Origin of the sequence: Caballeronia udeis (assembly GCF_001544555.2) — a bacterium.
Lineage (GTDB): Bacteria > Pseudomonadota > Gammaproteobacteria > Burkholderiales > Burkholderiaceae > Caballeronia > Caballeronia udeis.
Genome location: NZ_FCOK02000021.1, coordinates 1 through 57,671 on the forward strand (window position 1 = coordinate 1; position 57,671 = coordinate 57,671).

Annotated in this window: 45 protein-coding genes and 2 pseudogenes (1 of these 47 running past the window's edge); 9 read left to right on the forward strand and 38 right to left on the reverse strand. The window is 61.3% G+C overall.

Annotated elements, in window-relative coordinates; all coding sequences use genetic code 11:
- Positions 1 to 78: 78 nt before the first annotated feature.
- The 16 genes from AWB69_RS16660 to AWB69_RS16735 form a co-directional block, all read right to left on the reverse strand.
- Positions 79 to 633, reverse strand: coding sequence for an ANTAR domain-containing response regulator (locus AWB69_RS16660; protein ID WP_231937137.1), 555 nt, complete (start codon positions 631 to 633; stop codon positions 79 to 81).
- A gap of 376 nt (positions 634 to 1,009) precedes the next feature.
- Positions 1,010 to 1,525 carry a DUF3331 domain-containing protein gene (locus tag AWB69_RS45775; RefSeq protein ID WP_331712678.1) on the reverse strand — a complete coding sequence of 172 codons (516 nt, stop codon included), beginning with the start codon at positions 1,523 to 1,525 and terminating at the stop codon, positions 1,010 to 1,012.
- Positions 1,526 to 2,007: 482 nt separating this feature from the next.
- Positions 2,008 to 2,844 (reverse strand): nitrilase family protein, encoded by an 837-nt coding sequence (locus AWB69_RS16670; RefSeq protein WP_062890653.1) that lies wholly within the window; start codon positions 2,842 to 2,844, stop codon positions 2,008 to 2,010.
- A complete protein-coding gene (locus AWB69_RS16675; RefSeq protein ID WP_062086612.1) occupies positions 2,841 to 4,238 on the reverse strand; it encodes an Asp-tRNA(Asn)/Glu-tRNA(Gln) amidotransferase GatCAB subunit A in 1,398 nt (465 codons plus the stop codon). The genes AWB69_RS16670 and AWB69_RS16675 overlap by 4 nt, the downstream gene beginning before the upstream one ends.
- Positions 4,235 to 5,158 carry a DUF1028 domain-containing protein gene (locus AWB69_RS16680; protein WP_062086615.1) on the reverse strand — a complete coding sequence of 308 codons (924 nt, stop codon included), beginning with the start codon at positions 5,156 to 5,158 and terminating at the stop codon, positions 4,235 to 4,237. Before AWB69_RS16680 ends, AWB69_RS16675 begins: the two co-directional genes overlap by 4 nt.
- 20 nt (positions 5,159 to 5,178) lie before the next feature.
- Positions 5,179 to 5,889 carry an ABC transporter ATP-binding protein gene (locus AWB69_RS16685; RefSeq protein WP_062086617.1) on the reverse strand — a complete coding sequence of 237 codons (711 nt, stop codon included), beginning with the start codon at positions 5,887 to 5,889 and terminating at the stop codon, positions 5,179 to 5,181.
- Positions 5,886 to 7,715 carry an ABC transporter permease subunit gene (locus AWB69_RS16690; RefSeq protein ID WP_231937138.1) on the reverse strand — a complete coding sequence of 610 codons (1,830 nt, stop codon included), beginning with the start codon at positions 7,713 to 7,715 and terminating at the stop codon, positions 5,886 to 5,888. Before AWB69_RS16690 ends, AWB69_RS16685 begins: the two co-directional genes overlap by 4 nt.
- Positions 7,708 to 8,541 carry a branched-chain amino acid ABC transporter permease gene (locus AWB69_RS16695; protein ID WP_197500258.1) on the reverse strand — a complete coding sequence of 278 codons (834 nt, stop codon included), beginning with the start codon at positions 8,539 to 8,541 and terminating at the stop codon, positions 7,708 to 7,710. Before AWB69_RS16695 ends, AWB69_RS16690 begins: the two co-directional genes overlap by 8 nt.
- A gap of 25 nt (positions 8,542 to 8,566) precedes the next feature.
- Positions 8,567 to 9,679 carry a substrate-binding protein gene (locus AWB69_RS16700; RefSeq protein ID WP_197500259.1) on the reverse strand — a complete coding sequence of 371 codons (1,113 nt, stop codon included), beginning with the start codon at positions 9,677 to 9,679 and terminating at the stop codon, positions 8,567 to 8,569.
- A gap of 135 nt (positions 9,680 to 9,814) precedes the next feature.
- Positions 9,815 to 10,585 carry an SDR family NAD(P)-dependent oxidoreductase gene (locus tag AWB69_RS16705; RefSeq protein WP_062086623.1) on the reverse strand — a complete coding sequence of 257 codons (771 nt, stop codon included), beginning with the start codon at positions 10,583 to 10,585 and terminating at the stop codon, positions 9,815 to 9,817.
- Between the two features lie 12 nt (positions 10,586 to 10,597).
- Positions 10,598 to 11,593: an acetamidase/formamidase family protein gene (locus AWB69_RS16710; protein WP_062086625.1), complete on the reverse strand. Its 996-nt coding sequence runs from the start codon at positions 11,591 to 11,593 to the stop codon at positions 10,598 to 10,600.
- Between the two features lie 61 nt (positions 11,594 to 11,654).
- Positions 11,655 to 12,359, reverse strand: coding sequence for an urea ABC transporter ATP-binding subunit UrtE (gene urtE / locus AWB69_RS16715; RefSeq protein WP_062086627.1), 705 nt, complete (start codon positions 12,357 to 12,359; stop codon positions 11,655 to 11,657).
- Between the two features lie 2 nt (positions 12,360 to 12,361).
- Positions 12,362 to 13,117, reverse strand: a complete 756-nt coding sequence (urtD, locus tag AWB69_RS16720) for an urea ABC transporter ATP-binding protein UrtD (protein ID WP_062086629.1) — start codon at positions 13,115 to 13,117, stop codon at positions 12,362 to 12,364.
- Positions 13,114 to 14,250, reverse strand: coding sequence for an urea ABC transporter permease subunit UrtC (gene urtC, locus AWB69_RS16725; protein WP_062086631.1), 1,137 nt, complete (start codon positions 14,248 to 14,250; stop codon positions 13,114 to 13,116). Before urtC ends, urtD begins: the two co-directional genes overlap by 4 nt.
- Entirely contained in the window at positions 14,247 to 15,857 is a 1,611-nt protein-coding gene (gene urtB / locus AWB69_RS16730; RefSeq protein ID WP_062086633.1) for an urea ABC transporter permease subunit UrtB, read from the reverse strand. The genes urtC and urtB overlap by 4 nt, the downstream gene beginning before the upstream one ends.
- A gap of 85 nt (positions 15,858 to 15,942) precedes the next feature.
- Positions 15,943 to 17,190 carry an urea ABC transporter substrate-binding protein gene (locus AWB69_RS16735; protein ID WP_062086635.1) on the reverse strand — a complete coding sequence of 416 codons (1,248 nt, stop codon included), beginning with the start codon at positions 17,188 to 17,190 and terminating at the stop codon, positions 15,943 to 15,945.
- Positions 17,191 to 17,592: 402 nt separating this feature from the next.
- Here AWB69_RS16735 and AWB69_RS16740 point away from each other — a divergent pair, with 402 nt between their 5' ends.
- The 3 genes from AWB69_RS16740 to AWB69_RS45780 all read left to right on the forward strand — a co-directional run bounded on the left by AWB69_RS16740 (position 17,593) and on the right by AWB69_RS45780 (position 19,694).
- Positions 17,593 to 18,780: a transporter substrate-binding domain-containing protein gene (locus tag AWB69_RS16740; RefSeq protein WP_062086637.1), complete on the forward strand. Its 1,188-nt coding sequence runs from the start codon at positions 17,593 to 17,595 to the stop codon at positions 18,778 to 18,780.
- Complete coding sequence (locus AWB69_RS16745; protein ID WP_062086639.1) at positions 18,777 to 19,379, forward strand: ANTAR domain-containing response regulator; 603 nt, start codon at positions 18,777 to 18,779, stop codon at positions 19,377 to 19,379. Before AWB69_RS16740 ends, AWB69_RS16745 begins: the two co-directional genes overlap by 4 nt.
- A 96-nt stretch (positions 19,380 to 19,475) precedes the next feature.
- The gene (locus tag AWB69_RS45780) at positions 19,476 to 19,694 is read left to right on the forward strand and encodes a hypothetical protein (RefSeq protein WP_156528877.1); all 219 of its coding nucleotides are present in this window, start codon (positions 19,476 to 19,478) and stop codon (positions 19,692 to 19,694) included.
- Between the two features lie 1,040 nt (positions 19,695 to 20,734).
- On the opposite strand, the gene AWB69_RS16750 is transcribed toward AWB69_RS45780, so the two are convergent.
- Genes AWB69_RS16750 through AWB69_RS16760 form a run of 3 tightly spaced genes read right to left on the reverse strand, consistent with a single transcriptional unit; the run spans position 20,735 to position 26,621 of the window.
- Positions 20,735 to 22,228 carry an efflux transporter outer membrane subunit gene (locus AWB69_RS16750; protein WP_062086641.1) on the reverse strand — a complete coding sequence of 498 codons (1,494 nt, stop codon included), beginning with the start codon at positions 22,226 to 22,228 and terminating at the stop codon, positions 20,735 to 20,737.
- A gap of 20 nt (positions 22,229 to 22,248) precedes the next feature.
- Positions 22,249 to 25,353, reverse strand: coding sequence for an efflux RND transporter permease subunit (locus tag AWB69_RS16755; RefSeq protein ID WP_062086643.1), 3,105 nt, complete (start codon positions 25,351 to 25,353; stop codon positions 22,249 to 22,251).
- An 11-nt stretch (positions 25,354 to 25,364) separates the two neighbouring features.
- Positions 25,365 to 26,621: an efflux RND transporter periplasmic adaptor subunit gene (locus AWB69_RS16760; RefSeq protein ID WP_062086645.1), complete on the reverse strand. Its 1,257-nt coding sequence runs from the start codon at positions 26,619 to 26,621 to the stop codon at positions 25,365 to 25,367.
- Positions 26,622 to 27,141: 520 nt separating this feature from the next.
- On the opposite strand from AWB69_RS16760, the gene AWB69_RS16765 reads away from it, so the two are divergent.
- Positions 27,142 to 27,813, forward strand: a complete 672-nt coding sequence (locus AWB69_RS16765) for a heavy metal response regulator transcription factor (RefSeq protein ID WP_062086647.1) — start codon at positions 27,142 to 27,144, stop codon at positions 27,811 to 27,813.
- Positions 27,810 to 29,204 (forward strand): heavy metal sensor histidine kinase, encoded by a 1,395-nt coding sequence (locus tag AWB69_RS16770; RefSeq protein WP_062086649.1) that lies wholly within the window; start codon positions 27,810 to 27,812, stop codon positions 29,202 to 29,204. Before AWB69_RS16765 ends, AWB69_RS16770 begins: the two co-directional genes overlap by 4 nt.
- A gap of 343 nt (positions 29,205 to 29,547) precedes the next feature.
- On the opposite strand, the pseudogene AWB69_RS48675 reads toward AWB69_RS16770, so the two are convergent.
- Together AWB69_RS48675 and AWB69_RS47745 are read right to left on the reverse strand one after the other, a co-directional pair.
- Positions 29,548 to 29,628 (reverse strand): annotated as a pseudogene (locus AWB69_RS48675) (IS6 family transposase); the annotation flags it as partial.
- A 357-nt stretch (positions 29,629 to 29,985) separates the two neighbouring features.
- Positions 29,986 to 30,324 carry a hypothetical protein gene (locus tag AWB69_RS47745; protein WP_156528878.1) on the reverse strand — a complete coding sequence of 113 codons (339 nt, stop codon included), beginning with the start codon at positions 30,322 to 30,324 and terminating at the stop codon, positions 29,986 to 29,988.
- A gap of 144 nt (positions 30,325 to 30,468) precedes the next feature.
- On the opposite strand from AWB69_RS47745, the gene AWB69_RS16780 reads away from it, so the two are divergent.
- A complete protein-coding gene (locus tag AWB69_RS16780) occupies positions 30,469 to 30,753 on the forward strand; it encodes a hypothetical protein (RefSeq protein ID WP_062086653.1) in 285 nt (94 codons plus the stop codon).
- Between the two features lie 477 nt (positions 30,754 to 31,230).
- Positions 31,231 to 33,630, forward strand: coding sequence for a putative bifunctional diguanylate cyclase/phosphodiesterase (locus AWB69_RS16785; protein ID WP_082913439.1), 2,400 nt, complete (start codon positions 31,231 to 31,233; stop codon positions 33,628 to 33,630).
- A gap of 516 nt (positions 33,631 to 34,146) precedes the next feature.
- On the opposite strand, the gene AWB69_RS16790 is transcribed toward AWB69_RS16785, so the two are convergent.
- Together AWB69_RS16790 and AWB69_RS16795 are read right to left on the reverse strand one after the other, a co-directional pair.
- On the reverse strand, positions 34,147 to 34,452 hold the full coding sequence (locus AWB69_RS16790) for a hypothetical protein (protein ID WP_062086657.1): 306 nt from the start codon (positions 34,450 to 34,452) through the stop codon (positions 34,147 to 34,149).
- Between the two features lie 519 nt (positions 34,453 to 34,971).
- A complete protein-coding gene (locus AWB69_RS16795) occupies positions 34,972 to 35,361 on the reverse strand; it encodes a hypothetical protein (RefSeq protein WP_062086659.1) in 390 nt (129 codons plus the stop codon).
- Between the two features lie 732 nt (positions 35,362 to 36,093).
- On the opposite strand from AWB69_RS16795, the gene AWB69_RS16805 reads away from it, so the two are divergent.
- Together AWB69_RS16805 and AWB69_RS16810 are read left to right on the forward strand one after the other, a co-directional pair.
- On the forward strand, positions 36,094 to 38,757 hold the full coding sequence (locus tag AWB69_RS16805) for a DEAD/DEAH box helicase (protein ID WP_062086663.1): 2,664 nt from the start codon (positions 36,094 to 36,096) through the stop codon (positions 38,755 to 38,757).
- Positions 38,758 to 38,775: 18 nt separating this feature from the next.
- Positions 38,776 to 39,792: a hypothetical protein gene (locus tag AWB69_RS16810; RefSeq protein WP_062086665.1), complete on the forward strand. Its 1,017-nt coding sequence runs from the start codon at positions 38,776 to 38,778 to the stop codon at positions 39,790 to 39,792.
- Positions 39,793 to 40,557: 765 nt separating this feature from the next.
- Here the strand turns inward: AWB69_RS16810 and AWB69_RS16825 are convergent.
- The 15 genes and pseudogenes from AWB69_RS16825 to AWB69_RS16895 all read right to left on the reverse strand — a co-directional run.
- A pseudogene (locus tag AWB69_RS16825) lies at positions 40,558 to 42,480 on the reverse strand (autotransporter domain-containing protein).
- A gap of 90 nt (positions 42,481 to 42,570) precedes the next feature.
- Entirely contained in the window at positions 42,571 to 44,298 is a 1,728-nt protein-coding gene (locus AWB69_RS16830) for a glycerol-3-phosphate dehydrogenase/oxidase (RefSeq protein WP_062086669.1), read from the reverse strand.
- Positions 44,299 to 44,312: 14 nt separating this feature from the next.
- Positions 44,313 to 45,836 (reverse strand): FGGY-family carbohydrate kinase, encoded by a 1,524-nt coding sequence (locus AWB69_RS16835; RefSeq protein ID WP_063977826.1) that lies wholly within the window; start codon positions 45,834 to 45,836, stop codon positions 44,313 to 44,315.
- A 92-nt stretch (positions 45,837 to 45,928) separates the two neighbouring features.
- Complete coding sequence (gene derI, locus AWB69_RS16840; RefSeq protein ID WP_062086673.1) at positions 45,929 to 46,381, reverse strand: D-erythrulose-4-phosphate isomerase; 453 nt, start codon at positions 46,379 to 46,381, stop codon at positions 45,929 to 45,931.
- Between the two features lie 41 nt (positions 46,382 to 46,422).
- The gene (locus tag AWB69_RS16845) at positions 46,423 to 47,184 is read right to left on the reverse strand and encodes a triose-phosphate isomerase (protein ID WP_062086675.1); all 762 of its coding nucleotides are present in this window, start codon (positions 47,182 to 47,184) and stop codon (positions 46,423 to 46,425) included.
- 128 nt (positions 47,185 to 47,312) lie between these two features.
- Positions 47,313 to 48,416 carry a D-ribose ABC transporter substrate-binding protein gene (locus AWB69_RS16850; protein ID WP_231937139.1) on the reverse strand — a complete coding sequence of 368 codons (1,104 nt, stop codon included), beginning with the start codon at positions 48,414 to 48,416 and terminating at the stop codon, positions 47,313 to 47,315.
- Positions 48,355 to 49,452, reverse strand: a complete 1,098-nt coding sequence (locus AWB69_RS16855; protein WP_062086679.1) for an ABC transporter permease — start codon at positions 49,450 to 49,452, stop codon at positions 48,355 to 48,357. Before AWB69_RS16855 ends, AWB69_RS16850 begins: the two co-directional genes overlap by 62 nt.
- Before the next feature lie 26 nt (positions 49,453 to 49,478).
- On the reverse strand, positions 49,479 to 51,029 hold the full coding sequence (locus AWB69_RS16860; RefSeq protein WP_062086681.1) for a sugar ABC transporter ATP-binding protein: 1,551 nt from the start codon (positions 51,027 to 51,029) through the stop codon (positions 49,479 to 49,481).
- Positions 51,026 to 51,682 carry a DUF2291 family protein gene (locus AWB69_RS16865; protein WP_231937140.1) on the reverse strand — a complete coding sequence of 219 codons (657 nt, stop codon included), beginning with the start codon at positions 51,680 to 51,682 and terminating at the stop codon, positions 51,026 to 51,028. The genes AWB69_RS16860 and AWB69_RS16865 overlap by 4 nt, the downstream gene beginning before the upstream one ends.
- Positions 51,683 to 51,817: 135 nt before the next feature.
- Positions 51,818 to 52,462, reverse strand: a complete 645-nt coding sequence (gene dhaL, locus AWB69_RS16870; protein ID WP_062086685.1) for a dihydroxyacetone kinase subunit DhaL — start codon at positions 52,460 to 52,462, stop codon at positions 51,818 to 51,820.
- A complete protein-coding gene (locus AWB69_RS16875) occupies positions 52,446 to 53,471 on the reverse strand; it encodes a dihydroxyacetone kinase subunit DhaK (protein WP_062086828.1) in 1,026 nt (341 codons plus the stop codon). Before AWB69_RS16875 ends, dhaL begins: the two co-directional genes overlap by 17 nt.
- A 27-nt stretch (positions 53,472 to 53,498) precedes the next feature.
- Positions 53,499 to 54,431 (reverse strand): sugar phosphate isomerase/epimerase family protein, encoded by a 933-nt coding sequence (locus tag AWB69_RS16880; protein WP_062086687.1) that lies wholly within the window; start codon positions 54,429 to 54,431, stop codon positions 53,499 to 53,501.
- A gap of 49 nt (positions 54,432 to 54,480) precedes the next feature.
- Positions 54,481 to 55,992 carry a glycerol-3-phosphate dehydrogenase gene (locus AWB69_RS16885; protein WP_062086689.1) on the reverse strand — a complete coding sequence of 504 codons (1,512 nt, stop codon included), beginning with the start codon at positions 55,990 to 55,992 and terminating at the stop codon, positions 54,481 to 54,483.
- Positions 55,989 to 57,632, reverse strand: coding sequence for an FGGY-family carbohydrate kinase (locus AWB69_RS16890; RefSeq protein WP_082913440.1), 1,644 nt, complete (start codon positions 57,630 to 57,632; stop codon positions 55,989 to 55,991). Before AWB69_RS16890 ends, AWB69_RS16885 begins: the two co-directional genes overlap by 4 nt.
- Positions 57,629 to 57,671, reverse strand: the final stretch of a protein-coding gene (locus AWB69_RS16895; RefSeq protein WP_062086691.1) for a sugar-binding transcriptional regulator. Its footprint extends 935 nt past the window's final position; the window shows 43 of its 978 coding nt (coding positions 936-978); the start codon falls outside the window, past its right edge; the stop codon is at positions 57,629 to 57,631. The genes AWB69_RS16890 and AWB69_RS16895 overlap by 4 nt, the downstream gene beginning before the upstream one ends.

Below are 57,671 nucleotides of genomic sequence, written 5' to 3' on the forward strand. Positions count from 1 at the left end.
GGCTACACCTAAACCCTAAAAATAGCCGAAACCCAATGCTAGCGGAGGTTTCGGCTAATTGATGGGGAAAAGTACGGGTTAAAGAGTCAGCGTTTCGTGCGCCTTGACGATCTCGCTTGCCACCACCTCGATGTGCTCGCGCTTGAGCATCGCCTTTGAGCGCAGCAACTGATACGCGTGTTCTTCCGACACGCCGCGCCTTTCCATCACAAGCTGCGTGGCCTGTTGGATCACTCGAACCTTCGCTTGCTTCTTCTCGAGCCGCTCAATGTATCGATCGCGCATGCGCAATGCCTGACATTGCGTCAGCGCCACCGCAATCGCGGTCAGCAATCCGAATGAGCGCACCGGCGACGGTATCATCGCCAGCGCGTTCAGGCGCAGCACCGCTTCGACGGTGATCGGATTTTCGTAGGACACCACCGGAATCACGGGCGGCGACATGCTGGTTCCGAGACACGGAAAATTGACCGAGAGGGTTTCGGGGCGCATCGCCATCAGCACGAGCCCGGTTCCTAAGGGCAAGCAGTCGAGTGTCGGCCAGCAGACCTCCACGTCGCACCCGATGCGGTGCAGTTGCGCGAGAAGCTCGTCTCCATCCTGATCTTGCGGATGAATCACAACAACTTTCATCGAGCGCAAATCGCGCAGGATCGCTAAGCTATCCGCGGCCCACTTCATCGTCCCGCCCTGGCATGTAAGCACTCACGATGCGAGTCTGCGGTCCGTTCCGGCGTGCTATGCAATATGACGCAGGGATCGGCATTCAGCAGTGAGCCTTGCAGGGCCAGTGAAGCGAGACTCGCAGCCTCGTCTGCGGGCTCGGCCTCGTCTGGGTCGAATACATCGTCGAGGCCCGGAGGGAGACGGTGCAGTCGCGCAAGCCTGGCGACCTCTAGTTGCATGTTAAGTCTCCTGGAGCCAGACCGAAGAGCGTACCGTGAGGCGGCCAGCGCCCAGACGATCCTTCACGGCGGGTTGACTCAATCTGCGCCAACGCCAGCACGTCTCATGCGCTTGTGTGGGCTTTGATCAGCTCGCTGGCAAGAATCATTGCGTCGCGGTTGAGTGGAATGACTCGTCCGCGGACTCGGGGACGGTAGACCGGGTCACCTTGTTTGACGTACCTCCCCGATAAGGCGCAACGCCCAGGCGCGGGAGCGGGACACGGACGCCATACTTGCTCCTCATAGTTGCAAAGCGTTGAGTCATGCCAACACAATGCGAAGAGCGAATTGGACAGTTCTTCCACGACCGTCACAGTAAAGGTGCGCGCGTCACCGCCATCTGTCTTTTTCGGACGGAACGGCTCGCTGTCCGGGCGGGGTCGCCCGGACAGATCCGGAGGATTGCGCATCAGGTCTGGCGGGGAAGAAAATTGGTGGATAGCTGCGAGTGTGGTCGTCCACGGGTCTCGACCCGTGTGCGCTGAAGCGAGGTGACCCGGCCGATACGATGACGGATGACAGGTTGATGGTAGGGCTGGGCAAGCAGCCGCATGACAGGATCCATTTTCTGACAGCATGTCCAAAGTCGCATTGTGTTCAGCGTTCAAGAGCGTGCCCCTCTTCAGGAAAGAGTGAAACAGTAGTCGAACAAAGGTAGTGGTCAAACAGGTTCTGACTTTGCAGCTATTGCATGCGTACTGAAGAGAAGTCGACCGTACGGCGAGTACACGGTCCTGCCAAGCCACGGCACGAACGTGTACTCGCCATATGAGTGGCTTCCGCCATGTATCCCGTTATGGAACATGCGACACGATGATTCCCTGGAGACGCCAAAGAGGAAATCGTCCGAGCGGGCATCCGGAAGCGCCATGTCGTCGTGGTGCCGAACCGCGAGCTTTCCGCTGGTGTACAGCGAGTGCGTAGCGATGAGAGAAGGTTAAGTCGAGCCGGCGGGAGAATCTACTCTACGGCTGGATATGCCAATGGCCCGTTAGCGTACCCCGCTTATACGGACGTATAAGCGCAGCGAGGGGTGAACGCTTACGATTGACCGCCCGTCTCAGTAGATATCGGGACGGCGGTCCCGCAATACGTGATTAAACGCATTCAATTGTCGGCCCCGGCGCGCGTCGGCCAGATTCACCGACGCCACCAGAATCTCTTCGTCCGTTGGACTGCCAGGACCGGCCGCCGGCCAACCTTGCGAGTCGACAATCAGGCTGCGTCCAAGAAACGGCTGCTCGCGTTCGACGCCGACCCGGTCCGCCGCGGCCACGAACAGCCCGTTCGAATGCGCGCCGCCCATCGCCAGCAGATTCGCCATCGCGGGCAGCTCGGCCGGCTGCGCAGGCATCGGCACCCAGTTGGTCGGCACGCACAGGATATCGGCGCCCCTGGCCGCCGCCATCCGGAAAACTTCAGGGAACCAGATGTCATAACAGATCGCGCAAGCCACCCGGCCGAACGGCGCATGAAACACAGGCATGCCAAGATTGCCCGGTTCAAAAAAGAGATGCTCGTCACCCCATAAATGCATTTTGCGATAACCGCCCAGCACGCCTCTCGGACCGATCACAGCCGCCGAGTTGTAGAGCGTATCGCCGTCGCGTTCAGCATAACCGGCCACCAGCGTGACGCCCAGACGCGCGGCAAGCGTGCTCCATTGCCCAATCGTGCCGCCGTCCGCCAAGCCTTCGGACAGCGCGAACGCTTCTTCACGCGACTCGAATACATAACCGGAATTGCATAACTCCGGCAGCACGATCAGGTTCGCGCCGCGCGCATACGCCTGCTCGATCAGTTCGATCGAGTGCGCCACGTTGCGCACCTTGGCCCCCACTTCCGGGCACATCTGTACGCACGCCACCGTCACCTTGCTCTCGTTACCTGTTGTCATGGCTGCACGCTCCTCGCAATCGGCGAGCGCACCGCGTCCCAGCGGTGCACGCTTTCATAGGACGCGGCTACGCGCAGAATCGTGGCTTCGTCGAACGGTTTGCCGGCTATCTGCAGGCCGATCGGCAAGCCGCGCGAATCGAAGCCGCATGGCAGGGATAGGGCCGGCAAACCGGTGAGGTTGAATGGATAGGTAAGACGCCATGACGCCGCGAGCGGGCTCTCTTCCATGCCCCCGGTCACCACCGTGGCCTGTCCGCGCCGCCATGCGGTAACCGGCGACGCGGGCGTCACGACGACGTCGACGCGCTCGAATACCGCCTTGAAATCATCGATCAGGCACGCGCGCAACTGCTCGGCCTTCAGATAGTCCGACGCCGACACCATGCGGCCGATCTCCACGAGCGTGCGCACGTCGTCGGCCATCGCGGCGGTCGCGCCGCGCTGCAGGCCGCGATCGTGATAAGCGCTCGACGACGCGAGTTCGATTGCGAAGATCGCACCCAACCCGTATTGCAGATTGGGCACCTCGAAGTCGATCACCTGCGCGCCAAGCGCGGCGAGCGCCGCAATGGCGCGCTCGACTTGCGCCTCGACCCCCGCCTCATTGGCGCCGAAGAAGTGATTGCGGCACACGCCAATGCGCATGCCCGCGATGCCGCCGTCCAGCGACGCGGTGTAATCCGGCACCGGTACGTCGGCGCTGCCGGGGTCGCGCGTATCGTGTCCGGCGAGCACGTTGAGCAGCAGCGCCGCGTCGCGCACCGACAGCGTCAACGGCCCCGCATGATCGAGCGACCAGCTATGCGGCACGATCCCCGCGCGGCTGACGCGACCGAACGTCGGCTTCAGGCCCACTACGCCGCACAGACTCGCCGGAATGCGAATCGAGCCGCCCGTGTCCGATCCGAGCGCGCCGTAGGCCATGCGCGCAGCCAGCGCCGCGCCCGAGCCGCCGCTCGACCCGCCGGGAATGCGCGACGGATCCCACGGATTGCGAGTGGGCGGCGTCTCCGTGCCCCACGCGAACTCGTGCGTGCGGGTCTTGCCGATCAGTACCGCGCCGGCCGCCCGCAGGCGCGCAACGGCGGCTGCGTCTTCGTTCGCGAACGCATAGCCCGGCGCGAGGCTGCCTGCCGTGGTCGGCATGCCGGCCGTCAGGTAGTTATCCTTGATTGCAATCGGCACGCCATGCAGCGGACCGCGCCGCACACCGCGCTTCAGTTCCTCCGTGCATTGCTCGGCTTCGGCGCGGGCGGCCGGGTTAAGACATTCATAAGCCAGCACTTGCGGATCGAGCGCGGCGATGCGCGTGAGCAGCGCGTCCATGACGTCTGCCGGCGAAACCTCGCCCGATGCAATGCCCGCGGCGATGGCAGTGAGATCGTCGTTCATGCTTCGCCCTTGGTGGAAGGTCCCGCATAAGCGCGCGCCGGACCGAACACGACCACCGGGTGCACTTCTGACAGGTCGAGTTCTCGTAACTTGCTAATCTCCGCGAGGATCGGCGCGTAGGTGGCGAGGTTGTGCGCCACGCGCTGCTCCGCGAACTCGACGCCGAGCCACCGGCCGAGCGCCCTCATGTCGGCATTCAACGGCTCGGTTGCGCCCGGCCTCGATTGCGGCGGCGTCAACAGCAACTCGGTCACGGCGGCCGGCGGCGCACGGCCGGGATCGTCGCGTGTGGGCATCCCTTCGACGAACGGGACGAACTGCCGCTGCGCCACCTCGAACACGCGCCGTAATTCGGCAACAGGCTCGTGATGTTCGTCGACCCGCAAATCGAGGTGGGCATAAGCCTCGTTGCGCACCACCTTGAGCGCCGCCGATTGGCGGCCGCGCTTGTCGCCGCCGGCGGCTTGCCCCGCTTCGAGCGCGCGCATCAGGCGCTCCTCCAGCGCGAGTTCGCCGCTCGCCTCATACGCGGCGAGCATCGCATCGAGCGTCCCGGCGCCGGTCAGCATGTTGCCCTGAATCGTGCAAGACGTGCCGCTGCGCTGCCCCGCCCAACCCGTACATTGCGAACCGCTCCAGCAGGCGCTTTGACCATTGCAGTCGACAATGCCGAGCTGCCGCAGGTCCGCGGCGGCATCGTCTTTCAGTACGCGCGCGAGCGCCTGTTCGGCGCTCACGCCCTGATCGAGCAAGTCAAGCGCATCAAGCGCGAGATACGGATTGACCCAGGATTGGGTCGATACCGCGCCCACGCCGGTGCGCAGATACACGCACATCGCGCCGACCGCCGGCACCGCCGTGCTGACCGCCACGCCCAACGCGCCGGTCCGCGCACAGCGCGCGACAATGGAAAACGTCATGGCAAACTTTCCCCTTGGCGTTACAACGACAGGAAACGCGAAACCGTGGCTTGCGCCGACGTATCCGCCGTGTCACCGGCCGCCGGAATCTCACCCAGTTCGAGCACCGCGTAGCGATTCGCGACGGCAAAAGCAAACTGCACGTGCTGCTCGACCAGCAGCATCGTTGTGCCGGCACTGTCCCGCTCGCGGCTGAGAATGCCGACCAGCCGTTCGATCACCGACGGCTGCATGCCCTCGGTGATTTCGTCGACCAGAATCAGCTTCGGCTGGCGAATCAACGCCCGCGCGACCAGCAGCATCTTCTGCTCGCCGCCCGACAGCGTGCCCGCTTTCTGTTTGAGGCGGTCCTTCAGAAACGGAAAGAGATCCTCAATACGCCCGAACAGCGGCTTGAAATCGCGATCGCGCATGAGGGCGAGCTTCAGGTTCTCTTCGACGGACAAGTCCTGAAACAAGGCCTTTTCCTGCGGGATGTAAGCGACGTCGCGCCGCGCGATCCGGTTAGGCGGCACGCCCGTGGTCTGCTCGCCGAACAGCGCGATGTCGCCGCTCTTTGGGCGAATAAAACCCATCAGCGTTTTCAGCAAGGTCGATTTGCCCATGCCGTTCTTGCCGAGAATCGCCACCACTTCGCCGCGCGCGAGCGTGAGATTCAGGCCCTTGAGCACCATCGCCTCGCCGTACCCGCTGTGCAGCGCGTCGACCTGAACAATCGTCGATGCATTCATGCGTCCGCCTCCGGCTGACTGGCGGCGGGATGCGCACAGCCCGCATACACCGCACGCACGATTTCGGAGTGCACGACCTCTTCGACACCGCCGTCCATCACGATGCGCCCCTGGTGCAGCACGACGATGCGCGAACTGATTTGCTGCACGAAATCGAGGTCATGCTCGACCAGCAGCAGACACATCCGATAGCGCGAGGACAGTTCGACGAAAATCTCGCCGATCTGCGTGCGCTCCTGTTTCGTCAGGCCCGCGGTGGGTTCGTCCAGCAGCACCGTGCGCGGTTCGAGCGCGAGCACCATCGCCAGTTCAAGCGCCTGCTTCTGGCCGTGCGACAGGTAGCGGCACTCGGTTTCGAGAATCCGGTCGAGTCCTGTCAGCCGCAGCACGTCGAGGGCCGGCTGCGGAAGCGCAAGCACCGGGTCGCGTTGCCATTTCGACGGCGGCGCCACCCGATAGCGCGCAACGCGCAACGCCTCACCGACGCTTAGCGATTCGAAAACCGTCGCGGTCTGGAACTTGCGGCCGACGCCAAGCGCCACGCAGTCGTACGGCGCGAGCGTGCGGATCTCCGTGCCGCCGATCTCGACTGTGCCGCCCGAGCGTTCCGCGCCGTCCGCAATGCAGCGCATCAGCGTGCTCTTGCCCGCGCCGTTCGGTCCGATCAGACTGAGGAGCTCTCCGGCGCGCGCGTCGAAGCTGATGTCGTCAAGCACCTTGAGGCTGCCGAAATGCTTTTGCACCTGTTTGATCGATAGCGCCACATGGGGGTTGTCCAGCATGCCGTCACCGCGCGGCAGCGCCGCGACCAGCGTCACCGGCGCGCTCACCACACGGCGGCGGCGCGGCAACGCCTGGCGCGCTGCGCCGGCTACGAGCGGCGCGAGGCCGCGCGGCATCGCCACGATCACGACGACAAACGCCACGCCCACCAGCAGCGTCCAGACATAAGGCAGATTGCCGCTGAGATAGGCGCTGCCGACGTCGATCAGCATGGCGCCGGCAATGGGCCCGATCAGGGAACCCCGCCCGCCGAGCGCGACCCAGATGACCAGTTCGGTGCCGAACACAAAACCGGCGTATTCCGGCGCCACCACCATCTGCACGCAGGCAAACAGAAAGCCCGCGAATGCGGCGATGACCGCGCACGCGTCCATCAGCCGCGCCTTGTAGCGCGACACATCGATGCCGAGATACTCGCAGCGTGCTTCGTTTTCGCGGATGGCGACCAGTAGCTGCCCCGCATCGCTGCGCACGAACATCCACGCCACCACGGCCAGTAAAACCAACAATGCGCCCGCGATGAAGAACCAGGCTTCAAGCGGAATATCGAAGCTGTCGAAGCCGGACAGGCCGCTGCTCGATCCGGTGAACTCACCGCCCGAATAGATGCACTGAACCAGCACGATCGGCAATACGAGGGTGACGACCGAAGCGTAGAGCGGTGATGCCCCGTGATAAAACGCCAGCCAGCCAATCGCGCGCGACACGATCCAGGCTGCGGCGATGCCGGCAGCGAGCGCTGCCGCCGCAAGCGGAAACGAAAAGCCGGCATGCGTGAAAATCAGACCGGCCGCGTAAGCGCCGATGCCGAAAAATGCCGACTGCCCGAATGTGAGGATGCCGGTATAGCCCCACAACAGATCGACGGTCAACGCAACTGCCGCATATAGAAACGCGCGAATCAGGTTGTTGACGAGGAAGGTCGGCAGCGTGACGCTGCATATGGCCAGAACGACGAGAGCAACGGCGCCGATCGCTGCCGGCCCCTTCCACGGCGAAGCCACCGCGGTGCGAAACGACAGGGTGGAAGCGGGATCAGCCACGTGCGAAGCCCTCCGGTCGAACGCGCAACAACAAAGCTGCCAGTACCGCGATGGTCAGACCGCCGAGCACGGGATTGACGAAGGTGCTGACCAGCACCTGCGCGCCGCCGAGCACCACGCTCGCCACCGCAAGACTGACCAGCGACGAACCGGACACCAGCACCAGCATGAACGCGCCGACGATCCACGGTACGCCCATGTTCGGATCGACGCTGGCAAGCGGCGTAATCAGACAGCCCGCGGCCGACGCCAGCGCCGCGCCGGTGCAGAAGGTCATGAAGCGCACCCGCGAACTGCTGATGCCGAGCCCGCGTGCGAGCGCTTCGTTCATGATCACCGCCCGGGTCTGCAAGCCGAGCCGGGTGCCGTTGAGCAGCCAGCCGAGCGCGAGCGCAACCAGCATGGCCACGCCGACCAGAATCAGCCGGTAGGCCGAGTACTGAGTACCAGCGAACGAGATCGCGCCGTCCACCGGACTGGCCACCATTTGCACGCCGCGGCCGAACGCCAGCGTGATCAACTGGCCGACGATGATGCCCAGACCCCAGGTCGCCAGAATCGCGTCGAGCGGGCGCGCGTACAGCGGACGAACGATGAACCGCTCGACCGCCATCCCCGCCGCGAAGCCGATCGCGAGCGCGCACGGCACGCCCCACCACCAGTTCAGGCCGGCGTGCTCGACGAGCACGCTCGCATAGCCGCCCGTCGTCAGAAACGCTCCATGCGAGAAGTTGATGATCTTCATCACGCCGAAGATCATCAGCAACCCCGCCGAAACGATGAACAGGATGGCCGCCGTGGTGACGACATCAAGCCCGAGATTCAGCATTGCCGGGACTCCATAGTACGGCTTACTTCAAGGCCGGACACTGCGCGCCCGGATCAACGTTGCGGAACGATTCGATCACCTTCACCGAACCGTCCGCCTGCACCTGGCCCAGATACATCGTGAGCGGCGTATGACGTTGCTTGTCCATCTGGATGTGGCCGCGCGGGCCGTCGAACGAAACCTGGGCGAGCGCCGGAATCACCTTCGCCGTGTCGACCGAACCGGCTTTCTCCACCGCGGCCTTGTACAGGTAGATCGCCTCGTACTCCGGCACCGACAGATCGTTCGGCGTCTTCAGATCCGCGCCGAAGCGTTTTTGCATCGCGGCAAGGAACATGTGGTTCGCCGGCGTATCGATGTTGGTCACATACGAACCGGAGATGTAGATGCCCTGCGCGTCCGCGCCCATGCTTTTAGCGGTGCCCTCGTCGACGGCGAGATTGCCGTACGGAACCTTCACGCCCGCCGCACGCAGTTGCTTGGTGAGGGTGACGTTCGGCGCGCCGCCCGCGGTCGAGGTGATGATCGCGTCAGGCTTGGCCGCCTGCAGCTTGCTGATGATCGATGTCCAGTCGGAACCGTCCATCGGCAGATACTCGTTGCCGACCACCTTTCCGCCCTGCTTCTCGATGTAGGTCTTCGTGAAGTCGAGCATGCCGCGACCGAACGCGTAGTCGCTGCCGATCAGGAAGAACGTCTTCGCCTTCTGCTGCTTCATGAAGTAATCGACGATCGGCGCGACCTGCTGGTCGGGCACCCACGCATCGACGTACATGTAACGATTGCAGGAGCGGCCTTCATAGAACGACGTGTAGATGAACGGCACCTTGCCGCGCGTCACGATCGGCAGGCCTGCGTTGCGCGCGGCACTCGTTTCCATCGAGATGAGCGCGTTGACCTTCTTTTCGAAGATCAGCGAATCGAACGCCTTTTGCGCGCCTGCCGCGCCGCTACCGTCATCGGCCACTTCCAGGCTGACCTGACGCCCCAGAATGCCGCCTTTCGCATTGATCTCGTCGACAGCCAGTTGCGCTGCCTGAACCACCGACGGGGCAACCACGCTATTCGCGCCGCTCAGACCCACGGGCACGCCGATCCTGACCGGATCGGCGGCCATGGCCGCGTGGCTCGCCATCGCGAGCGATACCAGCAGAACGGCTGCCGTGCCGCGTGAGCGGCCGGCATTCAGAAGGGAAGAGATTCTTTTCATTGTCGTCAAGGCTCCTTGGTTTTTTGTCGGATCGACTTAAGTGACGCAGCTTGGCTGTACTTAGAGCTGCACCCCGCGCGTGAGGGCGCCATCCACTACAAGATTCGCCCCGCTCACGAAGCTCGCCGCCGGACTCGCGACGAACGCGACCGCGTTCGCGATCTCCTGCGGGCGCGCCATGCGTCCGCTGGGATTCAACGCGAGTGCTTGCGCGAACAGCGTCGGATCGTTGTGTTCGATTTGATCCCACACGCCGCCTTCGAAATAGACGTTGCCCGGCGACACGGAGTTCGCGCGGATGCCCTTCGGCGCGAGGTGGTACGCGAGGCCTTGCATGTAGTGGATCAGCGCCGCCTTGAAGGTCCCGTAAGGGCCGGCGGCAAAGTCGATTTCACGGCCGGACACGCTCGATATCGCGATGATCGAGGCGGCGTTGCTCGCTTCGAGAAACGGCAGCGCGGCGTCGACCAGGTTGACCGTGCCCATCAAGTCGGTTTCGAATTCCTTGCGCCATGATTCGAGATCGTTGCCGATCGACAGCGCGCTCACATTCGCGACCACGATGTCGATGCCACCCAGTTGCGCGGCGGCGTCGCGTGTCCAGGCCTGCAAGGCCGGAGCGTTCGAAACGTCGACCGGGGCGCCCCATACCTTGACCGCGCCGCCGGTGACCTGCGCGATGGCCGCCACCGTCTGTTCGACCGCCGCGCCGTCACGCGCGCAGAGCGCGACGTCCGCGCCTTCGGCTGCCAGCGTTTGAGCAATGGCGCGGCCGATACCTTTGGTGCCGCCGGTTACAAGTGCCTTCAAACCTTTGAGTTTCAAATCCATGGTGGCGTCTCCTTAGTCAGCCGGTGCGAGATATTTCTTGCTGATCGCCGCGCCGACCGAATACTTCGGGTCGACGAAATTGCCCAGCCGCACCTTGCCGCACTGACTGAGCATCATGTAGGCATCCCAACGGTCGAAGCCGTATTCCTTTTCCATCCACAGCACCAGTTCGCGGTACGCGATGCGCGTCGCGTCTTCAAGCGGGCGCGCGCTGCCGATCGCCATCAGCAGCTCATCGGTTTCGAGGCGCGGCCATTCGATGTGCCAGCCCTTGATCAGATCGACGTGGATCGTAGTCGTGCTGGAGTATTCGACGGCGGTGCCGCACACTTCGCCGTCGCCCTGGCAGGCGTGTGCGTCGCCGATAAAGAGCCGCGCACCGGCGGAGCGCACCGGCAGATAAGTGATGCTGCCCGGGCCCATGTCGGGCACGTCCATATTGCCGCCGTGGTTGTCCGGTGTGAGCGAATTGATCGAGTCGATTTCCGGCGACAGGCTCAGTGTGCCGATATGCGGCTTGTACGGCAGCGTGACCCGCTTGCTCCAGTAGACGCCTTCTTCGTCCACGTCGATCTTGCGGGTGATCTCGGGCAGCGGTTCATTGAGCGTTGCGGTGTATTCCGTACCGGTCAGAGCGCCGAAGCGCGGAATCAGGCAGCAGGTGCCGCGCGGATTGTCGCCGCGCGGCAGCATCGATTCGATGTACACCGCCACCACGTCGCCCTTCTCCGCGCCTTCAATCATGATCGGGCCGCTTTGCGGATTCAGGAACGGCACCCGCAGCTTCTGACTCGGCAGATCCTGTTCCGTGAGGATCTTGCCGTCAAATGCGTCGCGTGTCTGAACCACAACCCGGTCGCCCGGGGCAATGTTCATCACCGGCGTCGAGTACGGTCCGATGGTGTAGTGAAATGTGCCCTGACGGGATTCGCTGAGTTCATGCGTTGCGCGGACTTGCCCGCGTGCGACGCCGCGCGTGTGCATGATCGATTGTTCGAGCCAGTTCATTACGGTGTTCCTGTTCAAAATGTGGGTTGTCGACGTGAATGGGCGCACCGCTGATGCCGCATCACACTGAAATCAGCGCTCTGACGTTATTGGCTTCCATCTGATCCCCAGGCCCCGCTGACACGACCTGGCCGCGTACCAGCACGACATAGTCGTCGGCTACCGCCTGCGCGAAATCGAAAAATTGTTCTACCAGCAGGATCGACAGCGATCCTTTCAGCGAGCGGATCACCGCCTCGATCTCCATCACGATCGATGGCTGAATGCCCTCGGTCGGCTCGTCGAGAATCAGCAGCTTTGGATTGGTCAAAAGCGCCCGGCCAATCGCAAGCTGCTGCTGCTGTCCACCGGACAGATTGCCCGCAATGCGCCGGCGCATCGTCTTGAGCACTGGAAAGGTATGGAAGACGTCGTCGAAGGAAAATTGCTTGCCCTTGGCGGTCTGATTGCGCTCGCCTGCGTAGGCGCCGATGCGCAGGTTTTCTTCGACGCTGAGTTGCGGAAAAATCTCGCGTCCTTGCGGTACGTAGCCGAGACCCGCGAGCACGCGCCGGTGCGACGGCGTGCGCGTCAGCGGCTGGCCCGCCAGTTCGATTTCGCCGCCTTTGACCGGGAGCAACCCGACGAGGCACTTCAGCAAGGTCGTCTTGCCTACGCCGTTACGGCCGAGTACGACGGTGCAGGCGCCTTCGGCCACGTTCAGCGACACGTCGCGCAACGTGTGGCTGCTGCCGTAAAACTGATTGAGTGCGGAAATCTTCAGCATGCTCACCGTCCGAGATAAACCTGAATCACGCGTGGATCGTTGCGCACGCTTTCCATCGATCCCTCGCCCAGCAGCTGCCCTTCATGCAGCACGCTGACGAGGTCCGCGATCTTGCCGACAAAATCCATATCGTGTTCGATCACCACCACCGCCCGCTCGGGCGACTTGAGCCGCGTGATCAGTTCGGCTGTGCGCGCGGTTTCGTGGTCGGTCATGCCGGCAACCGGTTCGTCGAGCAGGATCACTTGTGGATCGGCGACAAGCAGCATGCCGATTTCGAGCCACTGCTTCTGGCCGTGCGACAGCGTGCCGGCCATCCGATGCCCTTCGTCCTCGAGACCGATCGTCTCGAGCACTTCGTCGATGCGCCGGTTCTGCTGTGCGCCGAGGCGCGAGCGAACCATGTCCGCATAGCCGCGGCCGTTGCGAATCGCCAGTTCGAGGTTTTCGCTGACCCGCAGCGCTTCGAACACGCTCGGCTTCTGGAATTTTCGGCCGATGCCCAGGCGCGCGATGGACGTTTCATCGAGCGTCGCGAGGTTCGTGACCTTGTTCAGAAAGACCTCGCCCTCTGCCGGCCGGGTCTTTCCCGTAATGACATCCATCAAGGTCGTCTTGCCCGCACCGTTCGGACCGATGATGGCGCGAATCTCGCCGTATCGAAACTCCATCGACAGATTGGTGATCGCCGCGAAGCCGGAAAACCTGACAGACAGGCCGCTGATGTAGATGGCGGTGGCCGGTTGTGGCTGGTTCATCGGCCTCCCCCCTTGCTTTCGCTGCCGGCGGCCTTGAGCGTGCCCCACACGCCGTTGCTGAAATAGACAACGATCACGAGCGTTACGCCGGCAAGAATGAACGGCCACACCTCCGGCAGTTGCGCGGTCAGCCAGAACTTGAGTCCGTTGACCACGATCGCGCCGACGATTGCGCCGATCAGGGTGCCGCGCCCACCGATGGCCACCCACACGGCAATCTCGACGGACAGTTGCGGCGAAACGATAGTCGGGTTGACGATGCCGACCTGCGGCACGTACAGCATCCCGGCAAACGCCGCGAGGACCGCCGAGAGACACCACGCGAAGAGCTTCAGCGTATGCGTGCGGTAGCCAAGAAAGCGCATCCGTGCTTCGTCGTCGCGCACCGCGATTAGGGCCCTGCCAAAACTGGAGCGCGCGAGAAAGCGCACGCCGACATAGGCCACCACCAGCACCAGGCACGAACACACCGCGAGGCCGATCTGCGTGGACGTATCGGCAAGCTTGCGGCCCGCGAGGCTCGTGAAGCCGGTCATGCCGTTGTTGCCGCCGAGGCCCACGTCGTTGATGAACAACAGCAGCATCAGCGCATACGTGAGCGCCTGCGTGATGATCGACAGGTACACGCCGTTGATGCGCGAGCGGAACGTGACAAAGCCGAACGCGCCCGCGACCAGCACGGTGACGACGATCGTGGCGAAGATCGTCACATCCAGCCGCGAGAGCATCTTCCATACGGCGGGAAAGTCGCTCGCGCCCATGTATTGCATGAAGTCCGGCAATACGTGCGTTTCGGCGTAGGCGCCGTTCAGCAGATAGATGGCCATCATATAGCCGCCTATGCCGAAGAAGATGCCGTGCCCGAGGCTAAGAATGCCCGCATAGCCCCAGACCAGATCGAGCGCCAGCGCGAGCAGCGCGAAACACATGATCTGTCCGATCAGGTTGATGCCGAACAGCGACAGATGCAGCGCATTCGACTCCGGAATAACAAAATAGGCAAAGGGCAGATAGAGCGCCACCAGGACCAGCGCCGGGACGATGCCGACCTCCACGGACTGGCCCATCCATTTCGTTGCGAATGCCGACAAGGTGAGTCTCCTGCTGGTACGCGGATCGGGAAACGTGTTCATACGCGGGTCTTCAATGCAAAGAGTCCTTGCGGGCGCTTCTGGATAATCAGCACGATGAGCAGAAGCACGGCCACCTTGGCGGCAACTGCTCCGTAGAACGGTTCGATAAACTGGTTGATTTCGCCGAGCGCGAGCGACGACACGACTGTCCCCGCGAGACTGCCCGCACCGCCGAGCACCACCACCATGAACGAGTCGACGACGAAGCCCGTGCCCATCGACGGATTAACGCTGGCAATCTGCGTCAACACCACGCCGGCCAGTCCCGCGAGGCCCGCACCCAGGCCGAACGCGATGCGATCAACGCGCTCGGCGGGCACGCCGAGGCAGCGCGCCATGTCACGTAGCTGCGTGGTGGCGCGCATCAGCAAACCAAGCTTCGTGAAGCGAACCACGGCGAAGGTCGCGAGGAAGATCAACACGGCGAGCACGATTGCAAACACGCGGTTGTAGGTCACGAAAAAGCCGGGCGCAACCTGCATGCCGCCGTTGAGAAAGCCGGGGGTGATGAACTCGACGTTCTGCGAGCCGAACAGCACCTGAATCAGCTTGATCAACGCAATGCTGACCGCCCAGGTGGCGAGCAGCGTCTCCAGCGGCCGGCGATACAGAAACCGGATGACGAAGAATTCGAGCAACATGCCGCACGCGGCACAAATCACGAACGCCACGGGAATCGCAACGAAAATGTAGGCGTCGAACAAGCCCGGCAGATGCGCCTGCATGAAACGTTCGACGAGATACGTCGCGTACGCGCCGATCATGATGAATTCGCCATGCGCGAGATTGATCACGCCCATCAGGCCGAACACGATCGACAGGCCGAGCGCTGTCAGCAACAACACGCCGGCATAGCTCAAGCCGCTAAACAGAATCGACAAGCCCTTGCCGAGCGACAACCACGTGTCCATGTGGCGAATCGCGCCCTGCACTGCAGCCAGTACGTCGGGATCCGAGCGCACGGAGTCCTCCGCCGCAAAGTTCGCCAGCGCGGTCCGCGCGGTTTCGCTCGGCACCTCGGCCACAGCCTTGATCGCCGCCAGGCGGTCGGCCTTCACATTGCTGTTCAGCCCGCGTTTAGCCAGAGCCAGCGTGAGAACGGTCGCGATATTCGGGTCGTGCTGCGCCTTGACCGCACGGGCGACGACAGCGGGATCGAGCAATGCAAAGAACTTGTCGACCTGGTGCGCGGCCGTCGCGCGGGTGTCCTGCTGCGGCGAGAACAGGTCCATTTCCGCCGACGCCACCGCGAGCTTGCGCATCATCACGATGCTCGGCACATAGGGCGAATCCGCCGGCGCATTAGCGCGCGGCTGGAGGGTTGCGGCGTCGAGCGCAGGGTTTCCCTGCAGCGTCACCTGACCGTCCGCGCCGCACACCAGCGCGCCGTTGCGAATCGCATCGACGACCTGACGCGCCCACGCACGCTCATGCGTATCGTCCGACACGCCGGTTTCGACAAGTTGCTCTAGTGCAGCGGCCTTATCGCCGTTCGTCGCGCAGAACGACGTGAGCATCACAGCGCGGCCCGGCGCCGCGCTCGCGGTAGTGGCCCAAACAAGCGCCAGACAAGCGATCGCGCGAAAGATCTGCCTGAAATTGATCATGGGTGTTTCCATTCGATCCTGCTAGGGGGACCGGCATGCTTGCGTATGCCGATCCCACAACTGCCTGACTATGCGACAGGGACTGTCAAGCCTTGCCGATGAACGGGCTGAATGGCACGGGCTTCTCGATGTCTTTCGACTTCCACAAAATGTCGAAGCCCTGGGTCGCGTTGATCGAGCCGATCATGTCGCCACGCCACAAGTACTGCGTGGAAGCATCCATCTTCACCGTGTAACCAGCCGGATCGACCATCGACTCACCCGCGAGCGCTTTGCGCACCGCGTCCGCGCTGGTGGAGCGCGCTTTCGCGGCAGCTTGCGCCCATAGATTGATGCCGAGGTAGGTCGACACCATCGGGTCGATCACCATGTCCGGCCGATGCTTCAGGTTATGCGCGCTCACGTAGTTCTTCCAGTCGCTCTTGAACTGGCGGTTCTGCGGCGTATCGACGTTCTGGAAGTAGCACCAGCAACTGAGGTGGCCGACCAGCGGCTTCGTATCGAGACCTTCCAGATCGCTGTCGACCACGTCCAGGCCAAGGATCGGAATATCGGTTGCGCGCACGCCCTGATTGATCGCTTCCTTGAACATCGCCGGAATCGAATCGCCGACCACCGTCATCACGACGATGGCCTGGCCGCCCGGTTGCGCGGCGAAGTCCTTGATGTCGCGCACGATGGTCTGGAAGTTCGACTGCCCGAATGGAACGTAGTGTTCACGCCATGCCGAGTCTGGAATGTTCTTGGTCTTCAGATAGCCCTTGAGCATCTTGTTGATCGTGCGTGGCCAGACGTAGTCGCTGCCGATCATATAGAAGCGCTTGGCGGCGCCGCCCTGATCGCTCATCAGGTAATCGATCGCCGGGAGCACTGAGCTGCTCGGCGGCGAGTTCAGATAGACGACGTTCTTCGACTGCTCTTCGCCTTCGAAGTGAAGCGGATAAAACAGCAGACTGTCCTGCGACTCGACCACCGGCAACACCGATTTGCGCGACACCGACGTCCAGCAGCCGAACAGCGCCGCGCATTGGTCGCGCAGGATCAGTTGCTTCGAGAGCTGCGCATACATGGGCCAATCCGACGCCGGATCGACGACGACGCCCTGAAGCTTGCGCCCGAGCACGCCGCCCTTGGCGTTGATCTGATCGATCGTCATCAGCGCCGTATCTTTTAGCAGCGACTCGCCGTTGGCCATCGTGCCCGATTGCGAAAACAGAAGGCCGAGCTTGATCGGATCGCTGGCTCCCGCGGCAAACGCGGCCTTAGGTAGCGCAGTGCCCGCAGCGGTCACCAACCCGGAGCCGACTGCCGACAGGAAGGTACGTCTTTTCATTTGCTTCACTCCGACATGGATTAGAAATCGCAAACGCAAAAAGCCCGAAACCAGACGAGCTGGTTTCGGGCTTTTTTGGCCGGTGCCGCTCAAGACCCCTTTGTCTCGAACAGCGAATGGGTGCTGTGGTTCCCCGTTATGCACGGCGGATCAGCGTGACTCTATAAGCAATGGCTATGCCAGTTTTTGCAGCCGGTCAGGATGCGTACCGCAAAAACCTTTTGTGAAGCGGATGCGAATTGATCAGTTGCGTTCCGGCCAAAGCGGAAGGCATCATAAATAAAGCAGTCTGCGCAGCTAACTGGCCCGGTGCCGCACAAAGACAGTGCGCGTGCGCACCAGCCGCGTGCCACACGCACAAACAGCGTACTTCCCAAACGTAGCGACCATCGGTTTTGACGAATGACCCGTATTGATGCCGGCCGTACCTCGGACCCAATCAGAATTGGCGTGCTCTACTCACGCTCAGGTGTGACCTCAGCCGCGGAGCTCACTCAACTGCAAGCCACCATGCTTGCGATGGAGGAGATCAATCGCGCAGGCGGCGTGTCCGGCCGCGAGATCGAACTCGTCTGTCTCGATCCGCAATGCCAGCCTCGGCGTTATGCCGACCTCGCCGAACAACTGATTCTCGAACACCGGGTTCGGGTCATCGTCGGCTGCTACATGTCCAGCACGCGCAAGGCGGTCATTCCGATCGTCGAACGGCACAATGCGCTGCTCTTCTATGCAACACCGTATGAAGGCTTCGAATACAGCCGCAATGTGATCTACACCGGTGCGGCGCCGAATCAGAACACGCTGCCGCTCGCCGGTTTCATGCTCACGCAGTTCGGCTCACGCGTGAGCATGATCGGTTCAGATTATGTGTGCCCCTACGAGTCGAATCGCGTGATGAGCGATCTGATCCTCGAACGCGGCGGAGAAAAGGTGGACGAAACCTACCTGTCGCTCGATGCGCCGTGGGAGAGTTATCTGGATGTCGCAAAGCGGATCAAGCAGCTCGCACCCGACTTCATTTTCTCCACGGTCGTGGGCGAAGGCATTCCATATCTGTACCGTGCGTTTGCGCAGGTCGGGCTCGATCCGTACCGCACGCCTATCGCCAGCCACATGACCAGTGAAGCCGAAATTGCGGTAATGGGAAACGACCTCGCACAAGGACACATCACCTCGGCCGCGTACTTCCAGAGTGTGGATACAGCCGCGAACCTCGGCGCCGTCGCCCGCTATCAGGCCCGCTTCGGCGACGATCAGCCGACCAACATGTGCTGGGAAGCCTCCTATTTCCAGATGTATCTGCTCGCGGATGCAATCCGCCGCGTCGGCTCCGACGACCCGGCGCTGTTGCTGCGCGTGTTGCCCGGACTCGAATTCGACGCGCCGCAAGGCCGCGTGCGTATCGACGAGCACAATAACCACACCTACCTGCGTCCGTTGATCGGCCGGGTCGACGCGCATGGCCGCTTCGATATCATCGGGCGCGCGCCTGAACGCGTGAAGGCGGATCCCTACGTCGTCTCTCACAGCACGCCAGCGTGGACCGCGCACGCGCATCCTGAACTCGCACGCACGGGAGCGGATCGATGACGAGGACCGCGCAGACGCCGGCGATCCTGCGCGACCTGCGTTCGCTAAAAGTCATTGTGATTCATCCGCAGGATCAGGATGGCGAAGAGTTGCTCGCGCAGCTTCAGCGCATTGGCTGTGACGTGCAGGTATGCTGGCCGCGCCTCGACAGCCTGCCTTCCGACACCGGCCTCGTTGTCATGGCGATGCGTCCTGAGACGCTGTCAGTCGATTATCCGTGGCTCGGAACCAGTACTTCGCCGCCGGTGATTCCGGTCGTGACTTACGAAAATCCGATCACCATCGAAGCGGTGCTGAGGTTGAATGCGTTCGCGACGATCCCGTCGCCGGTCCGCTCGTTTGGGTTATTGACAGCCATCGCGGTCGCGCTCACGCAATTCAAGGCATCCCGCGCACGTGAGCGATACATCGAACGGCTCGAGCAGAAGCAGGCGAAGGTTCGGGTGATCCAGCAGGCCACGCGGATTGTAATGGACTCGCGCGGCATGTCTGAAGAAGATGCATATCAGCTGCTGCGCTCACAGGCCATGCTCAAACGCGAACAAATCGAGACGGTGGCCGGCGACATCGTCAAGGCACACGAAACCCTGAGTTTCTAACGCCGGCTCTTGCCGACCGGATGTTTGTAATAGAACCTCGCCGGGAACCGCTGCCTGGTCGATAGCGACGCCCCAGACTTACCAATGGTAGTCTCGATGTTGACTGCTACTATGCTGAGCCTGTGCAATATGAACAAACAGTGGACCATAACCGATGTTCCGCCGCAGATCGGCAAGCGAGTTCTCATCACTGGAGCGAACAGCGGCATTGGCTCTACTGAAGATGCTGGGTCCTGGCGTGACACCGTGAAACTGAAATGCGCTGAGAATGGTGTTGAAGCGAAAAAAAAGAATTGCTCAGAGCAGGCCTGTTGATAGGCGACTGCCACGGCTGAACAGCTGATAGCTGCCGTGAGCGCGGTTGAAACGGTCAAAACGGGACGGCCAGAAAACACTTAGTTTTTAGAAACACCAACGATTCACCGTGCTTCCACGTGCCCCTTTGCCGCATCGTTCAGGCTTAAACGACCGACCTGGCGAACCTGTTGCCCTTTAGTCAGCGGGAAGGCCTCGTATCGTTTGTAGAAAGCGCTCTGCATACGGGACAGCAGTGCGATGTAAGCGCTGAGATCGATGCCCTTCCGCGCGCCGGCAGCACCGCCGTGTATTCTCGAGTGCGAACGAAACAAACTCTCGCTACCGCGGGCCCACTTATCTTGAAGGACAGTTCAACGTTTTCACATGCATGTTCTGACAGGGATAACTAGGCGGAAGCCTCGGTGCTTCGCTCAAACGCGATGCATATAAGCTTGTTCCCGTCGTTGGGGCGGCGCACCCTGCCACCGCCCCGAATAAAACCAAAGTGACGATAAGACGGCACAGCGTAGAAGATATTGTCGCCATGAATTGACCTTTGAGGTGATGCGTCGACCGGTTACAGCGTTGTCTTCCGTGGAAGACCAATGAGGCGGCCACAGCAATGGGATTGATTCAGTTATCCAAGATGATTTACGAGAAGTCGGTTTCGGCAGTGGTCATGAAATGCTGATGTTTGAAGCGTCGTAGTGTCAAACTGCGCGGAAAACTTGATCTTCTAAAATCCGCTTAAACAAAGAGAAAACGGACTGCATGTTGATCTCGTACGGTTTCTATTATTGGATCGCGCACCCGGACGTGACGTGACGCGTAAATGACGTTTCCGTAATCTGAAACGCACTCGTCGCAGATGGAACGATGCCTGCGCTGGTGGCGCCGACGAGCGCTCGCCACTGCGTAAGAGTCCAGCGGTGTCAGGTCGAAAATCGGAGCGTCAGTTCAGGGACGCCTCTACTCTCTTGATGAATTATTCAGGAAAACGAATCAACTAAAGTTTGTAAGCGGTTTTGTTGCGGCCGCCGAGGCAGCCGGACGAAAAATCACTTGCTCGCTATCTGTGCACTACCTCGCGGGTCCGCTTGAGGACGATTCCACCAGCCCCCGCCCAACGCCTGAAACAGCGCCGCCGTGTCGGACAGGCGTGCAGCCTGCGCCTGTACCAGCGCAAGCCGGGCTGCTTGATAGGTCTGCTCTGCATTCAAGACATACAGATAGGATATCGACCCGAGTTGTTGTTCACAGCGTGCCAGTTTCAGACTTCGGGAAGCCGCCTGCTCGGAGGTGACGGCGGCTTGCAGTGTGTTGGCGTCGTACTGCAAGGCCCTCAAGACATCGGCCACGTTCTGATAGGCGCCGATTACCGTCACCCGGTATTGCGCCGCAGCCTGGTCGAATGCGGCCTGTGCCGCTCGCTGACGATGCAGCAGCATTCCGCCCTGAAAGATCGGTTGCGACAACTTCCCGACCACTGTGAAGAACTGGTTGTACGGCGAGAATGCACTTGCTATTGCATTTGGCGACGTGCCTAACGTCGCCGTCAATGAAAGCTGCGGCAACCGGTCGGCAATCGCGACGCCGACCTGCGCGCTAGCCGCATGCAACGTCGCCGCCGCGGCGAGGATGTCGGGGCGCTGAACGACCAGGTTCGAGGCAATACTCACCGGAAGGTCCTCAGGCAGATGCAATGAGGAAAGATCGAAATTTGCGACGACATCCTGATTCGGCAGGCCGCCTACCAACGCAATGAGCGCGTTGCGCTGGAGCGCCAGCTGTTTCTGCAGAGGTGGCAGCAGTTGCTGCGCCTGGGCCAGGACGGCGTCTTGCTGAATGACGTCCGATCGGGCGATCTCCCCCAACGCATATTCGCGCTGGAGGATGTCCCGGAGTTTCGTGTCGGCCTTGATCGTCTCCTCTTGAGCCTCGATCTGGCCGCGTAATCCAGCCTCCTGGACGGCAGCGAGCACGACGTTAGTGCTCAGCGTCAGGTACGCCGCCTCGAGTTCGAAGCGCTGATTGTCGGCCTGCGCCGCATAGGACTCGATCGTCCTGCGGTTAAGGCCGAACGCATCGAGTGAATATGAAACGCTAAGGCCGGCCGTATAGAGCGAATAGATCGGCTTGCCATTTGCGGCAACCGGTGCGAGGCTCGCGGTTGACGTCTCGTTCTTGCTGGCGGAGGTGTCCAGGCTGACGCTCGGAAACAGCGACCCGCCCTGCGCCAGCATATTTTCCTGGGCGACCTTGAGCGACGCCTGCGCCGCCGCTATTGTGGGATTGGCCTTGAGCGCCCGGTCCACGAGATCATTCAAAGGCGGTGACCGGAACAGCTCCCACCATCGACTGGAAATATCCTTGCCTTGAACGAATTTCTGCGCGTGTCCAAGTGCACCCGGCGCTGACACCGTGGCCGGCGCCAGTGGCTCCGGCGTGTATCCGGCACCGGCCGGCGCAGACGGCTGCTTGAAGTTTGGTCCAACGGCACAACCCGCGAGCAGCAGTGTCGCGAACAGGCTTGATGAGCGTTTTGAAGCCATGACTGGGAAACCTACCTTTCTTATTCTGCGAGTTGCGGCCGCGACGCGGGCTCGACCAACGCCCTCGATTCCCATCGCTTGCCGATGAACCAGGGATACACAGCGGGCAGGAACAACAGCGTCAGCAGCGTGGCCGAGACCAGGCCGCCGATCACGACCGTAGCAAGCGGCCGCTGAACTTCGGCGCCTGAACTCGTTGAAAGCGCCATGGGCAGGAAACCCAGGCTCGCGACAGTCGCGGTCATCAGCACCGGACGAAGCCGCGTCATTGCTGCTTGCATGGCCGCTTCCACAGGATCAAGGCCGGCTGCGCGCTTCTCTTCGATGTAACTCACCATCACCACACCGTTCAACACCGCGATACCGAACAATGCGATGAAGCCGACTGCAGCGGAGATACTGAACGGCAGGCCGCGCATCCAAAGCGCGAAGATTCCGCCTATCGACGCAAACGGCACGTTGAAGAAAATAAGGGCCGCAAGCCGCATGCTCTTGAACATCAGGAACAGAAGAGCGAATATCAGCGCGAGCGCTATCGGAACGACGATGGTGAGCCGCGACATGGCCTCCTGAAGATTCTGGAAACTTCCGGCCCACGAGACGGAGTATCCCGGCGGCAAATGCGCCTGAGACGATACTGCCTCTTGGGCAGCCGCCACAAAGCCGGCAAGATCGCGGCCGCGCACATTGGCCTGGACCGTGATGACGCGCTGGCCCTGTTCGCGCGCAATCGCCGAGGGACCTGGCTCCATGCGTATGTCGGCGATTTCGCTGAGTGGCACGGCGCGGCCGGCGCCGTCGCTCACGCGGAGATCGCCGATCCTCGCGACACTGTCCCGGTCGTGTGGCTGGAGGTGAACCCGGATATCGAACCGGCCGTCTCCATCGACTATCGTGCCCACGGTGCGGCCGCCCAACGATTGCACGAGGTCGAGCACCTGACTGGCATTCAGTCCATAACGCGCTACGGCTTCGCGGTTGACGATGACGCGCAAATACGGCTGTCCGATCGTCTGTTCTGCTTCCACGTCGGCGGCGCCCGGCACCCGCGCGAGAATGGCGGCAACGCGCTCGGCGGTATCGTGCAGCACGTTGAGGTCGTTGCCGTGAATCCGCACGGCAAGATCTGCCTGTACGCCTTGCAGCATGTCGTCCATGCGCATCTCGATAGGCTGCGCCCAACTCAGTTGCAGGCCCGGAACGTCGCGGTTCAGAGCTGCGGAATAGGCGCTGATCAGCCCCTCCTGGGATTGCGCGGTCCGCCACTGCGCGGCAGGCTTTAGCATGATGAAGGTATCGCTCTGCTCGACGCCCATCGGGTCGGTAGGAATCTCCGAGGTTCCGCCCAGCGTGACGGCGGACTGGACCTCTGGAAAGCGCATCAGTGTGCGCTCGATCATCGTCTGCGTCTGGATTGCCGACGCTAAGGAGATGCCGGGCAGTTTGGTCGTGGTGACAGTCAGGGCGCCTTCGTCCAGGCGTGGGAGGAACTCCGCGCCAAGACGCGAGCCGGCGACGCAGGCGCTCAATAGCAGAAGCACGGCCAGCCCCATGGTAATGGCGGGATAGCGTGCGGTTCGCGTCAGTGCCGGCCGGTAGGCCCGGCGGGCCCACTGAATAACGCCGCTGTCATGTTCCGACACCCGATGCCGCAGCAGAAAGCTCGCGAGCACCGGCATGAGCGTAAGGGTCAGCGCGAGGGATGCAACGAGCGCGAAGATCACGGTCATTGCCATTGGCTTGAACATCTTACCCTCAACCCCTTGTAAGCTGAGGATGGGCAGGTACACGGCAGTGATGATCACGACGGCGTAGGTGACCGGCCGCGCCACCTCTTGCGCCGCCTCGCGAACCACTTGCTCGACCGGACGATCCGGCATTTCCGCACGCCTGCGCACCACGTTTTCGATCAGGACGACCGCACCGTCGACCAGCAGCCCGAAGTCGATCGCGCCCAGGCTCATCAGGTTGCCGGACATACCGGCGTAGTACATCGCCGTTATCGCGGCCAGCATGGAGAGCGGGATCGCGAGCGCCACGATCAGCCCGGCGCGAATATTACCGAGGAGCAAGAACAGCACGACCATGACGAGAATCGCGCCCTCGCCCAGATTGTGGGCAATGGTATGCAGCACGCGGTCCATGAGATCCGCGCGGTTGTAGTAGGGAGCGATCTCGACGCCAGGTGGGAGGGACCGCTGGATTTGCTTGATCGACGACTCGACATTCTGCGCGACCACCCGCGTGTTCTGGCCCAGCGTCATCAACACCACGCCGACGACAGCTTCGCCTTTGCCGTCACGCGTCACGCCGCCGAGGCGCGGCATTGGCGCTTCTACAATCTTCGCGATGTCGCGTACGTACAGAGGCGCTCCGCTACTGCGCGTGCGCAACACGATGCTGCCGATGTCCGCGCGGGTTTGCAGCAACCCCTCGCCGCGGATGATCGCCTCGCCGCCGTTGTGTTCGATCGTGGCGCCCCCGGTTGCGCCATTGTTCATCTGCACGGCGTTGAACACGTCGCTGATGGAGAGACCGTAGCGCGTCAGCGCATCGTCCGAGACTTGCACTTCGTAAGTCTTCAGTTCGCCGCCATTGACGTTGACATCCACCACGCCAGGCACCTGGCGCAGACGTGGAGCGACCTGCCAATCCAGAATGGTGCGCAAGTCCATCAGCGACTGTCCCTTGCCTCGCACCTGGAACTGGTAGATCTCGCTCAGGCCATCGGAGAGAGGACCTAACTGCGGCGGACTGGTGCCCGGCGGCAACTGCACATCGCGCAGGCGTTCGGTCACGAGGTTGCGATCGAGGTACATGTCCCCGCCATCCGCGAAGCGCACGTAAAGCACAGACACGCCGTATCGCGAGATGGAGCGCAGGCCTTGCATGCCCGGCAGACCCTGCAATGCAAGTTCGATCGGCGCGGTGATGTCGCGCTCGACATCGAGTGGCGCGAGCCCCGCAGCTTGTGTGGTAACGAGCACCTGAAGCGGGGAGATGTCGGGGTCGGCATCGAAGGGCAAACGGTTCGCGCTCATGAAACCGATACCAACGAGCAGCAGGACCAGCATCAGCACCACGGCGCGGTTCCGCAGCGCCGAGTCAACTATTTTCGTAATCATGGAGTGGTCTCTCAGCCTTCGTCCGGAATGGCGTTCTGAAGAAAATCGGCTTTTAGCCAATAGCTTCCGCCGGTCACGATCCGAGTGCCGGCCGCCAAGCCATCGACAACTTCGGTAAAACCGTCGCTGCTCATGCCCGTGCGAACGAACTGCTTCGTGAAATGGCCAGCACCGGATGGAACGAAGACCGCGGTTTTACCGTCCACATCCTGCAGGGCTTCATCGGGTACCAGCACGGCGTTGCGGCCAAGCGGCGAGGCAATGTTTGTCGTCGCGAACATGTTGGCGCGCAGCGCACCATCGGTGTTCGGCACGTCGGCTCGTACGGTAACGGTGCCGGTGTTGGGGTCGACCTGATCGGCAATGTAGGCGACATGCCCCGCAAACTGCTTGCCGGGATATGCATCCACGGTGACGGTGACCGCATCGCCCTCCTTTATTTCGCCTAGTTCGCGCTCGGGGACGTTGGCTTGCACCCAAACCGTCGAGAGGTCCGCGACCGTGAAGATCTGCAGGGACGTGTCCACGATATCCCCGGGTGCGGCGCCCACCGTATTGATGACACCATCAAAGGGGGCAACGACTGCGCCCAGCGAATCGCGAGGACTGAGTTGAGTAACGGCGCTGCTTTCGCCGCTCCTCTCGATCGATCCGGTCGGCTGGAGCCTTTGCCTCATCCCCTGCCATTTTTGCAGCTCCGCCTGGCGCGAGCGTAACGTGGCCTGCGCGCTCGCCACCGCTGCGCGGCGACGTTCGAGTTCGCTCTGGGCCATTGCCCCAATGCCGAGCAGTTCGGTGCCGCGTGACAACGCTATCTCGGCTGTGGTGGCCGCAGCCGCCGCATCGGCGACCGCGGCCTGCGCACCGGCCTCCTGGCTGCGCACGTCGCTGAGATCGAAGTCGTCCAGGATAGCGAGCCGTTGACCCGCCTGCACGTGCTGTCCGACGACCACGTCGATTGTTTCGATACGTCCACGTGAAGGAGAACTGACTTGAACCAGACGCTTCGCGTTGAAGCCGACCACGCCCGTGACCTGCGTCGTGCGCACCAGAGGCCGGAGCTCGGCTGTGGCAAAGTGCAATTTCATATTGCCCAGCGCCTCGCGCGAAACGTCCACTGCATTTGGCACCGCTGGCGCTGCCTCGGTGGCAGCGGCCGGTGCCGGATTCGGCGCTGGCGAGGACTGCGCATGATGAACGGCGAGACTGCCCAGAATAGCAAAGCCTGCCGCGCCGATCGATATATAGAACCGCTTGCGGATCAGCATGATGCAGCTCCGAATGGTATCCGCCGCGGCATGGTGGGACTCACTGCCTCGCCCACCACGGTTGGACTAACGAACATGCACATGGCTGCCGCCTGAATGTTTTGCATTTTCTGTGATCCATCGATTAACGATGCTGAAGGTCTGAACGAAAGTCGTTGCGGTCGACCTTTGAATGCTTCGATTGTTGGATCGCACCCCTGAACGTGGCGTGGCGACAAAATGACATTCCGGTCATCAGCCAAGCCGGTTCTTGCACCTGCGCATAAAGCCGCCTTCAGCTCCGCCCACTCGGAAAAAAGTTCCTAAAAAGACGATGCGATGCGCAACTGATACGATCCGACTCTGTAGCCTATCGGCTGGCCCATGACGGAAACGTGCCGGCCGGACGACTGTTTTGTCGCGCGCGATTACATGACAAAAATGTAATTTTGTCGCCATTTTTTGCGCCCTTTTGCCAAGCTAAACTGCGGTCGCTTACGGGTTGATCCCACCGGCTTCCCATCATCAAATTAAACGTCTAATGCGGATACTGATTATCGAGGACGAGCCGAAGATGTCGTCCTATCTTCGAAAAGGGCTGATGGAAGCAAGCTTCACTGTCGATACTGCCGCTGACGGGAAAGACGGCCTCTTCCTCGCACTGCATGAAGAGTTCGATCTGATCGTGCTCGACGTGATGCTTCCGGAACTGAGCGGGCTTGAGGTGCTCAAGCGCTTGCGGATGGAGAAGAACACGCCGGTGCTATTGCTCACCGCACGAGACACGGTTGAAGATAAAGTCGCCGGCTTTGAATTGGGCACAGACGATTACCTGTCCAAGCCTTTTGCTTACGTCGAATTTCTCGCGCGGATTCGCTCGCTCATTCGCCGGGCGCCGCGTGCAACGCGCGATGTCCTGACCGTAGGGGATCTCGAAGTCGATCTGGTTAGGCGAAGAAGCCGGCGCGCAAACGCTCGCATCGATCTCACCGCGCAGGAGTTCGCTCTGTTGCAACTCCTTGCCGAGCGGCAGGGCGAGGTACTGACACGAACGTTCGTGACTTCACAGATCTGGGATATGAACTTCGACAGCGACACGAATGTAGTCGATGTGGCCGTCAAGCGGCTGCGCGCGAAAATCGACAACAACTTCGAGAAGAAATTGCTGCATACCGTCCGAGGCATGGGTTATGTCCTCGAGGACCGCTCGTGACTGCCGTGGCCAGGCCCTATTCGCTGCTCAAGCGTCTGACAGTCGCGTTTTCGATTGTCGCCCTGCTGGCGTTCGCGCTGGTGGGCGGATTCTTGTACAACGCTCTGGCGCTCGAACTTCAACGGCGCGACGACATGGAGATTACTGAAAAACTGGATCAGTTCCTGCAGCAGGCTCGCGACTTCGGTTCAACGCAAGCGTTGGTTCAACACAGCGTCGTGTTCCACGAAGTTCTGCAGTCGCATCCTGACGTATTTCTCGCCCTCTCCGACAGGCGCGGCGATATGCTGGTGCAGCATTCCATCACGCCTGCTCGCGAGTTGAACTCTATCGGGCCGGGGCGTCACTATCAACACGCGGCGTATTCATGTAATCCCCCCTCCATCGGATCCTCTCGCTGCATCTACGCAGACGAAACCTTGCCGTCGGGGGAAGCCATTCGCATCTTGCTGGCGCATGTAGCAACCGAGCGGCACTCGCTGCTCAAGAGCTACCAGGAAGACGTCTGGCTCGCGATAGCAGCCGGTGCGATCCTGATGGGCGCGCTGGGTTATGCCATAGCGAGTCAGGGCCTTGCGCCCGTCAAGACCATTGGCCGCCAGACGTCCAGCATCGAAGCGCACCGCCTGAACGAGCGGCTCGATATAGCCGCCGGTCCGGTCGAACTGCAGGAGATTGCCACATCGGTCAACCGCATGCTTGATCGTCTGGAGCGGGCGTTTATGCGGCTTTCCCAGTTTTCGTCCGATCTCGCGCACGATATGCGAACGCCGCTGGCGAACGTGATCAGTTCGTCGCAGGTTACGCTATCGCGCACGCGGACGACCGAAGACTACGAAATTCTCATCGAGTCCAATATTGAAGAGTGCGAACGCCTTCAGCGCATGATCGAGAACATGTTGTTTCTCGCGCGGACCGACAATTCGAAGCAGCACCTGAAGCTTAGCGAAGTTGACAGCCAATTTGAACTCGCCAGACTGACCTCGTATTTTCAAGGCATAGCCGAGGGAGCGGGCGTCCACTTCGTCATCAATGGGAACACCAGGATCTTGGCAGACCCGCTGATGTTTCGGCGCGCAGTCAGCAACTTGCTGTCGAATGCGCTCGACCATGCCGCCGTGGGCTCCGACGTCGAACTGCGCACGTACCAGTCGGAAGGATACGTAGTCGTCGAGGTCACCAACAAGGGCCAGCCTATACCACCTGAGCACGTCGAGAAGATCTTCGATCGGTTTTATCGAGTCAATGCATCGAGACAGGGGTCAGCAAAAAACACAGGCCTGGGCCTCGCGATTGTGAAATCCATCATGGAATCGCATCGGGGCAAAGTCGACGTCATGAGCCGACGCGACAACACGACCTTTGCGTTATATTTTCCAAGCCTCGCCTGAATCGTGATACGCGCTTCGACGGACAGCACTTCCAAATCGACGACTATCTGCTGCGGCCCGGCAATGCGGCCGCCCGCATCTTGTCGCACAAACCCCGGGGAGCGCACCGGGACAAGCGAGTGGCGAAAGAGCGCCTTGATCTCCGCCGGCCTTTCCAGCATTTATCACAGCGGCTTCTGCGCAATATCAGTTGGGTGGTTGTGGTGCCAATCATCCCATCGCCCGCATTGCCGCAACCTATCTATGCAATCCTTCGTCATCCTTTAGGATCGCGACCCTGATTTCAATGGTTCTGTCGCAATAAGAATGGTGCGCACAGAAATATCGATATAATAAGGAATGCTTATTTGGCTAACGAGTAAAACTGCTCGGCGGGAGGTCGACCGCTGCTGTTTTGCATCTGCCCTTTCACAATCATGTGCATATCTATGAACGCCTCCCGTTTGCGAAGCAATTTCGCCTGCTTTGACGTACAGGATCGGCTGCGGCAGTATATACGGCCTTACTGCAGCCAATACGGACGCAGTGGGCCCCTATGAAATTCGCTGACTCGCACCTCATTGACCTCACGAGCTGGTAGCTCTTATGCACATTCAGGTTTAGCGAGTCCCGGTCCAACCTGTCTTGTCATCACATTCGATTGCCAACGCAACCTTTCGACGTACCATCCTGTGTAAAACGTTAAGCCTCTACGCAGCGCTACACCGTTCAGGCTGGCTTCGCGCTCACGTAGTTACCGGTTGCCGGATCGCAGAGCATCTCCGGCGTACGCTCCCAAGTGTTAGTTTGAGGATTCCAACTGTGATAGGCACCGCCGTTCCAGCGTGTGATGGTCTCCATGGTCAATCACCTGGTCGAAGCCGGTCGAATTCGGAAGCGTCGCTAGGTAGGCAACGACGTCCGCCTTCGCGGGGTTCTTTCCGAGCACGAAGACGGTACGGCGAAATTTTCCTTCGCCCGCCGTCACCTCTACCGATAGTTTTCCATCAAGGCTCTTCCCGCCCAAATCAGCCTGCCAGGACTTGTCGTTACTCGAAAAGCTTCCTGCTTCAGAGAACGTCTTTAAATTTCTCCCACGCTTTGTGCTTTCACGCAAGCCGCTTACATGTGCTTCCCACACGATGGTCCATTTCCACAGGTAGGGGGTGGTACGTCAGTTTCGATTTCGAACACGATTGAAGGGAATTTTGTGGTCTCGTCAATGTAGAACTTGTCTCCAGTGGCAGGCCGAACCCACTCGCCGATATCGTTTTGAACGACGACTTTGGCCGAACTCGCGAAAGCGCTTTATCTGGCCTGGTATCTTCAGCAGGCGGGGTTCGAAGCCGCTGATCGCGAACTCTATCTTGAGGCAGAACGCATTCTGGACAATGCAGCCAGAAACGCAAGCAAGGACATTTGGTTTATTGAGCCAGCAGAATGTGGCCCTGTCGCCCGAATTCTCGATCTGCACGAGCGGCAGCTCTCATCCGCCCCGGTCCATGCGGTCAGCGAAGCTCAAGCACGATTGTTACGTTTCGGGATAACCAGCAGGCGCTCGCCATGGTGAGCCGACGATGGACATTTCTGTCGTGGTCGATCGTTCATTAGTCCCCTGACCGCGCAGTTCGGCGCCGGACTGAATTTGGCCAAACGTCGCCCCGTCGAATTGCCGTAGTCGACCCACAACGGTCAATCGACTTTAGCTAAAGCGGCCATTCGCGAGCGCGCCTAATCGGCTGCGTGTTATAGGGAGATGCAGCACCGAGACGGAAATAGGCCACGGACCCGGTTAACTGGCGCCCCTGCTCTTCCAGCAAATGAGAGGCCGCCGCCTCTTCTACCAACGCAGCGTTTTGCCGCGTGTTCTGTGCCAGCTATTGTCCTGCCAAGGCGTTGCGCGTGTGGGCAGATATTCCAGGCCGCGCACCAGAGCAATTCAAGGTGCGTCGCAATACTGCCGTAAACAACAGAAGATCGGTGGAGAACCCATTTTCCACGCATATGGCTTGTCTTCGATACACCCTAGTTCTTACCTGGTTACCCCATGGTCCTTTTAAAGCGATTAAAGCACCTTTTGGCGCTTTTCGCGCCAACGTCGCCCGGTGGTAGGCTTGCCACCGCCGGGCTTGTGGCGGCGCTCGCGTTAATGCCGGCATTGGTGTTCTGGGGTGCTCTGGAAAATTATCACGCAGGAGTTGCGTCTAAAAAGGCCGACGACGCGAGCGATGCCTACCAGCAAGCGAGATACAGCGTGGGCGCTGAAGAGTCGCTTGAACGTAAATACCGTCTCGAGCCTGGACAAGAGATTCGGGACAGGCACGCGCAGGCGGCCACCGAACTGGTTTCGTGGCTCAGGAAAGCACGCTCTCTTGAGCAGGCTGAAAACATCGTTGCGATCGACGATGTCCTTGCTAAACACACCACGTACCTGTTGGCCATTGCCCGAATGTTTTCGGCGATTGATGCGAACGACACGGCCCGTGCGAATGCGATAGACGCAGCCGAGGTCGATCCATCATTTGATGCCATTGAACACGCGGTTTCCGCAAGCGCAACCCGACAGAGGCTGGAGGCGATTCGCCAGTTGAACCAGCTTGCCGAGACCCAGCAACTGGTCCTGATCGCAACGCCGCTCATTTTCGCGATCGGACTGGTGCTCGCCGCTTTCTTCGTGAACGTGCTTCGGCGCTTACGCGCGGAAACCGTGATTGCCGGAGTCTCCGCAACCCGGCGCAGCGAACAGCGGTTCAAGTCACTGGTGCGCCATGCCGCAGATGTGATTTTGATTTGCGATGCATCCGGCAGCATTATCTATCGAGCGCCCACGGCGGAGACCGCGTGGTCCTTCAACCGTGAGCATTCCCCCGACGAACTGCTTTCGCGCTGGATTCACCCCGATGACCAAGCAGCCCTCCATGAGATATGGCAGCAGGTAGGAGCCGTACCAGGCGCATCAAATACGCTGGAATTGCGCAGCCGAGACAGCCAGGATGTGTGGCGAAACGGCGAGTTTACCTTGACGAATTTGTCGCAGGAATTCGAGGTGGGCGGTATCGTCGTGAACGTGCACGATGTGACTGAGCGCAAACTCTTCGAACAACAGCTCATGACGCAGGCCTTTTATGACTCGCTCACGTCGCTACCCAACCGGGCGCTCTTGCTGGATCGCATCGAGCAGGCGCTAGTTCGCGTCGGTAGACGCAACGGCACCGTCGGTCTGGTGTTCTTTGACATCGATAATTTCAAGAGGGTCAACGACGGCCTTGGCCATCAGTCGGGCGATGCGCTGCTCGTCGCTGTAGCAAAACGTCTGGCGACATGCGTTCGACCCTCGGACACCGTCGCCCGCCTCGGAGGCGATGAGTTTGTCATTCTGTTGGAGCAGCTAACGAGCGAGCCTGTGGCTGAGGTGACTCTGGTCGCACAAAAAATCATCAAGGAGTTCTGCAAGCCCTTCCTGCTAGACGGTAAAGATTACGTCGTTTCTGGCAGTCTCGGTATAGCGCTTGCAGACACCGCTACGAAAGCAACCGATAGCGCCTCTCTTTTACGCAATGCCGACGTCGCGATGTACCGCGCGAAATCAGATGGCAAGGGCCGCTATGCTATTTTTGATGCGGACATGCACACAGACATCGTCTCGCGCTTTGAGCTTGAGGTCGACCTGCGCGGCGCCTTGGAACGACAAGAGCTGCGGGTGCACTATCAACCTATCGTGCAACTGGAATCCGAGGCGTGCATCGAAGTCGAAGCACTTGTGCGCTGGCAACATCCGACCCGCGGCCTGATCGCCCCACTTGAGTTCATTCCGATCGCAGAAGAAACCGGGCTCATCATTCCGCTGGGCCTTTGGGTTCTCGAAGAGGCCTGTCGTCACGCCGCTGCATGGCAGTTACTGTATCCCTCGAAGCCTCCGCTGCAGGTTAGCGTCAACCTCTCGCCTCGGCAGTTTGAACACGCCGACCTGCTCACCGATGTGCAGCGCGCCCTTGAGCAAGCGGGCCTTTCACCGACGAGCTTGCGGCTCGAAGTCACCGAGGGCGTCATTATGCGCGACACCGAATCGAGTATCCGTACGCTGCAGAAGCTCAAAAATCTCGGCATCCGGCTGGCGATCGATGACTTCGGTACCGGCTATTCATCACTTAGCTATCTCAAGATGCTGCCGCTTGACGTGCTGAAAATTGACCGGTCATTTGTGCGTGGTATTGGACAGAACGCTGAAGACGACGCGATCGTCCAGGCGATTATCTCACTCGCAAAATCGCTCGGGCTTGCCGTGACGGCCGAAGGCATCGAATCCACACAGCAGGCCGAACTTCTGCGGAAATGGTCCTGCGAAAAAGGCCAGGGATTTCTGTTTGCACGCCCGCTAGAAGCTACGAAAATTTCCGCCCTGCTTGGCGCCCCCAAAGACGCTCTTGTGGGTCGCTCAATCTCGTAAAGCCGCGGCACGGATAGTGTTCACGTGGCTGTCAGTTTGGCGCTTTTCTGATTTCGCAAACTGGGGAGGACCGTGACAACCGACGACACCGGGCGGTCGCATTCGCGCTTATCTGCCTTCGCATGTAACCGCATCGATGCGAGCACTGAACGGTGCAGGCGCTTGATTCATGTTACCCCCTCGAAAATCGAATCGCTGTTCCTCTTGGTCACAATTGGGAAAAGGGATCGAACGTCTCATCATGGCCCGCACTGAGCCCGACGTTGACCGGCGCTGCTCGACCCTCTCCGGCCGTTGGAGCCAGCGCGACCTGAACGGCGGCTTCCGAGGTCCAGCGGTCATTCGTGCACGCGTGCTGCCCGTCAAGTCATCGGCCGCCGGTCGGGTAACCACGAATTTTATCGCTAGCGAGTGGCGGCTTACGCGACGACCATATGATTTGCTCGCTTTCGACCCATCTCCGACACTCGAGAATCGAAAACTGGATACCGTAGTGCCGCCCCTTTGAGCGACCGCTTACAGGTGTCGGCACTGTCGTTGGCCCAACGCAGTCTGATCTATGACGCGCGCCAAAGCGCGTGACGGAACCCATTGGCCTCCCTGTGCAATGAATCGGGAGGTTGCGTCGACGACCGTCTGGTTGCTGTCATCATCGAACACGGCAAAGACAGGTGCGACGGCCGACTCCACGAGGGCAAATTGCTGCTTTTCGAATCTACTCGGGTCGATGCGGCCTTCGTCATCGAAAGTGAGAATGGAAAACGTGTTCCGAACGACGCGCACCGGGTTTCTGGCCACAAGCTCGACCACGACGCTGGCCATTCGCGCTCGTTGCCCCGCAAAAACGGGCAGACAGTGGCTTGCCGGATCTCGCAGCATCCGGTCGAACTTAGTACTTGACAGCCGCCAGAGGGTATCGTCTCGAGCGATCAGAAACGTTCGGCAAGAAAAACCCATGGTTCTGCCCCTTGCATTAACGGTGATGCTCACCACGCTCGGCAAGATCCCACAACGTGCCTTCCCAGCAGGAGATTCGCCCCTGTACCTTACACCGCGGGCATGACCAGGCTTCGTGTCGTCTCGGTCGATGTCCGGCTCCGCTAGACCTTTCCTCCACGTGAAGCACGTTGCAGTCATCGCGCTCGTGGAGTCGAAGTCATTCGCGGAGGCGATCACGGTTGCGTGGAACCACGCCACGGGCTTGGCCGCGCCCCGCTGAGCGCCACACGCGACCTTCTCGTCCAGAAAGTGTCCTGCGTTAATGAATGCATGACTAAGGTCGGAATGAGGCGAGTAAGGAACGCCTTGACGCGAGGATGGAAGCGCTTGCCTCTTGACGTCTCACTGGATGATCTCGCCGCTCCACCGATCACGGTTGGCCCAGAACGAACACTGCGTGCATTTTTCGCCTTCCGGGTAGTCAATGCCTTCCTCATGCGGGCAGCCGATGATGCGGTCGACGGCCACCACCGATTTGGCACCATGATGATCGATGAATCGAACGATTGCTTCGGTGACTTCTGGATCGATTCTCGCATCGGTTGTTTCGCAGAACCACCGCTCAACAGGGTCCGCGTCAGCACCTTCGTGCGCGACGATGCAAACAGAGACCTTCGTCGCTCTCGTGTCGTCTGGCCCGTAGAAGGCAACCGTTGCCACCGGATAGCCACAGAAGCCTTTGCCACGTTTTTTCGCAAACTTGCCTTGGTACCACTGAGCCTTGAATGTCATGACCCCTCCCTCGCATTCCTTGCCGGGTGACGTAAGCGGCGTCACCGAAGTACACAAAGCGTCCCACTTTTCTACGCCTTCACCGTCCGCCCGACAAGCGGGTTCGGGAAGTAATGGCTGCGTGGGCCGAGCAAGGGGCGTTTGAAGCATAGGCGCGAGCGACCACGATGGAGTGACTCACACCGGTCGGTGATCGGCGGTAGTCCGCCATGAAGGGACGTCCAAAGGAGCAGCGTTGAACGTCCGTAGGTCGGTCCAACGAGACACTCTGCCATTTAGTCGTTTGCAACAAACGCGCCGACTGATTTTCGCCACGCGGGCGGGAGCCGCCATCGGCATCCCATCTCGTATGACTCAGGTTTTGGTACCCTTTCATGGTGGGTCGTGTTTCTTTTGGCAGAATTCGGAGATTCGCGGGGACGGCCTTGAAGGTTGGCCAGCCGGCGGTAGAGCCGGGGCGAACTTCCGTGAGTTAATACGCAGCAATCAGGTTGTCCTACAGCAGATGAAAAGACAGTTCACAAGACATGCCCAACACAGCGGCCGCGCATACCACGGCAGCTTGGCTCACCCCACAATTCGATCGGATCAGGCGCAAACAGAGCTTCGCCCAGTTCGCACCGGGCCGGTGGGTCTGCTGGTTGATTGCGAAGCCGGGTTCCGTGAAAACAGGCGGCTGCAGCGCTTGCTGCGACCGCGCGACGGGGACGGGCATTCTTGACTGCTCCCGACATGTTCTCGCCACACCTGACGCCTGGTGGTCACCTGCTCGCGGTGCCGGAGGATGCCGCGCCACTATCGGCGGATGAAGTACAACTGGGGCTAGGCAGTTCTTTTACGCTTGGCGCGGGGCATGGCCTGCTGCATCTGGGAACGGCGGAAATCGGCCGCATTCTCCCGCCCGCATGGGCCTGGTGGCGTGATTTTGCCGCACGCTACGTCACCGCCTTGTGCACGACCCCCGAAGGCGGCGAGATCGCGGTCGTCACGCCTGCTGCCGAGGATTTCGATGCCCTGATTGCCGATGCGCCGCCGATGACGGGCGGGGAATATCTGACGCCGGATGTGCTGGCCACGCTGTGGGGCGACATTGATGCCGCCTTGCACCAGGAACTGGCTACCGCAAAAGTCTCGCTGCAGGATTTCCTTAAGTTGCGCCACCCGGCCTGGAATCTTGTCGGCCGCGTGCATTTCAACCTCGCTGAGAACCGCAAGGATCCGGAGTCACCGTTCGCCTTCCTTGCGACTTACACCTCGCGCCTGTCGGCCCATGGCAAGGCGCAGCATCAGCCGCTGTCGCAAGCCCTGGCGGAATTTTCGGGGGCCAGGAGCAAGGCGCAGCTCTTGTCGCTGCTGCTGCCAGTGCAGCGCGCCGCGCAAGACTGCGATTGGCTTCGTGAAATGGTGGATACGGGTGAGATATACCATCCGCTGCGCTGGACGCCGCTTGACGCCTACCGCTTTCTCAAAGACCTGCCCAAACTCGAAACCGCCGGCATTGTCGTTCGCACGCCAAGCGTCTGGCAGGCGGGCCGTCCTGCTCGTCCCGTTGTGAAAGCCAGCGTCGGCGCACGACCGCCTTCGCTCTTGGGCAAGGAGGCGTTGCTCGATTTCAGCATGGAGGTGTCCCTCGACGGCGAGCATCTCAGCGCCTCCGAGGTCAGGGATCTGCTCAAAGGCGCCGACGGCTTGCAACTCATCCGTGGTCGCTGGGTCGAGGTGGACCAAAAAAGGCTCGGTCGCCTCCTGAAGCGATTCGAGGCTATGGAAAAGGCGGCGAAAGCCGGTCTGCCCTTTAACGAGGCCCTACGTCTTCTGGCGGGTGCTTCACTCGACGATAGCGGCGACCCCGCTGACCGCGACTGGTCGCAGCTTGTTGCTGGGCCTTGGCTGGCCGACATCCTGCAGGAGTTGCGTCAGCCGGAGGGGTTGGCGCAGATCAGCCCGGGCGCGGAACTCAAGGCGAGCCTGCGGCCCTACCAGCAGGCAGGCGTGCGGTGGTTGTATCTGCTCACCCGGCTCGGCCTGGGCGCTTGCCTGGCGGACGATATGGGCCTGGGCAAGACCATGCAGGTACTCTCCCTGCTGTTGGTGCTGAAGCGCGAAAGCACCGAGGCGCAACCTAGCCTGCTGGTTGCCCCAGCATCGCTTCTGGCCAACTGGGCGGCAGAGGCCGAGCGCTTCGCCCCCGGCTTGCGCTTGCTGATCGCCCATCCGTCGGCCATGCCGGCGGCCGATCTGCGTGCGCTGGACGCCGCGCGGCTTGCAGACATCGATCTCGTCATCACCAGCTTTGGCACGCTTGTTCGCCAGCCGGTACTGGGGACCATCCAATGGCGCGTTGCCGTCGTTGATGAAGCGCAGGCGATCAAGAATCCGAGCGCCAAGCAAACGCGACAGGTCAAGCAGCTCCATGCACAATCGCGCATCGCGCTAACCGGAACCCCCGTGGAAAACCGCCTGTCCGACCTGTGGTCCATTTTCGATTTTACCCACCCCGGTTTGCTGGGCTCGGACAAAGTTTTCGCCAACTTTACCAAGCGGCTAGCGAAGGCCGAGAACTTCGGCCCGTTGCGTACGCTCGTACGGCCCTACATCCTGCGTCGCCTGAAGACCGACAAGCGGGTCATCAATGACCTTCCGGACAAGACCGAACTCAAGGCCTGGTGTCACCTGAGCCCGAGCCAGGCGGCGCTTTACCAGCGGGCGGTGAAGGAGCTGGCCACCGCGCTCGAGGACGCCGAAGGCATTGGCCGCAAGGGTGTGGTGCTGAGCTTTCTGATGCGCTTCAAACAGATATGCAACCATCCCTCGCAATGGCTGGGCGACGTGGCGTGGAAGGCCGAAGACAGCGGCAAGTTCGCCCGCCTGCGCCAACTCGCCGAAGTCATCGCCGCCAAGCAGGAAAAGGTTCTGGTCTTCACCCAGTTCCGCGAGACCACTGAGCCGCTGGCGGCATTTCTGGGTTCAGTCTTTGGTCGCGAAGGCCTGGTGCTCCACGGGGGCACCCCCGTGGTCAAGCGCCGCGAACTGGTCAAGCGATTCCAGGAAGATGAGTTGATACCCTTCTTCGTGCTCTCGCTAAAGGCGGGCGGGACGGGATTGAATCTCACCGCCGCGTCCCATGTGATCCACTACGACCGCTGGTGGAATCCGGCCGTGGAAAATCAGGCGACCGACCGTGCGTTTCGTATCGGTCAGCAGAGGAACGTCCTAGTGCATAAGTTTATCTGCCGTGGCACGATTGAGGACCGAATCGACCAGTTGATCGAAGCGAAGCAGCAATTGGTGAAGGATGTGCTGGAGGGCGGTGCAGAACTCCTGCTCACCGAGATGAGCAATCGCGAATTGCTCGATCTTGTGAAGCTCGACATCCATGCCGCTCAAGAAGACTAATCGTCAAGAGGAAGCGCAATGGATTATGGGGGGTGGAAGCCGTACGTCTCGGTCGCCGAGCGCCGGAAAAAGGCCGAACTGGCCGTCGCCAAGGCAAAGAATGCTGGTGCGATGCTGTCACCAATCACATCGTATCGCGGCGCCATCGCCAAAACCTTCTGGGGCAAGGCCTGGTGTGACAATCTGGAACGCTACAGCGACTATGCCAGCCGCCTGCCGCGCGGTCGCACCTATGTTCGCAACGGTTCCGTGATCGACCTCCAGATTACGGCAGGCGAAGTCCGCGCGCAGGTAATTGGGTCGAGCCTCTACAAGGTCGCCGTGACCGTCGCGGCGTGTCCTGAAAAGCAATGGCGAGCAATCGGAGCCGATTGCTCGGGGTCGATCGATTCGATTGTGGAACTCTTGCAGGGCAAGCTCTCGACAGCCGTCATGGAACGCATCTGCAAACCTGGTATCGGTCTTTTCCCAGCGCCGAAGGAAATCACGTTCAATTGCAGTTGCCCGGACTGGGCATCAATGTGCAAGCACGTTGCTGCCGTGCTCTACGGCGTCGGCGCACGGCTCGACCAACAGCCGGAATTCCTCTTCGCCTTGCGCCGGGTCGATGCCAATGATCTCGTCCGTCAGGTCAATGCCGGCCTTCCTGAATCGAGAAAACGCCCGGCTACCGGCAAGGTGCTTGACGACGCGCTGCTGGCTGACGTGTTTGGCATCGAGATGGCCGAAGCTTACCCGCTGGCCAAGCCTGCTGCCGGACGTAACAAGCCATCGGCAGGTAAGGTGACAGCGAAGAAGGCAGCCAAGCCGGCTGTTTCGACAGCCCGGAAGCCACCCGCGAGCGCGAAGACTGCGGCGGACAACAAAGCAGTAACAAAGAAATCGCCAGTCAAGTCATCTGCTGGGCCACGTAAATCAACATCTGGAGACGTCGTTGCCGGTAAAGCAAAGGTGGCGAACTCGCCTGCAACGCCGAACGAGGCTGCAACAAGGAAGCGCGCCAGTGTTCGAGCGGTGAAGGGTAAGTCCCGCTGAACCCCGATTCCATCTCGCATGGCACGCCGGAAGCGAGTGACGTTGAGGAATGAAATTCTTTTCAGCGGGAAACCTCCGGCGTCTGGTGAGGTCTCCGGATCATCTTGAACGTTAGTGGACGTATCCGGTGCGGGATTTCACAGACAAGATTGAACCTCTTGAGCATTCGAGTTCGACCTTAACGTCGCGTTGAAGATGCCGGATGATTGACGGGATTTTCAATACTTGAACGGCCGCTTCGTGAACGTTGCGAACGGCCGGAATTGCCGACGACCCCGACTGACATCTTCTGCGCACGAAGGTCCGTTGTCTGGGCGGAACCGACGTTCAAATGTCCGCGCGAAGGCATGAGTCAACGTCCGAAGATGGCCGACCAGCGCCCCACGGCGTAGCCCGACAATCGCCTCTGGTGCGCGTTTCATGTAAAGGGCATAAACCGACCTGAACCGCTACTCGCCCTTGCCGGAAACGGACGCTGACCGTCCAATCCAGTGCGAGAACACACCAGCAAATGGCTCGACTCGATCGCGATCATCAATTCCCTGCGCGGCGGCATGCCCGGCTCCCGGCACGGTCCTGGCGCAATAAAAATCGCCCGAATCGACGGAGACGGCATAGGAGAATAGAACGCGCAATCTCGCCATGGGGGCAGCGGAGCAGGCGACTCCGGATGACCGCCGCGACGCGCACCGCCATGTTGGGCCGTGCGCGTCGCCACAGCCGGTCCCCGAAAACACCCGCGCCGGCAGGCTCCGGCCGCGCGGCTCAGAACGGTTGCGAAAACGACAGGCGGGCGCCTTGCTGGAAACTGTTGACGCCGAACACAACGGTGTAGTCGAGTCCGAACGTCATCGAACGCATCTGAAACTTCGAGCCGACGCCGAGCTGGGTCCGGTTCTCGCCGAATGGCGTCGACGTCACGAAATAAGCCGGACCGGCTCCGGCCAGATCGGCGTAAGCCAGACCCGCTGTACTCTGTCCGTTGAAGTCGTGTTGAAATTCGATCCGTGCGTAAGGGAGCAGGATGCCCCACTTCGTCGGTTGCACGTATTCTGCGCGCAGCCCGAGCGTGCCCGAGACCGTCGTCACCGTTTGTCCGAAATAGGTCAGCGAGTCGGTGCCTGCACCGCTTTCACTAAACTTGTCCAGCGTCGCCTCCGAGTACGACATCCGGGCGTAGGGCGAAATGAGCCACGTGTCGGTGCGGCGTTCGTATCCCGCCGAGAGTGACGCGAACGTCTGTCTCCCGTTGCGCTGGCCGACTGCAAATGAACTCGCACCGTCGTCCCAGCGCCGCGAATCGAAATTGAGGGTGCCGAAACCGGCGACGCCGTCGACGAAGAGTGTCGGCTGCGGCCAGTAACTGCCCTATACCGCGAAGCTGTAGCTGTCACCGGTGCTCTTTGTGCCGTCGCTGCCGATATCGGTCGAGCCATGACCATAACCGACGCCCGCGCCGATCGAGAACTGATCCGAGACGCGATAATCTGCGCCTGCCGTGACGCCCGGCGTCGTGAAGCGGAATCCTGAGCGTTGCGTACTCGCATTGTCGAACCCCAGGTCGACTACCCCTGCACTCCAGAAGGCGACGTCAGATAAACTGCCGCCGGCCGCTGAGGGCTTGCCAGGTGTAGCGTCGCCTTGGCGGAAGTCGCCGGGCGTGGACGTGGCTGCGCTCAGCGTCTGGTTCGCTCGCAAACACGCATCGCGCAGCGTCGGTGCCGACGCGTCGTCGCATGCAGGGGGTGCATCGGGCGCCTGGGCTGGCAGCGACAGGGAGATGCCGTTGGCAGAAGGAGCATGTCCTGTGCCGTGCAGACTTTCGAGTCGCTGGCTGTAGTTCGAAATCTGAGCGTTGGCGAAGCGGCGCGCGGCTTCGACCTGCGCGTCGATCAGGCCGACGACGTCCGGGTTGGTCGATGGATCCGGACGTGCCGCGACCACGACGCTGATGATCCCGGGGGCCGATGTCGCAATCGCGTTGCTCAGCGTGTAGGTGATCACAGCCGTGCCCGCAAAGGCGGCCGCTGGAACAAACTTGACGTCGAACTGACCGGACTGCACCGCTGCGGCGGCTTTCATGGACATAGATGAGGCCGTCCCGTTCACGATCGTCGCGGTGCCGGCCGAGGGCGGTGTCACCGAGACGACCGACGCTCCCGCAAATGGACCTCCCGTTGCACCATTGGTGATGTCGATCAACGCGGTCTGGGTGGCCGCCGTGCCCACCTGCCGCGCAGCCGCCGCAACCGGCACGGCATTCACTGTTACGGTGACCGCAACGGGTGCGGAGACGCCCGCACTGTTCGCGATGGTATAAGTGAAGCCGATATTGCCGGACGAGCTCGCCGCCGGCGTGTAGACGACAATGTCCTGCCCGTTGACGACTGCCGTGCCTGTCTTGGGTTGCGTAGCAATGGCGACCGCGGTAAAGGGCGCACCGCTCGCATTGGTGGTCGCATGAATCGTCACCGGCGCGTTGGATTGCGTCGTCACCGCGACCGCGGGTGCCACCGGGACCGTTTGACCAATCGCGAGCACGTAGCTTTTCGTACCGGCAAACGGTCCTGTTCCGCTGCTGCTGTCCTTTGCCTGAACCGTGAACGTCGAGCTGCCGGACGTAGTGGGCGTTCCTGAGATGAGCCCGGCAGACGACAGCGAGAGGCCAGCGGGTAGCGCACCGCTCACAAGCTGCTAGTGCAATCAACTCCCGCTCCGGCATTTCAGCGTAGGTCCCCACACCAGGTTTCGTCTGATTTCAGGCTGTCAACTACTGAGTTAATGCGCAAGCTCAGTATCGCGAAGCACCATTCCATGGCGCTGCCGGGCGATATCGCGAGACGATTCGATTTCCTGTCGCGTGCGGATCGAGTCCCATCCCAACACACGCGCCGCGATCGCCGCAGTTTCAGCCAGCACGGCACCGGTCAATTGGCCAGAGAGCGCAATCGTCGTTCGGCGGAAAAGCAGATCCGCAAGATGCGTCACTGCTTCGTGCTCACATAGGTACTGAATCTCTCGCACTGTATAACTCGGCTCGCTTGCGAGTGGCCTGTCATGGGATCCGTCGTGCACTGGCGAGCAGAATGCTGCAATGACGGCGGCACTCGTCCCGTAGCGCAAGAATAAGGTTTCAGCTCGTTCAACCGGAACATCGCAACGCGCGGCAAGCTTGTCGATCCATGCAGCCCGATCCCCGGAGGTACGTGGAAAATCATGACCACCACCGATAGCTTCGTCGCGAGTGCTGACCCTGCGCGAGCGTCCGAGGCGCGTGAGCGTATCGTCGGCGACGGATTCGGCAAATCCCCGGAAGGTCGTCCATTTGCCGCCCACAAGCGAGAGCACAGGAGTACCAGTACCGGGCAGATGATCAATGTGCACCACGTGATCGCGACTTACGTCGCCCGGGTTGGCAGCATCCGAATACGGCAGCGGACGCACGCCGCTGTAGCGGAAAGTAATGTTCGATGCGTCCAGTTCCAGGCGGGGAAAGATCTCCCGCAATACGCCGAGCATGTATTCGACCTCACTGTCCTCGCAGCGAACCTGTTCGGGATCGTTCACGCGTATATCGGTCGAACCGACCAGGAGCCGGTCCATAAAAGGATAAACGAGGCAAATACGCCCGTCCTTCGAGCCGAAGTACACCATGCGGCCACGTAGCTGCGCATGAAGCTCAGGATGACTTACTATAAGATGCGATCCCTTCGCTCCACCAATATACTTTTGCGTGATGCCGAGCGACTGGTTCACGCTGTCGATCCAGGCACCACCGGCGTTGACAATAAGGCTCGGCGTAACAGGCAAAAGCTGCCCCGACACGAGATCCCGCAGCCAGACCGTGTCGCCGTCCACGTGGTCGACAGTGACGTAGTTTGCAGCCGCTGCTTCCTCGCAAGCGGCCAGTCCGTCTGCCACCAGTTCGTAGTTCAGTCGCTCGGCCTGTGTGACCTGTGCGTCGAAATACGTGGCGGTTGCCTTGATGGAGGGATCGAGCAACGGCAGATCTTGAAGAGAACGTTTTCTGAGCGCGATATGGTGGCGCGGCATCGTCCGGTGGTGACGGCCGAGAAAATCGTAGATCGCGAGGCCAAACTTGGAAATGACCGCACCGCGGTCCGCGAGCTTAGACTTGACACCAAAAAATCGCAGCGTAGACGCGACGATTCCGCCAAAGTACGAATGAATCGGCAGCACCGTCTCGAGCGGAAGAACAAAATGCGGTGCGTTTTTCAACAGGAGGTTGCGTTCCAGCGTGGATTCGGCAACAAGGCGAAATTCACCGGTTTCAAGATACTTCAGGCCGCCGTGAATGAGCCTCGATGGCGCCGAACTCGCGCCTGAGGCGAAGTCCGCCTTATCGATCAGCAGGCAGTCGACCTGTTGCAACGACAGGTCGCGAAATAGCCCTGCACCATTAATCCCGCCACCAACAATTAGCACGCTGACACGGCGCTGTTTCGTAAGCCGGTCGAGAAAGAATTCGCGGGATCGTTCGGTCATCGCTTGTCTCGTCATCAATGCACGGTGGCTGCGCGGTCGAGCGCCGGCCACAATGGGTTCATGCCTGAAATGAGTTGCATGTAAAGGTTGTACGCCTCTGTGAGCTGGCCGTGACGTTCCGGGTCCGGCCGGTGCGTCCGCTGGATGCGGCATGCGCGCGTGCTGGCCTCCTGCAGGGACGCGAACGCTCCGGCGCTCACGCCCGCACAGAGCGCTGCGCCGAGTGCACTGGCTTCCTGATTTTCCGGGATATCGACCGGCATGCCGAGGGTATCGGCGAATAGCTGTGCAAGCATGGGGCTTGACGATCCTCCGCCGGTCAGACCCGCCCGCTGCGCAGGGAGAACGCTGGTCAGTGCTTCAACATGGTAGCGGTGATTGAAGACCATGCCTTCGAGTACAGCACGCGCCAGATGGGCACGACGGTGCCAGCCGCGAATGCCGAAGAACGACGCACTCGCGGGCTGCTCGAAGGGAGAACCGAACAGGAATGGATGGAACATGACTGAACTCGGCTCGGCGAACACAGCTTGTAATTCGTCTCCGATCAGGTCGAACAACGAGCATCCGCGTTGGGTAGCTTCCTGCGCTTCATGGGCGAAAAATTCGCGCAGGAACCAGTCGACGTTGCTCGACGACGCTGGCGAAATGGACATGTTCATCCATTGACCGGGACGTGTACCGTTGCGACATGACCAGCGCGGATCCAGTTGCGGGCGATCAGAGAGGATCTCGTTGATGCTGAAGGTCCCCGCCGTGATCGACACGATCCCCGGTTCCGTGTTGCCCAGTCCGACGGCGCTGGACGTGACATCGTGCAATCCACATGCAACCGGTGTGCCCTCCTTCAGGCCGGTTTGCGCGGCAGCCTGTGCGGTGACACGTCCGGCGACCGCCGTGGACGGCACGATTTGCGGTAACGCCCGGTCAATAGACTCGAGACCATATAGAGCCAGAACGTCGCCGCTGTACTGTTGGGTGCGGACATCGGTAAACGATGAACTGGCTTCGGTCGGATCGGTCGCCGCGACCCCGGTCAGACAAAGACGCAGCCAGTCCTTGCAGAAGAGCACGTGGCCGATTTTCGCGTACCGCTCAGGTTCGTTGACCTGAATCCATTTGAGCAGGCTGACAGCGGCGTAAGGATACGGCTGCTGCCCGGTCAATTCCAGCGCCTGTTGAAGCAGGCCGGCTTCGCGCCACTGCTCCCGGACGTCAAACGCCCGGCTGTCGAGCGACAGCATTCCGGGGCCCAGCGGAGCACCGTCGTGGTCTACCAGGTAAAGGCCGTCGCCGTGCCCGGTTACCCCGAGCGCTGCGATCGCGCCGGCCGGCACCTGGCTCTGCTCAAGCGCATCGCGAATCGCGCCGCTCGCCGCTGCCCAGGTTTCCTGCATGTCGCGTTCGACATGACGCGGACGCGGCTGCCGTTGCTCGACACGCCGGGATCCCACGGCCACGGTGCGGCCTGCGGTGTCGAAGATAACTGCCTTGGTCGCGGTCGAACCGCTGTCGAGGCCCAGCAGATATGTCTCCATCGTGTCTCCGATCCGTTAGAGAGGTGCTGCCGCAAAGTCCCTCGGAGCGCGGGAAGCGGTTAAGAAAGCGGCTTGCCTCCGCCCGCCGATGCCTACCGATGGTATTTGGAATCAACCTCGTTGATCGCCGCCACATTACCCGCGCTTCGGCCGTTCTCGTCGAAAGTCTGCGCCAGGAAGGCGTCAGCGATAGTCTTGGCCACCTCGGTCCCGATCACCCGCGAACCCATCGTGATGATCTGCGCATTGTTCGACAACGCCGCACGTTCCGCGGAGTAGGTATCGTGGCACAACGCAGCGCGGATTCCGGGTATCTTGTTGGCCGAGATGCTGACGCCGATCCCTGTGCCGCAGACCAGGATAGCGCGGTCGTAATCCCCTCGCAGTACGCCCGACGCCACACGGTCGGACAAATTTGCATAGAACTCCTGCGGATCTGATTCGTTGGTCGAGACTTCGGAAACATCGAAGCGATCCTTGAGATATTCAGCCAACACATGGGCCAGTCCCGCCCCTGCACTATCTCCAGCAACTGCAAGTTTCATGATGACCTCCTTCAGGTTGAAGCTTCACGCATGGGGGCGCGTCAGAGGACTGCCCTGACGCGCTCCAGTATGTCCAGATATCCAGTGACGTCCCACGCAGAGCGCCCGATGAACAGCCCATCGATGTGTGCGCAGGCGGCGAGTTCGGCGCAATTGCCGGGGTTGACGGAGCCGCCGTAAAGGCACGGTACGCGGCGCCCGAGAATGTCTTGCGCAACCGCAATGATCTCTGCCTGGCGAGCATCGGCATAGTCCGCGCTGGCGGGTATGCCGTGCTCGCCGATGGCCCAGACCGGTTCATACGCGAGCAGGATCGGGGCGTTGTGCTGTGCCGGCCGCAATCCAGCCAACGCACCGCGTACTTCGGCAGCCAGGACTTCAGCGGCGCGCCCGCCTTCGCGATCAGCGAGGGTCTCGCCAATGCAGATCAGCGGCGTCAATCCGTGGCGCACCGCCGCCTCGACCTTCCGTCCCACCGTCTCATCAGTTTCACCAAAATGTTCACGACGCTCGGAGTGGCCGAGTTCGACCAGATCCATTGCGCAATCGACCAGCATCGGCGGTGATATTTCTCCTGTCCAGGCACCGCGATCAGCCCAGTGCATGTTCTGCGCGCCAACCTTCACCGTGGTATCCGCGAGTATTGCCTTAACCTCGCGAATCGCGGTGAAGGGCGGAATCACGAAGCGTTGCATCCGCGGGTCGGCGGTGCTGGTGAGCAGACCTTCGGCAAAAGCGCGCGCCTCCGCCAGGGTCTTGTTCATTTTCCAGCTGGTACCGATCCAGAAAGGGGAATGAGTCATGATGTTGTCGTCAATCGGACGCACGAACTGGAACTGCTGCGCGCCGCGCCGGAGCGGGTCGTGCTACCCGACGCGCAGGTGAAAAACCGCAGGTGCCATTTGGCGCCCTGCGGCTTCGAGTCGTAGCATCACTTCGAAAGGGTAAATGCGGAGGTGTACTTATCCACGTTGGCCTTGGTGATAAGGACGCAATCGAACAGCTGCTTTTCAGTCTTGGCACCCGTCTTGCCAGTCTTCAGGAACTGATCGGCCTCCTGCACCGCCTTGACGGAAAACGTCGCAACCGGTTGCAGCACCGTGTATTGCAACTCACCGGCCTTGACCGCAGCAACCGCCGTTGGCGACCCGTCAAAACCACCCACCTTGATGCTCGAGAGTTTGCCCGCCTGCTTGAGCGCGGCAATCCCGCCAAGCGCCATTTCGTCGTTGCCGCTGATCACGCCAATGATGTCCGGGTGCGCTTGCAACAGGCTCTGCATTGCGTTGAAACCCTTGGTGCGATCCCAGTCGGCCACTTGCGATCCGACCTTCTTCAGATCCGGATATTGGCTAAGCACCGACGTATAGCCGTTGGAACGCGTGGCGGCGTTGTTGTCGGACGGCGAGCCGAGCAGTTCGACGTAATTGCCCTTCGATCCGACGTCCTTCACCCACTGCTGCGCTCCCAGTGCCGCACCCTGTGCGTTGTTGGAAACGAGCTGCGCCTTGGCCAGGCCCTCCTGGTTGATCTCGGCATTGACGAGGAAAACCGGAATGTTGGCGGCCACCGCCTTTTTCACTGCGCCGACGGACCCGCTGGCATTCGCCGGATCAAGAATTATCGCGACCGATTTGTTGGTGATGGCGGTGTCGATCAGTTGGCTCTCGGCGTTGGTATCGCCCTTCGAAGCCGCGACGTTCGCGGTATATCCCAGCCGTTTCGCCTCGGCAGCGGCAACGTTACCTTCTGTGAGCCAGTAGGGGTTCGAGGGATCGTTGACGATGATGGTCACGAGCCCCCCCGCCGCATGAGCTTGCCCTGCGAACAGAGGCGCGGCGATGGCAACGGCGGCGAGTGACAAGGTCCTCAGGGTTCTTCTTTTGGTTGTCATGGTAAGTCTCCTTTTTTGATTAGCGATGGCGTCGGGATAAGATAAATAAGACATTCTTCTCAAGGGCCGGTGGCGCGGCTCAAGCCTTGCCGCCTTGTGGAGAAGTGGGTTGGCCGGCGGTCGGCGCAGGACGCTTGACACGGCGGCGATATTGAATGGCGTTGAGCAACACCGCGAGCACGATGACCGCGCCGGTGAACACCGTTTGCCAGTAAGAAGAGATGCCGATGATCACCAGACCGTCGGACAGGAAACCGATCACGAATGCCCCGAGCAGGGTTCCGCGAATGTTGCCGGTGCCGCCCATCAGTGACGCGCCTCCGATGACAACAGCCGCGATGGCCGTCAGTTCATAGGTCGTGCCGGCCGTCGGACCTGCGGACGTAAGCTGAGAGGACAGGATCAACCCGGCGATGGCGGCACAGACTCCCGAGAGCATATACACGCTGATCTGCACTCTTTTCACCGGAACGCCGGAGAGCTGGGCCGCGCGCTCGTTGCCGCCAGAGGCATAGAGCCAGCGACCGAAGGCCGTGCGGCTGAGCATGATGCTGCCTAGCACTCCGATGACCGCCAGGATCAGCACGCCGACCGGGACATTGAACAGGCGATCGAAGCCGAGCCCGTTGAATCCAACGTTGCCCAGATCCGCGTGGCCGCCCAGGTTGTTGTAGGTCAGGCCGTTGGTCATCAGGAGAGCAAGTCCGCGCACCACATACATCACCCCGAGCGTGGCGACGAAGGCAGGCACTTTGAACCGCGCGATGAGCACGCCGTTGACCAGGCCGATGAAGGCGCCAAGCAGACAGCACAGCACCACCACGACCCAGACCGCCGGATACAGCACGACGCCAAACAGGTTCAGGGTCACACCCTGCAGGAAGAACCCCGCGACCACCCCGGACAGGCCGAGGGTGGATCCCACCGACAGGTCGATTCCGCCGTTGATGATCACCAGCAGCATGCCGATCGCGAGGATGCCGTAGATAGCCACATGCGAGGCCATCGTGAGGAAGTTTTCGATCGCGAAGTAATACGGCGAGAGAAACGAAAATACGATGATGATCACGATCAGCGCAAAGAATGCACGTCCTTCGAGCAGCATCTTGCCGAGGTCGAAACCGTCGCCGAACCGGCTGGCGCGGGTTGACGTGGAAGGTTTGGCGGAGTCGTTCATGTTCAAGTCTCCATGCATTTCTATGATCAGATCACTACGGCTTCGCCGGAGGCGGCCATGATCTGGTCTTTGGTGGCATCGGCGCCGAATTCTGCAGATATCTTGCCCCGGCGCATGACGACAATGCGATGCGCGATGCTCAGGCATTCACCCACTTCCGACGTGGAAAACACAACTGCCAGGCCCTTTGCGGCGCTCTCGCTGAGCAGGCGAAAGACCTCGGCCTTGGCGCCGATGTCAATGCCGCGGCTGGGCTCGTCGAGCAGAATGACTTTGGGGCGGGTGGCGAGCATCTTGCCGATCACGACCTTTTGCTGGTTGCCGCCCGACAAGGAGCCGATAGGTGCGCCCGGGCCCGCCGTCTTGACGTGAACGTTTCGGATCGACTGATCGACGAGCGCCCGCTCGCGGGGAAAAGAGAGCAGCAACCCCCTGATGAAGGTGCCAATGCTCGCGAGAGACAGGTTGGTGCCGACGTTCATCGTTTGCACCAGCCCGTCGCGCTGGCGATCCTCCGGCACCAGCACAAGGCCACGGTCGATACGCTGGGCGATACTCAGGGAAGCAATGTCCTCGCCTTCCAGAAGGACCTTGCCGCCGGTCACCGAAAAGCGGCCGGCGACAGCCTCAAGCAGTTCAGTACGCCCCGCCCCCATCAGTCCGTAGATGCACACGATCTCGCCGGCACGCACTTCGAGCGACAGATGATCGACCACTGAAATACCCGCTCCCGTGTCGTCGGCAACGCTGACATCTTCAATGGCCAGTGCTGCGTTGCCGAACGCGTAGCCTGTCGGAGGCGAGCCAAGATCGAAGTTCTCTCCCACCATGTTGCGCACGATCCACGCGAGGTCGATATCGCGGGCTTCGGCGGTTGCGGTGATCCTGCCGTCGCGCAACACCACGGCGTAGTCGGTGATTTGCAGTGCCTCTTCCAGATGATGCGAGATGTAGACAATCGATACGCCGCGACTGGTCAGGTCTCGGATCACCCTGAACAGCACCTCGACCTCGGATGCGCTCAGCGCCGAAGTCGGCTCGTCCATGATGAGGATGCGCGATTGAACGGAGAGCGCGCGAGCAATTTCCACCACCTGTTGCTGGCCGAGGCGCAAGTCCTGAACGCGCGTCAACGGGTCGATTTCCTCTTCAAGATCAGCCATCAGGGCTCGTGCCTGCCGCGCTTCCTCGGCGAAGTTAACGCCGGTCGCACCGCGCAGTTCCCGTCCCATGAAAATGTTGTCGCGCACGCTGAGGTTGGGCGCGAGGCTCAGCTCCTGATGGATGATCGAGATACCGTGATCGCGTGCATCGTTTGACGAAGCAAAGGCAACGCGTCCACCATCCAGTTCGATATGCCCTGATGTTGGCGTCTCCACTCCGGCGAGGATCTTCATCAAAGTCGATTTGCCCGCGCCGTTTTCTCCGAACAAGGTGGTGACCTTGCCGCGATGGATATCGAAGTTGACACCTTTCAGCGCATGCACGCCACCATACGACTTCACGATGTCGCGGGCAGACAGCAGCACTTCGCCGGCTGCGGACTGGGTCTGAGGGGTTGGGCGCGAGGTTGTCATTTCACGTCCAGTTTCACCGGCGTCACAAGCCAGCCGTTCGGATTGATCAACTGGAAGACGCCAACAACCGAGATGGTCTTGCCCGTCAGCTTGGCCGTATCGACCTTCGACAGGACGGCCTTTTTCATTGCCGTGTTGATCGCGTATCCGGCGTTCTGATAGTCGATCTGGTTGGTGAATTGCTCAAAGCTGATGGTGCCGGTGGCATCGCGCAAATCAGTGCCATTGATCGCCGGGCCGGTCTGCACACGGATGATCACCGAGTCAGGCACGTTCGGCACCTTCACGGTATAAATCCCGGCATCTTCGCTACCCGCAACACCGGTGAACTTGACCGATATTTCAGGCCCGATGCCACCGCCTGCCACGCCGTACTGCTTGCCGGCGGCGTCCTGGTCCTTGGCAATGGCAGCGGCCAGCGTGTCGGCGCTGACTGCGCGGCCCTCAATTGCCGCCTGCGTCTTTGGAAATTGCGACTCGCCGTAGGCAGCGGGATCGAAGGTTTTGACTTGCGTATCGCCTGCCGACCCGATCTTGACGACCTTGGTGCTCAGGGCCATCGCCACGATCAGAATCACCAGCAGCACTACTTCAATTGCTATATGAACGCTGCGCCGGGAGCGCCTGTTCATCGAAGGGGTAGTTGTGTTCACGAGAACACCTCCTGTACTCCTGACTGACGGAAATGCGAAGCGTGCGTACCGTATCGTCTCGCTTCGACCAGTACCTTCACCGCGCCCACTGCGTATAAAGCGTGACCGGCCCGACCGCGCACGGGATTTGTCATTTCATGCTGTACCACGTTGCCCCCAGTCATCAGCGATCACGTTAAGCACCATCGCCGCGGACGCCGCCCCCGGATCGATGTGTCCGAGACTGCGCTCGCCGAGACGCGCTGATCGTCCCTTGGTCGCGACCATCGATTTGGTGAATTCGGCCCCGGATGTCGCCGCGCTCCGTACCCGCGCCATGATCTCGGGCATCGACAACCCCGTCGCCATGCCTTGCTCGGCCGCTGCGGCCGCGGGCGTCCAGACGTCGACCATGGTTTTTTCGCCCTGCTCGGCCTTGCCTCGCGACCGGATGCCTTCGGCCATGGCTACGATCAGCATCGGCGCTTCGGTCAGCGGCATTTCTGCGCGCGCCCCGGCAGCCTTGGCCGCACGCATGAGCGCGGTGGCGTACAGCGGCCCCGAAGACGCGCCGACTGCGTTCAGGAACCCCTTGGCCGCGGCATTGAATTGATCGGCGAGCGAAACTTCCGCAGGTAGCGCATCAATCGCACGGGATGCCGCGGCAAATCCGTCCGCCATCGCGATGCCGTGGTCGGCATCGCCGATCACACCGTCGAGGCGGCACAGCTCATCTCGCGCTGCGCCGATGGTGTCGGCGAGCTGGCGGAACAAGCGCGCAATGTCACCGGTCGTCAGCATCGCCAGCCCCCTGTTGATACATCGCGCACTGGCATGGGTGGTCCAGCAAGCGCTGCAATTCGTCGTCGAGATGCATCAAGGTGATCGAGGCGCCGGCCATTTCGAGCGAGGTGCACAGCGGCCCGACCAGGGTGCGATGCACGATCAATCCCGCCTCTGCCAATCGCTGCGCAACGCGGCGGTTCAGGATGTACAACTCCATCAACGGCGTTGCGCCGAGCGAGTTCACCAGCACCGCCACGCGGTCTCCCCTCGCCGCGCCCATCTCGGCGAGGATGGCGTCCATGATCTCGTCAACCACGGCATCGGCCGGACGTAGCGCCTCGCGGCGCATCCCCGGTTCGCCGTGGATGCCCATGCCGATTTCCATCTCGCCCGCTGCGATCTCGAAGTTGGCGCGCCGCGTCTGCGGCAACGAACAGGGCGCGAGCGCCACGCCCAACGTGTACGTGCGGGCGTTGGCGTGACGCGCCACCCGCTCCACCTCGTCCAGTGACATCATCAGGTCAGCCGCCGCACCCGCGGCTTTGAAAATAAACACATTGCCCGCCACCCCGCGCCGTTGTGCACGCTTGTCGCGAGGCGCGGAGGCGATGTCGTCGGTGGTAACCACCGTGCGCGCCTCTACGCCCTCCAGTTCGAGCAATTCAGTAGCCATGTCGAAGTTCATCACGTCGCCGGCATAGTTGCCGTACATGAACAGCACCCCGGCGCCTCCATACGTGGCGAGTGCCGCATCGACGGCCGGTTGCGGCGGCGGGGACGCGAAGACATTGCCGATCGCCGCTGCGTCGGCCAAGCCCTTGCCGACAAAGCCCAGGAAAGTTGGCTCGTGCCCCGAGCCGCCGCCGATCACCAGCGCCACCTTTCCGGGGCGCGGTCCGTGACGCGCCACGATCGCACGAGGTGCACGCTCATGCCTCTGCAGCAAGTCGCCGTGTGCGGCGATCACGCCGTCCAGCATCTCGTCGACGGCGGCATTGCCGTCGTTGATCAGTTTCTGTGTCATCGCGCCGTGCATAGCAGTCTGGTCCCTTCAAATATTCAGGTCGGAAATGCCGGTATCGAAATGCGGAGCCCAGAACGCCACCGATTCGGCGATCTGCTCGACGACCTGCCGATCCTTCGGTTCACGTTCCTTGAACGACAGCTCCAGGCATATTTCGTTATCCTTCCCGCCGCCTTCGTGAAGGGCTTCGATCAGCGCAGCGGGCTGGATGCGGCCGCGCGCATTGAACTCGGCAGTGAAAGGATGGTGGCCGCCCTTGTCCATCAGCGACTGCTTGATGTGGATGATGGGCGAGACGCGCGGCACCGCGCGTGCCCAGGCATAGGGGTCGAAGTCGTCAGGGTTGGCGCTGGTAATGTCGCCGTGATCGATGTCAGCCATCATCCACATGGGCACCGCCATGTTTGCGGCGCTCAACCGTTTTTGCAGCGCCATGCACGCGGCGATCGTCTCGCCGAACTCGCGCCCGACCGACATGGGCTCCCAGAACACATACTGCAATCCAGCGGCCTTGGCGTGCTCGGCCACCTCGGCCCAGCAGTCGATAGCGGTCTGGACCAGCGCCTCGCGCCGGCCGGCATCGTCGTAGTCGCGATAGGTAAAGATGGCGAACTGAGTGCCGATCGAATTGCCGCCAAGATCGGCGGTGATGTCAGCGAAGGTCTTGAACCAGTCGACGTAGTAACGCCGCACGTCAGGATCCGGATGGCCGAAGTGATTCAGCCGCCCGTAGGGACCGGTCATGCCGGATGTAATTCGCACCCCGGTGCGCGCCATCGCCGCGCGCATCTGGCGCGTGAGACGTCGCGTGAGCGCAGCGGGCCACGACGGGTTGATGAACTCGTGCGTGAGCTGCACGTCGCGGATCTTCATCTGGTGCGCAATGGCGTCGATGAGATCATCCGGTTCGGCGAAGCGATTCACCAGTGGATTGGTATTGAGTGCGAGCGTGAAAGCCATTTTCGTCTCGTCGTGTCTCGTGTTGTATGCGGATCGATCACGGCCCGGTTCAGGCGGATTTCCTGTCGAGGCCGTCGAACCAGGCACCGAACGCTGCCGTTTGCTCGGCGCTCATGTGCAGTCCGTGCTTGGTGCGCCGCGTCAGGATGTCCGGCGCCGTCTCGGCCCACTCATGCGTCATGAGGTAGCGCACTTCGGCCTCGTAGAAATTCGGCCCGAATTGCCGGCCGAGAGCGGCAAGCGAGTTGGCGGAGTCAATCACCTGCGCCGTGCGTGTACCGTAGGTCCGCGCGTAATGAAGCATCAGATGCTCCGGCAGCCAGCCATACTCTCGCTGCAAACGCGCAATGAACCGCGGCACGTCAGCTCCTTCGATCTCTCCTCCCGGCAGCGTTGCGGTGGACGTCCAGTCTTGCCCCATGTCGGGAAAGGTCGGCCGCAGGCGTTGGAGCGCGTGCTCGGAGAGCTTGCGAAAAGTCGTGATCTTGCCGCCGAAAACGTTGAGCAGAGGCGCGCCACCAGCGGTGTCGAGGTCGAACACATAGTCGCGCGTCACCGCCGAAGGATTGCCTGCCCCATCGTCGTACAGCGGGCGCACGCCGGAGAAGGTCTGCACCACGTCCTGACGCCGCAGCGGCTGCCGGAAGTACCGGTTCACGGCGGCCAGCAGGTAGTCGACTTCTGATTCGTCAATCGATACGTTTTCCGGCGCACCGTCCCAGGGGATATCCGTGGTGCCGATGAGCGCCTTGTCCCCTTCGTAGGGATTGATGAAAATCACCCGCTTGTCGTGATTCTGAACCAGATAGGAATGCGGGCCGTCCCAGAACTTCGGGGTGACAATATGACTGCCCTTGACGAGCCGCACCTTGCGGGTCGAGTGGCCTGCCGCCACGCGCTCGATGACGTCGGCCACCCAGGGCCCGGCGGCATTGACCAGCGCCCTGGCGGTAACAAAGCGAGTTGTACCGTTGCGCGTGTTGCGCAACTCGATGCGCCACGCATCCCCTTCGCGCCGTGCCGAGATGCAGGCGGTACGCGTGAGCACCTGTGCGCCGAGCTGCGCCGCGTCCACGGCGTTGAGCACCACGAGGCGAGCGTCATCCACCCAGCAATCAGAATATTCGAAACCCCTGTGGTACTCGTCCTTGATCGGTGCGCCTTCGGGACTGCGCCGCAGATCGAGGGTCCGTGTGCCCGGCAACTTCTTGCGCCCGCCGAGGTGATCGTATAAAAACAGCCCCAGCCTTACCAGCCATGCCGGACGGTCGTCCGGACTGTGCGGAAGCACAAACCGCAGCGGCCAGATGATATGCGGAGCGGCGTTGAGCAGCACTTCGCGCTCGATCAACGCCTCACGCACGAGCCTGAATTCGTAGTACTCAAGATAACGCAGCCCTCCATGCACCAGCTTGCCCGAGCGCGACGAGGTGCCCTGCGCCAGATCGTCCTTCTCGCACAGGATCACCGACAGCCCACGGCCCGCGGCATCGCGCGCGATGCCTGCGCCGTTAATGCCACCGCCAATGACCATCAGGTCGACCATCTGGCTGTCGCTCATCTCACCGCCCTCCGTTCGGCTGTCGCAGCTACAGCAAGGGCTCCGGGATGGCCCCTGCCTTTTGTCTGCCGTGCCATTGCATCCCACACGGGTTCCAGAGCATGTCGTGCCTCCTGGTACACGGGAAACGCGTGCGCGTAGGTCCGCATCAGGTCCGGATCAGGCGTCTCGACCTGCCCCAGCAGTGGAGTAACCCACTCGGCGATGCACGCCTGCATGTCGGGATAAACGCCAAGCGCTACTGCCGCCATCATGGCCGCGCCGGCCGCGCCCGCCTCTTCGCGCGTGGACGTTCGCACCGGCGCGCCGACCACCGCGCCGAGCACCGCACGCAACGCACGAGACCGGGTTGCGCCACCGGTCAGGCGCAGCTCTGCGGGCATTGCGCCGCCCATTGCCGCATAACAGTCGCGCGCGGCCATCCCCAGCCCCTCGACCACCGCCAGCAACAAATCCGGGAAACGGCTTTCGCTTGTCAGTCCGGTGAAGTTGGCGCGCGCGTTGGCGTTGACGAACGGCCCGCGTTCGCCCGCATCCGAGATATACGGGTGGTAAAGGTGCGCGCCCGGCCGGCCCGCTTGCAACCATCCATCGATGCGTTTCACCCGATCACTTTGCGAAAGCGTCGTGCCGAAATCCGCGAGCAGGTCACATGCCAGATTCAAGATCCAGTCGACGTTCAGGGTCGCAGCCATGTTCGACTGCACCTGCGCCGACATGCCGGGTATTGGCAGGGCGATGACGTACCCCGTGGCCTCGGCATTCAAATACACGTCGGCGTTCTGGACTGCACGCATGTGCATTCCCGTCGACCCGATGATCGAGCAGGTGGCGCCGACGGCACAGGCAGTGTGGATGCCGGCGCCCAACGCTGTCAGCACGATGTCGACGAATCCCAGGCACACCGGTGTTCCGGCCAAAAGGCCCGTTGCCGCCGCAGCTTCAGGCGAAAGCGCATGGGTGACCTCGGTGCCGTCCACGATCTCGGGTAACAATCCGCGCCGCGCCGACAGCCCCAGGGCTTCGATCACCGAGGCGTCATAGCGCCGGGTGCGGAAGTTGCCATAGGTGAAAGTCGCCTCCGACGGATCCGTTGCGCGCACTCCGGTGAGATTGAGATACAGCCAGTCCTTGCAATGCAACGCGACTTCGGAGCGATCGAGCACCTCGGGCGTCGTTGTGTCCATATGCGCGATCTGCGCGCCCTGACTGCACGCCGCAAGCCCGGTACCGGTGGCCTCGAAGCGAGCACGGCTTGCCGAGCTGCCCTGCAGCCGCAGAACGGTGTCCGCAGCCCGCGCGTCCAACCACAGCCAGGCGTCGCTCGCGGGCTTGTTTCCCGCACCGACGAGCCAGGTGCCGTCGCCCTGCCCCGTGACCGCCACCGCTGCAGTGCGCCGCGCCAGGCCCTCGACCTTGGCGCCCAGATCGCGCAGCGTCTGCGAGCAATCTTCCCAGGTCTGGTCCAGCGCCTGAAAGGCCGCGCCATCGGCATTCGTGGTGTAGCGGTTAGGGACCGATGCCACTGCGATCTGCCGCCCTGCCAGATCGAAGGCGACCGCCTTGATGACCGACGTGCCGGCGTCGATGCCGACCAGGAGATCGCGTCCGGCGCCGGCACTGAATGACGGGACGCTCACGCGGCCTCCTCGTTGATTGTTCCGTCATTCAGCGCCAGC

Coding starts and splice junctions, on each gene's coding strand:
- AWB69_RS16660 (WP_231937137.1), bottom strand. CDS start 633: ATGAAAGTTGTTGTGATTCATCCGCAAGATCAGGATGGAGACGAGCTT.
- AWB69_RS45775 (WP_331712678.1), bottom strand. CDS start 1,525: ATGCTGTCAGAAAATGGATCCTGTCATGCGGCTGCTTGCCCAGCCCTA.
- AWB69_RS16670 (WP_062890653.1), bottom strand. CDS start 2,844: ATGACAACAGGTAACGAGAGCAAGGTGACGGTGGCGTGCGTACAGATG.
- AWB69_RS16675 (WP_062086612.1), bottom strand. CDS start 4,238: ATGAACGACGATCTCACTGCCATCGCCGCGGGCATTGCATCGGGCGAG.
- AWB69_RS16680 (WP_062086615.1), bottom strand. CDS start 5,158: ATGACGTTTTCCATTGTCGCGCGCTGTGCGCGGACCGGCGCGTTGGGC.
- AWB69_RS16685 (WP_062086617.1), bottom strand. CDS start 5,889: ATGAATGCATCGACGATTGTTCAGGTCGACGCGCTGCACAGCGGGTAC.
- AWB69_RS16700 (WP_197500259.1), bottom strand. CDS start 9,679: ATGGCGAGCCACGCGGCCATGGCCGCCGATCCGGTCAGGATCGGCGTG.
- AWB69_RS16705 (WP_062086623.1), bottom strand. CDS start 10,585: ATGGATTTGAAACTCAAAGGTTTGAAGGCACTTGTAACCGGCGGCACC.
- AWB69_RS16710 (WP_062086625.1), bottom strand. CDS start 11,593: ATGAACTGGCTCGAACAATCGATCATGCACACGCGCGGCGTCGCACGC.
- urtE (WP_062086627.1), bottom strand. CDS start 12,359: ATGCTGAAGATTTCCGCACTCAATCAGTTTTACGGCAGCAGCCACACG.
- urtD (WP_062086629.1), bottom strand. CDS start 13,117: ATGAACCAGCCACAACCGGCCACCGCCATCTACATCAGCGGCCTGTCT.
- urtC (WP_062086631.1), bottom strand. CDS start 14,250: ATGAACACGTTTCCCGATCCGCGTACCAGCAGGAGACTCACCTTGTCG.
- urtB (WP_062086633.1), bottom strand. CDS start 15,857: ATGATCAATTTCAGGCAGATCTTTCGCGCGATCGCTTGTCTGGCGCTT.
- AWB69_RS16735 (WP_062086635.1), bottom strand. CDS start 17,190: ATGAAAAGACGTACCTTCCTGTCGGCAGTCGGCTCCGGGTTGGTGACC.
- AWB69_RS16740 (WP_062086637.1), top strand. CDS start 17,593: ATGACCCGTATTGATGCCGGCCGTACCTCGGACCCAATCAGAATTGGC.
- AWB69_RS16745 (WP_062086639.1), top strand. CDS start 18,777: ATGACGAGGACCGCGCAGACGCCGGCGATCCTGCGCGACCTGCGTTCG.
- AWB69_RS45780 (WP_156528877.1), top strand. CDS start 19,476: ATGTTGACTGCTACTATGCTGAGCCTGTGCAATATGAACAAACAGTGG.
- AWB69_RS16750 (WP_062086641.1), bottom strand. CDS start 22,228: ATGGCTTCAAAACGCTCATCAAGCCTGTTCGCGACACTGCTGCTCGCG.
- AWB69_RS16755 (WP_062086643.1), bottom strand. CDS start 25,353: ATGATTACGAAAATAGTTGACTCGGCGCTGCGGAACCGCGCCGTGGTG.
- AWB69_RS16760 (WP_062086645.1), bottom strand. CDS start 26,621: ATGCTGATCCGCAAGCGGTTCTATATATCGATCGGCGCGGCAGGCTTT.
- AWB69_RS16765 (WP_062086647.1), top strand. CDS start 27,142: ATGCGGATACTGATTATCGAGGACGAGCCGAAGATGTCGTCCTATCTT.
- AWB69_RS16785 (WP_082913439.1), top strand. CDS start 31,231: ATGGTCCTTTTAAAGCGATTAAAGCACCTTTTGGCGCTTTTCGCGCCA.
- AWB69_RS16790 (WP_062086657.1), bottom strand. CDS start 34,452: ATGGCCAGCGTCGTGGTCGAGCTTGTGGCCAGAAACCCGGTGCGCGTC.
- AWB69_RS16795 (WP_062086659.1), bottom strand. CDS start 35,361: ATGACATTCAAGGCTCAGTGGTACCAAGGCAAGTTTGCGAAAAAACGT.
- AWB69_RS16805 (WP_062086663.1), top strand. CDS start 36,094: ATGTTCTCGCCACACCTGACGCCTGGTGGTCACCTGCTCGCGGTGCCG.
- AWB69_RS16810 (WP_062086665.1), top strand. CDS start 38,776: ATGGATTATGGGGGGTGGAAGCCGTACGTCTCGGTCGCCGAGCGCCGG.
- AWB69_RS16830 (WP_062086669.1), bottom strand. CDS start 44,298: ATGACCGAACGATCCCGCGAATTCTTTCTCGACCGGCTTACGAAACAG.
- AWB69_RS16835 (WP_063977826.1), bottom strand. CDS start 45,836: ATGGAGACATATCTGCTGGGCCTCGACAGCGGTTCGACCGCGACCAAG.
- derI (WP_062086673.1), bottom strand. CDS start 46,381: ATGAAACTTGCAGTTGCTGGAGATAGTGCAGGGGCGGGACTGGCCCAT.
- AWB69_RS16845 (WP_062086675.1), bottom strand. CDS start 47,184: ATGACTCATTCCCCTTTCTGGATCGGTACCAGCTGGAAAATGAACAAG.
- AWB69_RS16855 (WP_062086679.1), bottom strand. CDS start 49,452: ATGAACGACTCCGCCAAACCTTCCACGTCAACCCGCGCCAGCCGGTTC.
- AWB69_RS16860 (WP_062086681.1), bottom strand. CDS start 51,029: ATGACAACCTCGCGCCCAACCCCTCAGACCCAGTCCGCAGCCGGCGAA.
- dhaL (WP_062086685.1), bottom strand. CDS start 52,462: ATGCTGACGACCGGTGACATTGCGCGCTTGTTCCGCCAGCTCGCCGAC.
- AWB69_RS16875 (WP_062086828.1), bottom strand. CDS start 53,471: ATGACACAGAAACTGATCAACGACGGCAATGCCGCCGTCGACGAGATG.
- AWB69_RS16880 (WP_062086687.1), bottom strand. CDS start 54,431: ATGGCTTTCACGCTCGCACTCAATACCAATCCACTGGTGAATCGCTTC.
- AWB69_RS16885 (WP_062086689.1), bottom strand. CDS start 55,992: ATGAGCGACAGCCAGATGGTCGACCTGATGGTCATTGGCGGTGGCATT.